Below are 57,671 nucleotides of genomic sequence, written 5' to 3' on the forward strand. Positions count from 1 at the left end.
TTTTTTATAAACGCGCTGACGCGCTGTCGCCAAGATTTGCTTTACCGCAGGGAAACCCTGCTGACAAATCTAGTGCTCGCTAAAGTGGTGGTTTATTAAGATTTAGAGTGTGTATGTGACAAGTAGCAAATCGTAGACAGAAGAGTAGCGACTCTTTGTTAAATACTAAAAAAACTGATTATCAAATTTTCCAAATTGTACTTTTTTTGTCTGGCGACAATAGCGATACGGTACCACCTGACTCCATTTCGAACTCAGAAGTGAAACGTATTAGCGGCGATGGTAGTGTGGGGCTTCCCCATGTGAGAGTAGCACATCGCCAGACTCCTAATTCCTCTGCAAAGAGACCGATAAAGCCTCAACTTATGTTGGGGCTTTGTTGTTTCTGGCGTTTGTTCATTTTAAGTTATTGTTCAATTGCATGAGCACCTTGTTCATAGAGTTAAAATTTTATAGTCGTTTTGATTAACACTGACCCTATTGTTCAAACACCAAATATCCATCCTTCAATATCTAAGGCGGCTGCTGGTAATTCTGACGCTAAAGAATATCCCTTCTTGATAAAATGCCTTAAACCCGCGCTTGAAATAATTGCATCTGTTAAATGATCATTTAACACGTCTTCACAACGGTAAGCCTTCGTATCCAATTTGCTTAATACAACATTTAAAGAATCGTGGTCTCTTACTTTTAGATTTCCTTTGTCCGCGTATTTTATAAATAAGCGAGGATAGATCTCTGTAATAACGAGTCTAGCACTGTTAAGTAACGCCTGTTCGAAAGGCCACACTGCTATTCGGTCACCAAACTTAGCTTTAAGTTGATGAACGAGTCTCATCCCTGCTAAACCGCCTTTACCGACTTGTTTAGCGCCAATCAATTTGAAAGGACTTTCAGGTGTGCCAAGTAATTGTTCAATCGCTGCTTTCTCAGTAATGCGACGCAACGTATCGAGATTAAACCAATCAGGTTGTTTTCCCTTGGTCCAAAAACGGTCTTGATATCGAGGGTTTTTCCACACATTACCAGCAAATAAATTTTTGTTATCGATGTTTAAGTTTTCAACTTGTTGCCATAACGCCGAGTATTTAATGTCATTACCAAATGTTTCTTCAGCAACTGACTTTGCATAGCCAAAATTGCAGTCTATACCGACAAATACCTTTTGCCCTGACTGCATTAAGTCACATATATAATGAAATACATCTTCTCGTGATAGTTTTGACTGAATCGCAACTGGAGCATAATCATTCGAGACTAAACAAGTTGCAAGTGCAATGGAATTTGTTTTAACAGGTTTCTCAGCGCCAGACCAATCAATACCTATAAACTGCACAAACATATGTTGTCTCAACTAGTTTCATATTTATTAATCATCTTCTAATGAATACGTAATACCGCCTGATGCTTCCATTCCATCAACGTAATTTTCAATCATTGCGATCTATAAGCAGTAGTGTTTGAAACTAAAATTTGAGTTGATAACAGGCATAAAGTAAGTCCTTTTATTAGCGGGCGCTTTGCCTCATCATATAATGCTTTTATGTTGTACAACAAACAAATAAGAACGCTAAAAGATAAGTTTGCTGAGACAATAAACACTTTGCACTACTAAGCAAAATTCATCGTTTAACCGTAATAACGATAATATGGTGAATCGATTTTAAAAGGACGGAATTAATGGACCCTGAATCACAAGCTGATAAACAAGTTTCGAGCATGGGCGCGTGGATGTTTGGTTTGGCATGGGTCGTTATTTTTATTGCTCTTATTGCATACTTTTCAGGGTTCTTAGATAGGAAAGTCAACCCCAATCAGTCGCCATCTTCTGTGGTGACACAAGCTGGAGTAGAGGTTCGTTTAAAGCAAAACGCAATGGGACACTATGTAACCAGTGGGTTAATTAATGGCCGAGAAGTCGTTTTCTTGTTAGATACTGGTGCAACAAGTGTATCGGTCGGCGCCCATCTCGCCCAAGAACTCTCCCTCATTCCTAGAGGCCAACAAATGGTACAAACCGCCAATGGTAATCTGATGGTCGCTACGACTACGATTGATGAATTGAAAATTGGTGATATCACCCTGCAAAACGTAGAAGCTAACCTTAATCCAGGTATGCGTTCGGATAAAATCTTGCTAGGCATGAGTGCATTAAGACATCTTGAGTGGTCACAACGCGGCGAAATGCTGACTTTACGCACTTTTTAGCCTTTCTCTTACGGAGATTCTGATGAACAAAAAGGTATCGTGTAATACTACTTTCGGCAATTCCGGTCGAACAGGTGAAGCCCGTCAATACTTTTGAGATTCCGCTGACCAATTAACAATACTAAAGTGAGAATAAAAATTGTGATCGTGGCAGGGGTAGATAAGTCCATACTTTCTGGCGCCTCCTTAATTAAATACCATCCATGTTCAGGGTTCTCGTTCGGACTCAACATTTGCCAATACCTACCGAAGTTGGCAGTTGAGTTTACATAGTTTTCGACCGTCGTTGAATATGCGTCTCTATCGCGATCAATAATAGCTGAGATGCCTCCGATACGCAGACGTGCAGTAATATCAAAACCCGCATCAATATCATTGACATAAAGAGCTAACGAGAAAAAGCTTTCTTTATAGTGATTGATATCGAATGGCCCTCCCATTCTTTCAAAACTAAAACGAGAGTGCCCAAAAAAATCACTATAAGTCGAGTAGATTTGAAATGCGTCAGTGCCATTTTTCTCGATAACTTCTATTCCTAAGCTAGCATCGTATTGATAAGCACTATTTTCACCGAACACTGTACCGTCATTCCAATCACCATCAAAATTTCTCGAATACATTTCTCGCCACTGTGATTCAGTGGCTACAGTCCAATCACCAAACTGTTGCTTCATTTGATTATACGAAAGACCCGTTGTATGTGTTAGGTCAAGCCACTGAAGTTTCGATTCGACGTCCAAAGACCAGTTTAGTTCGCCATCTGACTGATTGATCAAACTGGCTGAGCTTAATGATGGAGTTAGGGACAAAAATAATATTGTAGAGGCAAGGAGCAGCTTTTTCTGCATAAATTTTGAATCCGACACTGAATCGTGCTGATTACAATAACTCAAAGTGTTTAGCAAAAATGTGCAATCAATGTAGAAGTTGTCGGATCCAAATGTCTTGTTAGAAGGCGCTAAGACAGCGCTTACTCCTGCGAGAGCAAAAGCAGAAGAAACACATTGAAATATTCATTACCAGTCTATACTTTAATCTAATATGAGAAATTTAAGTACCTACCATCACATCGCTAAGCTATCACGTACATGTTTTTGTGTCGTGTTACTTTCTTTGATGATTGTTGCGACGACATCACTTCAAATAACGCATAATGAACCCCATAAAAACACCGTCGCTGACCATAGAGAAAGCGTTTATTCGGTTGCTTTGGTGTTACTAAATGATACCGTCAAAAATTCAGACGACACGAATAAGGAATTGTCGTTAGAAACGGAGCAAAAAAAGCGTTTTATTAATGCGTTTATCAAGAGGTATCAACAAGCAAATATTTCTGGATTTGCATCGTACTTATTATTTTATTCTGAGTTTAATAGTCATAGCAAAGCGGCTTTAATCTCTTATTTACATCAACAGTCTCTCCCCTAAAAGCAAATAAAAGCTGCTTCAAGCAATTCAAAACGCAACGAAATCGTGTTGTAAAAAAATTACCGTCACAGTGAGAAAAGACTATGACCTTAATAATAGAGGTTCTTCTTGCTATTTCACCCTACGTTGGACTCTTAACCATGATTTGGCTCTGTCGTACTTTGTACAGTTGGGCTAGAAAACGAAAAGCCGCTGCAATAGGCCTTGGAATGATGATGCATGCGTTAATGCCTGTACCCAATGTAGAAAAATCAATTACTCAAGTGATTGAGAAAAAGCAAATTCAAGAGAAAAAATCAGCACAGTCAAAAGAAGGGACAGGCACATAGACACGTTTGATATCCGCCAATGCTGAATAGAGAAGCCTTTGTACGTTTTGCAAATCACTCAAATCTTAATTTTAGACAATAAGCGGACATTTTTAATGTCCACTTATTGTCTCCGACAACATCTATTGACCAGACAAACGCTTCCCAAATGAAACAGCATAAGCAGGTGAACGCATTCTCAGCACTGGGTCGTCGCTTGACTTAAAGCCGGCTGAGATCACGTTTGGATCAAAATTGATGCTATCACACGCCTTGCCGCCTACACTGGTAAGCGTTAGCTTGCCCATGACTTCAGTTGGTCGATCCGCGGGCCACGCTTGCGATGGGTCAATATTTGTATCTTCTTTTCTACCTAGTGATATTGAGATTGTGTAAGAGATCGTTTCGTTGGCAAACTGTTCTGTTAGATGTTTTTCTAAGAAGCCGTTTTCTAGTGTTGCTAGTGCTTCTTTTTCAATGACTTTAACGCCAAGATCTGGCGTAGTGTGCCATCTAAATTTGGTTTCATTACCGTTCGAATCGTTCATAAAAAACGTATGCAGTCCAAAAAACTCTGTATTTGCATAAGAATAAGGCGTCTTTGCTGTTCTTTGCCATGCCGCTGCGGGTTGAGTGCTTGGATGCGTAGCAACATACTGACCGACTTTACGCATATCCACTTTACCGTCTTCGCCCGGGATGAGCGTTTCTAAAAATCCGAAAAATGTATCGGGGTCTTTTGCTGCAAATACAGGTGTGCTATTGCCGACAATATTGTGCATTGCACCACTTGGAAGTTTTAATTGAATTGCCATGCCGCGAGCACCGGGCGCTCTTTCGTCGGCCATTGGGTTTCCGCCACCGAGCGAAAATCTAATCGTTGCGGGGACTTTGTCGGTTTTGAATAATTCAGATGTTGAATAGTTGGATAGCGATTTATTGGGCATAAACTCGCCACTAGCACATACGCCTCTTGCATGGGCTTTTCGAAAACCAGGTTGTTTGCCAGCAAGTTTTTCGAATAGGTTAATCATATCAACCGCTGTTTTTTCTTGCGCGACTACTGTTTGAGAACTGACTAGTGGAAGTAAACTCACTAATGCGATTTTTACAAATTTGTTCATTTCATTATCCAAGCAATTGTTTGCCTTAAAGCATAGGCTAGGATTGCACAAAGGTTAAATCATTGATGCTGATATTTTAATATTCATTCTCTTGCATCGGCTTTCTAAGCTTAGACGGTTGAATCATGAATAAGCGTTTGAACTGTTTACTGAAATAACTTTTGTCACTAAAGCCACACTCATCACAGATCTCAGAAACAGAACGATTTGTTTCTAACAGAAGTTGTCTTGCACGCTCGAGACGTACTTGATTGATAAACTGCTTGGGCGTTTTGCCTAAATATTTGGTAAACCTTCTTTCTAGTGCGCTTACAGATAAAAAACTGATTTTGGCGAGTTCGTCTATCCTGATATCTTTCGCATAATGCTCGCGGATATATTCAACTGGTAATTTTATGGGTTCTACCATACTTAGAAGTTTATTGGACTTTTCAAGAGAGTGCGTCATCCCATAAGACCCTATAATCTCGCCAAGTGAATTAAACAAAGGGCGTTTAGACGTGACGTACCACGAAAGATTCTCTGACTCGTTGACGTTCAGTTCGATTCTATCGGTAATACTTTCGCCACCTAGCACCTTTTTATCGTCATTCAAAAACTGTTTTGCTAAGTGAGCGGGTGCAAATTCTAAATCCGTTTTGCCAATAATTTGATGCAGACTCTTTCGTCCCATGTGCACCACAAATGCACTGTTTGCGTGCATTACACGGCTTTCTTTATCTTTTATCCAAAAAAGCGTGTCAGCTAGTAAATCAAGTATATTGACAATTTCTAGTACTGAGGTTTCGGCTAAAAAGCTATTTAGTACCCGTGATGAAGCTTTTGTACTCATTTTTAAATCTTCAGTTCAATAAGGCTAACGCCGATTTTGTCATATTTTTAACCGAATTAGTATTAACTGATCTTGTAACAATTTTGTTAATTTAATGATATTGAAAAAAGGGAATAACGGTATGAAGAACCAAAAAATACGCATGGGCATGGTGGGCGGAGGCTCCGGCGCTTTTATCGGGCAGGTCCACCGAATGGCTGCAAATTTGGATGGGCAAATCGAATTGGTCTGCGGCGCGTTCAGTTCCGATAAGCAGCGTTCAATTTCCTCTGGGCAAGACTTATATCTTGATGAATCTCGCTGCTACGCAAACTATCAAGAAATGTTCGAAAAAGAAGCGCAGCTCCCAAGTGATGAACGCATGCAGTTCGTGTCTATTGTCACCCCTAACCACCTACATTTTGATGTTGCCAAGCTTGCCTTAGAAAATGGTTTTCATGTGTTGAGTGATAAGCCAGCAACCTTCTCTTTAGAAGAAGTGCTAGCACTTGAGCAGATCATTTCAAAAAATCAGAAGTTATATGGCCTTACGCACACTTACACCGGTTACCCCTTGGTGAAACAAGCTAAACACCTCGTGGCAAGTGGTGAATTAGGCAAAGTGACTAAAGTGGCCGTTCAGTATTCACAAGGTTGGCTATCAAAAGAATCCGACACTGACAACAAACAAGCAGCATGGAGGTTAGATCCTTCAAGAGCAGGCATTAGTTGCTGCGTAGGTGATATTGGTGTGCATGCTTTTAATTTACTTGAATACATCAGTGGCCTTGAGGTTGAGCAGATGTGCAGTGAACTGACATCTGTCGTGGACGGTAGAGCACTAGATGACGATGCAACTATTTTGGTTAAGTTAAACAATGGCGCTAAAGGAATTGTGGGGGCAAGCCAAATCGCTGTCGGTGATGAAAACGATTTGGCTATTAGTGTGTATGGTGAAAAAGCAAGCTTAACTTGGCGTCAACAAGAACCTAATTCACTTTGGCTCAAATACAATGACAAACCCGCTCAAATGATTAGAGCAGGTGTTGGCGAATTTTGCGAAGAAGCACAAATGGCCATGCGCACGCCAGCTGGACACCCTGAAGGTTACTTAGAAGCCTTTGCAAATTTATACCTGCGCTTTGCTCAGCAAGTCAGGGCGTTTCCTCAAGCTCCAGAAAATTTAGAACCTATTTTGGGAATTGAAGCAGCAGTCCGAGGGATGGCCTTCATTGAAAGCAGCGTGACGACCAGTCAATCAAATACAAAATGGCATACGTTTAATCCGTATGCGCAAAAAACATTATAAGTGGACAGTTAATATGAAAGAAATTAAAGGACCAGGGATATTCTTGGCGCAATTTGCAGGCAACGATGCGCCTTTCAATAGTCTAGATTCCATTGCTAAGTGGGCTTCAGAAAATGGCTTTAAAGGAATACAAATGCCGAGTTGGGATGCTCGCTTGTTTGACTTGTCTCTTGCTGCACAAAGCAAAGACTATTGTGATGAAGTCACCGGAACGCTCCGTCAATATGGATTGACCTTGACCGAGCTTTCCACACATTTGCAAGGCCAACTCATTGCTGTACACCCAGCATATGATGAAATGTTTGACGGCTTTGCCGCTGATGAAGTCAAGGGCAATCCTGCCGCTCGCACAGAGTGGGCGCGTAAGCAAATGTTTGAAGCGGCTAAAGCTAGTGCAAATTTAGGGCTTACATCGCATGCCAGCTTTTCAGGTGCCTTGCTTTGGCAGACTATGTACCCGTGGCCGCAGCGCCCAAATGGTCTAGTCGAACAAGGGTTTAAAGAACTCGCCGATCGTTGGGTTCCTATCCTAGATGCATTTGATGAGGCGGGTTGCGACGTTTGTTATGAACTGCATCCTGGTGAAGACTTACACGACGGGGTTACCTTTGAGCGCTTTTTAGAAGCTACGGGCAACCATACTCGCGCTAATATTTTGTATGACCCAAGCCACTTTTTACTTCAGCAATTAGATTATCTTGCTTTCATCGATATTTACCATGAGCGTATCAAAGCTTTCCATGTAAAAGACGCAGAGTTTAATCCAACAGGAAAAGCAGGTGTTTATGGCGGTTATCAATCATGGATAGATCGCCCCGGACGTTTTCGTTCATTAGGTGACGGGCAAGTAGACTTTAAGTCCATCTTTAGCAAGTTGACGCAATATGACTTCGATGGTTGGGCGGTCATGGAGTGGGAGTGTTGCATGAAACACCCAGAAAATGGTGCGGCTGAAGGTGCCATATTCATCAATGATCATATTATCAAACCAACGGACAAAGCCTTTGATGATTTTGCAGGAACAGGTGCTGACGAGGCACTGAATCGCAGAATATTGGGCCTATAGCATTCAACATTAAACATAAAACAATAAAAGGAAGTGCAGTATGAGTAGCTCAACGATAGATGCACCTGCTATGCATATTTCAAACGAACAAATGTCTAAGCTTTTCAACATGTGCTGTATTGCGCTAACCGTAACGGCCATGACATTTGCAATACGCGCAGGAATTTTAACTGAACTGGGAGATAAGTTTGGTCTCAGTGCTACCCAATTAGGTTGGGTGAATGCGATGGCATTTTTGGGTTTTCCACTGGCAACCATGTTTGGTGGCGTGTTGTATAACGCCTTTGGACCAAGAAAATTGGTGTGGATGGCCTTTACCTTTCATATTTTAGGTCTTGGCTTAACTATCGTGGCGAATGACGTTTGGGGCCTATTAATTTCGACTTTGTTTGTTGGTTTTGCAAACGGCTGTGTTGAAGCTGGCTGTAATCCTTTGATTTCAGACATGTATAAAGACAATAAAACCACTATGTTAAATCGCTTTCACGTTTGGTTTCCTGGTGGTATCGTCATTGGTGCACTTGTTTCAGCGGCAATGACCTCTTTGGGTTTGGGTTGGCAGTTGCAGATCGCAGTGATGATTCTACCTACACTGGTTTATGGTGCATTACTTAAAACAGCAGAGTTTCCAGAAATTGACAAAAATCTGCATTCAACCAGAAACAACATTCGGAATTTATTCTCTCCCCTGTATTTATTTTTAGTAATTTGCATGACCATCACAGCAACGGCTGAGTTAGGCACGCAACAATGGATCCAAGAAATTTTGGGCGCCTCAGGTGCACACCCGATGTTAATTTTAGCCATGATTACAGGAATCATGGCGGTAGGTCGTTACTTTGCTGGACCGATTGTACATAAGTTTCAACCTTCTGGTGTACTGCTGGGATCTGCGGTTTTAGCTACATTAGGAATCTTCCTAATGTCACAAGTAAGCGGTCCAATGGTTTATGTTGCTGCCATTATATTTGCTTTGGGCGTGACCTATTTTTGGCCCACTATGTTGGGCTGTGTATCTGAATATCAACCTCAGACTGGCGCGCTAGGACTATCATTGATTGGTGGTGCAGGGATGTTTGCTGTGAGTATTTGGAATCCAATTATCGGCGGTTGGGTTGACGATGCTAAAGCAACAGCCATCGCGCAAAACCTATCTGGTGACGAACTTACGCTCGCGTCTGGACAAGCGCTATTAAGTAACTTAGTGCTGTTTCCATTGGTGCTGATCGTACTTTTTATTTGCCTTCATATTTATCTAAAACGTCAGCAAGCAATAAAAAGCTGAGTGGTTAAAGGTATCCAGATGACCGAGCAAAATATTGAAAATAAAGACAGGCGACAGTTTATTGATACTGTTTCTAAAATACTCGGGGCGACCGCTTCTGCAGTATTGCTATCGGGGGCAAGTGTACAGCATGCTTTTGCCTTTAAAGGTTTGTCTGCTAGCGACCAGTTTTTGAACAAGCAAATGTTAGATACCTTGATTGCATTGTCCGATACCGTGCTTCCGCAAACTTCCACTCCTAGCGCTAGTCAAGTTGGGTGCCATGATTTTGTGCAGAGCCAATTAGTTAAGGTTCATGGCAGTCCAAGAGTAGAAGAGTGTAAGTTACTCATTCGGGGTCTTGATACAACAAGCCAAAATGATCACGACAAAGCGTTTTATTTACTTAACCAAACTCAAAAACTCGCGTTGCTGACTACGATTGAAAACTCTCCTGGTAACCCACTTCATGGCTCACTTTCATTTATTAAATCACTCATTGTATTTGGCTACTTCACATCAAAGGTGGGCGCGTCTCAAGTACTTCGGTATCAAGCTGTTCCTGGTGGTTTTAAAGGTTCGATCAAAATAGATGAAAACACGCCCGGATGGGGTTCGTTGGACTTTTACTAAGGGTTAAAGGAATCAAAATGACTGAAAAGCTGTACATCAATGAAACGAAAGAAGAGTTTGATGCAATAGTCGTTGGCTCGGGTATAACGGGTGGTTGGGCCGCAAAAGAGTTTTGCGAACGCGGCTTCAAAACGCTCATGATAGAGCGTGGGCGTGTGGTTGAGCACCGCAAAGACTATACGCACGAGAATAAACCTGTTTGGCAGTTAGAAACGCGCAGCAAAGTCCCCAATTTACTCACCGAGCAGCAACACAAAGTCCAAGCAGAGTGTTATGCATTTACCGATGCGACTAAACACTTTTTTGGCAACGATCGAGACTTACCGTACAGCACTGAAAAAGACACTAAGTTCACATGGATCAGAGGTAACCAACTGGGTGGGAAGTCTTTGTTGTGGCATCGTCAATCCTATCGAATGAGCGAATTTGATTTTCAGAATAACAAGCTTGATGGTGAAGGTAATGATTGGCCGATTCGCTATGATGATCTGGCGTCCTGGTACACACACGTTGAAAAGCATGTCGGTATTTCGGGTGAAAAAGCTGGATTAAAACAACTGCCTGATAGCGTTTTTCAACCGCCATTTGAACTAACGCAAGCAGAAAAAGATGTGCAGGCAAAACTGGCCAAGTTGTATCCAGATAGGCCGCTTGTAATGGGTAGAACCGCGCATTTAACACAACCCACTTCGTATCAAATTCAGCAAGGGCGAGTGACTTGCCAAGCGAGAAATGAATGTCAGAAGGGGTGTTCGTTTGGTGCTTACTTTTCAACACAAAGTTCGACCTTGCCTGCAGCTGTGGCGACTGGCAATCTACATATCGCACCCAATTCAGTTGTTGAGAGCCTAATCTATGACGAAACGACCAAGCAAGTTAAAGGTGTAAACGTCATTGATAATGAAACATTAACAACAAGAGAGTATCGCGGAAAAGTGGTGTTTTTGTGCGCGTCTACCTTGGGCAGTACACAGATTTTGATGAACACAAAAACGCCCAGTTATCCAAATGGGTTGGCGAATCGTTCAGGTGTGCTTGGGCATTACTTGATGGACCATTGTTACAATGCGTGGTCAAACGGAGAGTTAGAGGGTTACGACGATGAGTTCTATTCTGGAAGACGTCCAACGGGAATTTATATTCCGAATTTTCAATACACACCCAGTAAATACAAAAAGGGCTACAAGCGAGGCTATGCGCTAGGGGGCAGCGCATATCGAGATAATTGGAAAATAGGATTAGGTCAAAAAGGCTTTGGCGCAGAATTTAAAGATAGTCTTACAAAGCCCGGCAAGTGGCGCTTTAACTTTTATGCGCAAGGCGAGATGCTTCCGAAATTTGAAAACCAAGTCAGTTTGCACCCGAGCAAAAAAGATAAATGGGGAATGCCGCAACTTCATTTCAATGTAACATGGTCTGACAACGAACGCGCGATGATGGAAGATGCCGCTGATACTTGTCGTGAAATGCTGGTGGCGATTGGTGCAAAGAACATTAATTCATGGACCTCAACAGATGGCGCAGCACCTGGCCTTGCTATTCATGAGGTGGGCACAGCGAGAATGGGTCGCGATCCCAAAGATTCAGTATTAAACGGCTACAATCAAGCCCATGATATTAATAACTTATTTGTGACTGATGGCAGCGCATACTGCTCAACGGCTACCGTTAATCCATCTTTAACATTTATGGCAATGACCGCCAGAGCAGTGGACTACTGCGTTACAGAAATGAAAAATAGACGAATATAGGAATGTCATGTTTAAAAAAATTATACTAAGCACATTAGTTGCCTCTGCATTGCAATTGACAACGCTCGGCGTATCCGCGGGTCATCATAAACATGGCGCAGAGCACGAACTAGGCTTGCAGCTCTATAGTCTTCGCAATGAGTTTCCTAAAGATTTTGAGGGCACTGTTAAGCAGATTGCTGACTGGGAAATTCATCACGTAGAGGGCGGTGGGATGCTCCACGATCAAAGCATAGATGACTTTAAAGCTGCGTTAGATAAACAAAACATCAAAGTGGTCAGCGTTGATACCTCGTATGAAGAAGTGCGAGATAATCCAATTGCTGTTGCCTATAAGGCAAAGTACTTTGGTGCCAAGTACGCGACAATTTATTGGGCTTCACACGATGGCTCAGTGGGTTTTACCTTTGATGATGCACAACGTTTGGTAAAGATACTAAACGAAGGCGGGAAGCAGCTCGCTAAAGAAGGTGTGACACTTCAGTATCATCCTCATGGCTACGAGTTTGGGAAGCACGAAGATGGTACGTTGTTAGACTACATCATTGAAAATACAAAACATGCACAATTTCAAATGGATGTCTTTTGGATCAAACAAGGTGGAGCCGATCCCGTTGAAGTACTCAAAAAATATGAAGGTCGCTTTACTTCACTTCATTTAAAAGACCGATTAAAGGGTTCACCCAATACAACAACGGGTAGCGCAGACGTTCAAACTAATGTGGTGCTCGGAACTGGTGATGTTGGTATCGCGGAAGTAATTAAAGAAGCTAAAAAGCAAAAAATTAAATATTTCTTTTTAGAGGACGAGTCTGAAAGAGTGTTAAAACAGATTCCCCAAAGTATTAAATTCGTTAAAACCCACCTTTAATTAGCTAATTTTCTAAGACTAAAAATTACCTGATTTGAAAATTGACAGGCGATATAATTAGTTACAACACTAATTATATCGCTTTTTCAGGCATTATTTTTAGTATCAATACTTTCTTCCTGTGTTTATTCAAATTGCTTAAATATTTGTTTTATTGATTTACGTTAATCTTACTTACTTTTTGTATATCATTATTGCTTGAGAGAAATCAGTTTGTTAATCGTCTATTTTTTATTTCTTAATGACTACTTAAGAATCGGAGTTTATATAGGTTATGCGTAATAAAAATACATTGTTTTTTATTTTAATAGCTGATATTACAAACGATATCATGATTTTTATATTGAGTTCTTTTCGCGAAAGTACAATCAGACGGTTAATAAAAAATTAGCAGAAAAACTGTACATTGTTTATAATGTGAGCGATACTTACATTGCTCAATGCTTTTAGCGCTTTTGAACTTAGTGAATATCAGAACTTAGGTTTTATTTTTCGTTAGAACAGCTGTTCTCGAATATTATCGCAATATTTTGCGGTTCTAGTTTTAAGTTTTTAATCTGGTTTAAGCCTAACGTAAATAACACTATTGATGTTCGTTTTTTGATGTGGAATATCCGTTCGTTTTGCTGTTTTTTTACTTCAATCGAACTTGCTTAAAGTCCAGGTTTGGCCTGTAAACATTTGTGAATAATGAGTTTTTATACAGGGATGTGATTAAAGAAGCTCGCCTTATTAAATGAAGGGGATTTCTAGCTTTAAGACGGTTGCTTTTACTTGGTTTGTAAAACTAAGCTGGCTTGTGAAAAGAATTACGTCTAGAGTCCTTGTATGTTAGAAAAGTGTCAGGATTATCTAGCTAATTTCAAATTTAGTCCGATCTAATACACATTTAATAGCAAAATAACTACCTAATTCTAAACACTTTATTTCTATGTGAATAAATGTGACCTTCTATTTTTTAATACCCAAAGACATTTCTATATTTCCTTGTTACACTCATATCACGAGGTTACGTTATCCTCAATAAACTCTTCACAACTAATCTGTAGGCCTTGATATATAAGTAGGGTCATAAGTGTTCACTGGTGAACAGATGAAACAAGTTAGCTTACTTACAAGCTTTAACAATACAATTATCCATTTTGGCGAGTTCGTTTTAAATACACAAAACGGAGAACTGAGAAAAGATAATGCATTGGTAAAAATAGAACCGCAACTTCTTGAATTCCTCCTATTGTTGATCAAACAAAAATTGCTGGGTGAAGATGCAATTGTTACTCGAGCATTGATGATTGATTCCATTTGGTCGGGCAAATCTGCAAGCGACGATGCTGTCAGAGCCGTAGTTAAGAAACTTCGTGAAGTGCTTAATGATGACGCAAGAAGACCTCGCTACATAAAAACAATACCAACAAAAGGCTATTTGTTAATCTGTGAAATTGAGCAGCGCGCGCAAGGCAGGTCGGCGTGGAAGCAGCGTTCTATAAAATATGGTGTGGTTGCATTGCTCGCAGTAGCGCTTTTTGCTGGTATACAACTTACTTATTTATGGTATACATCTGAAGATCATGCTCCTAAAAGAATCTCAAGCCTAAAAGTCATCACTGAAGCTTCGAAGACGTTTGTAAGTGCAGACTTACATAATGAAAACAAAATTTTGTATTCAAAAATTGCTGAAAATGAAAAGTCTTTACAACTCTATGTAAAAAGTATTCATAACGATGATGGTACCCGTTTAACTTGGGACCAAAACTACGACCACCAGGCTCGATGGAGCGGCGATGGAAAATATATTCTTCTCAGGAAGAGTAATTCATCAGGAACAGAGTCTTCAGTTTATTCTTATCCTGAAATGAAAAAGGTTTTTGATGAAAAAAATATAGCCTCAGTAAACAATTCGACTGAACAAACCCAAAATCAATTAAAAGCAATAGCATGGCTGCACGACGAAGACCAAATCCTAATATATGAAATCGATCAAGAAGCGCCAAATCAAGTGGCGCTATATGCGTATTCAATTAACGGTAAAAAACTAAAGCTCAAAACCAGTATCGCGTTAAAAGTGAGCCAGATAAAAGAAATAGAAGTCTCGAAGGACAGTCAATTTCTCGCCATTTATTATCAAGACACAAAAGGCCACTTTTCTCTGACTATCTATAATCGTTTCACCAATGAAATAATAGATACCTTGCGCCTGCAAAACAAAATTGATCGATTGGTGTGGGATGACGATAGCCAACTAGTGAGCTTTTTGACTGAAGAAGAAGGTCTGCGCTCTTATGATATCACCGCTCGTAAATACTTTAATTGGAAGGGTTTGAAACCAGGCATTCAAAGCCTAATTAGTCAGTGTGGTTCAGCTTGTTTTATGTTTACACGACACGATGGAGACTTTTTAGATATTAGTGAAAGACCTTCTCCATTCGTTGCGCAGGATATTTTACCAACGCGTTTAATAGCATCACCGGGTTTAGACGACTTGCCAATATTTGGAAGTGATGGAAGTCTTTTTTTCGTAACACGAAAAGATGGACGCTCACTAATAGAAAAACGTGATTTAAACAACCAACAGCATCAAGTTTTTGAACTTCCTAGTAGCGGAACTGTGGGCTCTTTAGCATTGAATAAGGCGAACAACGCATTTATCGGTGAGTTAAATCAACGAATATTTTTGTATCGTCTAGACACTGGTATATTTAGTTTTGTCACGGGAATAAAAGAAAAAGCGATGGAGCCATCTTGGCTAGCCGACGACAGTGGTTTTTCGTTCTACATTAAAGACAAACAAATAACCGGGGATACTAACCAATTTGCTAATAACGATGTCAGTACTGATTTTCCTGTTTATTACCATTATGACCTATCAACATCTTCTAAAAGGGAATTAGGTCGCCAGTTTCATTCGATTGTAAACTTTGAAAATAATAGTTTTTTAGTTTCAAAGGTACCCGGAGAGTATTTTCTATTGACAGCAAATGCAATCGAAGAGCTTTTTCAAGATGAACGCTATTTGAAAGCAAATCAAAGCAAAGAAGTCATTCGGATTCCAGATTCTTCTCCTAATGCATTTAAGATAATCGGAAAGAAACTCTATTACTTAGACAGCCTTGAGAATGATACTGTCCTTAGCACGTTAGATATAAGTACGCTAAAAAAGCAAAGCTATCCGCTTGATACAAACCCACAAAATCCAAACTTTACATTATCAAGCGATCTATCAAAACTCGTCGTTACTCGAACTAAATCAAACGCCAGTCAAATAGTAAAAGTCGAAGGTTTATGGCTCGAATAACTTTTCTAATATATTAAGCTTGAGAAAATCGGTACAAAACTCAGTTTGATTTGGTTTTCTTGAACGTATAATGCAACAAACATTGGTAATGGCAAATAGAAGGGAGTCTGATTACGCGTTTAGTCTTGCAGGACTGCTTTATTTAATGAATCTTCAGAAGCAAAGTTAGCTAGTCCATCTTATATCTAAGATAACAAATCTCCCATCTTTTATAACAAATGTTGTATTAATTAAAATAGATTGGTAACATCAATTTAACGTTTTGGTATGACAATTATGGGTGGTGCGAATTGCATTACTGGTTTTTGGTATGACCAACAGTATGCTACTAATAGGTAAAAAAAGATGGCATCTCACTTTAAAATATTACTATCGCTTTTCTTTGTTGGCGCTTTGGTTTCGGGCGTGGCTTTATTCATGCCGGCTCAAGATGAAGAAACAGTAGAGCTTCGACTTGGTCACGTTGTCGATTTGGAACACCCCGTTCACAAGACATTGGTTTACATGCAAGAGCAGCTTGAGGAAATCTCGGGTGGGCAAATGAGCCTAAAAATATACGCAAGTGGTCAACTAGGCTCTGAGCGTGATTTGATCGAGCTAATGCAGATTGGTAGCTTAGCTATGGCAAAGGTATCTGTTGGACCACTTGAAGCTTTTGTGCCTGAGATGCAGGTCTTTAGTTTACCTTATGTCTTTGATGACAATGACCATTTTTGGCGTGTTGTGAAAAGTGATTTAGGTAAAGAGCTTTTACTTTCTCCGCTGCGCTCTGATTTAAGAGGATTGGCGTTTTTCGATGAAGGAAGCCGAAGTTTTTATACGTGTCCAAAACCTATTTCATCACCAGCTGAATTAGCAGGCATGAAAATAAGAACAATGAAGAGCCAATCGGCGGTTTCATTAATGAGAGCGCTTGGTGCATCTGCGACACCGATATCTTTCGGTGAACTATATACCGCTTTACAACAAGGTGTGGTTGACGGTGCAGAGAATAGCCCGATTACTTACTATAAAGCCAGACATTACGAAATCTGCAGAAACTTCACATTAGACGAACACAATACTATCCCAGGGATTTTGATGTTTAGTGAAATTGTATGGGGCAAGTTGAATGATCAACAACGAGATTGGTTACAACAAGCGGTAGACCGCACGACACCTGTTCAAAAAGCGCTATGGGCTAGTGAAACCGAAGTCGCTCTAAAAGCACTCGAAGATGACGGCATCAATATTATTTATCCAGAAAAATCACCTTTCCAAGAAAGCGTTGCAGAGTTTATGCAAACCTTTGATGGCACGCCTATCGGCGATATCTTAAAAAGAATAGAGGAACAACGATGAAAGCTTTTGCTCAGTTCTTAAACCTAATCGATAGCGTGTTAAATCGCTTTTTACAGTTTTTATTGGTTTTGGTCACGCTTGTTGTTTCTTGGCAAGTGTTTTCAAGATACGTGCTTAACGACCCAAGTTCTTTTACAGAAGAACTAGCGCGTTTCCTACTAATCTGGATAACACTACTTGGGTGTGTCTTGGCTTATCGCCACAATCATCATCTAGGCTTAGACATGGTGTATACACAAACCAAAGGCGCCTATCGCAAGGCTATGTATTTCATTATACACAGTGCTGTGGGCTTTTTTGCTTTATGCGTCATGGTCATCGGCGGGTTTTTGCTGATGAATATGACTGAAAAGCTCGGTCAGTCATCACCTGTCATGGGGATAGACATCAGTGCGGTTTATTCGGTTGTGCCACTAAGCGGAATCTTGATAGTGATTTATTCACTAAACGCCTTATTTTTTCCAGATAACAAAAGCCTAACTGAACTTGCAAAACAGGAGCAACTATAATGACTGTTGTCTTTTTACTGTGTCTTTTCTTCCTCCTGCTGTTTTTGAATGTGCCGATTTCATTTGCGATAGGGATCTCTACCTTTTTATTCATGGTGTCGGCAATTGACTTCTTGCCCGCAGCCGCCACGGTTGCCCAGCGCATGACCAATGGCGTAAACAGTTTTGCATTGATGGCAATTCCGTTTTTCATCTTGTCAGGTCAGATAATGGCCCAAGGTGGCATCGCTAAGCGATTGATCAATTGTGCGATGGCTTTACTAGGTGCCTTACCTGGCGGGCTAGCATTAGTAAATGTACTATCGTGTACCTTGTTTGGTGCTATATCAGGCTCGGCGGTTGCCGCAACATCTGCGATTGGTAGCTTTATGGTGCCGCAAATGAAAAAAGCTGGCTATAGTGATGAATTTTCTGCATCAGTGACAGCGAGTGCATCTACTACGGGTCTGCTCATTCCACCCAGTAACATCTTAATCATATATGCGATTGCTAGTGGTGGTGTTTCTATCTCGGCACTTTTCTTAGCCGGTTATATCCCTGGTTTATTAGTTGCGCTTGTCTTAATGGTGTTCTGTGTTATCTATGCAAAACGCAAAGGTTTTAAAGCTTCAGAACGCTTACCGTTAAAAGTCGTTTTAACTTACATTTGGCAAGCTATTCCTAGCCTAGCATTAATCTTTATCGTAATGGGCGGTATCATCAGCGGTATTTTTACGCCTACAGAAGCCGGTGCAATTGCGGTGATATACGCGTTAATATTGGCGGCGGGTGTCTATCGCGAAGTGGATATGGCAAAGTTCAGTTCAATCCTGACAAAAACCGTCGAAACGACAGCAATCGTTCTGTTCCTAATCGCAACATCTTCAGCACTTTCATGGGTATTGTCTTACGAGAACATTCCACAAGAACTAACAAGTGCACTGCTTACAATCAGCGAAAACCCATTAATCATCTTACTGATTATCAACCTGATCTTATTAGTGATTGGCGCGTTTATGGACATGACGCCAGCAGTATTAATCTTCACTCCCATCTTCCTACCTATTGCAGCAACCTTGGGTATTGACCCGCTTCAATTTGGTATAATGATGATCCTCAACTTATGTATTGGCCTTTGCACACCACCCGTTGGCGCAATCTTATTCGTCAGTTGTGCGGTTTCAAATACCAAAATAGAGAAGATGATTAAACCGATGCTACCTTTATATGTCGGCATGATATTCGTGCTAATCATGGTATCTACATTCCCATCAATCAGTACTTATCTTCCAAGTTTGCTTTCTAAGTAGTTTTTAGCAAATCGAAAAAAGGGCTATAGCGCGAGTTATGGCCCTTTTTGACTTTGAACACTTAAATAGAAGCCTAGAAAAATCAAATCTCGTTAAAATTCCCCGATAGAAATCCCTTAGGCTATTTGTTATCTTCTTAATACTCCCTAGCAAAGACGTTGTTCGTTAAATCAGTTCACTCTTTTAATTACCACAGCGTCCTAGTGTTTCGATCCAAAGTTATCAAGGAAGATAATGTCAATCAACAAAGAGCTTAATCAAACACTCGAATCTATCTCGGCAATTGCACACACTGCAAAGTCGCATAGCGACATAGAAAAGGCAATTACGCTTATTCAAAAACAAGGAGATGGACGAGGTTTTATCCACAATAATACTTTGTATTGGGCTGTTTTTACTTTGTCATGTTTAACGGTTCTTTTATCTATCTGGCAACAAATGGACTTTTCAATTGAAACAAGACAATACTTGAAGTTGATTTTTATCCCCATTGGCTTATTAAGCCTTTTAACGATATGGTTTCGCTATAGAAAGGTTGTCAACACAGGCAAACGTTTATATGTCAGGGCTGTTTCGATTAAAGCAGGTGTTGAAAGATTATATAATTTTGATGCTCGTGCAGAATGGAGGCGCTTAGCTCAAACCTACGGCATGTTTAACGCTGGGGATGAAGGTCAAAAAATATCTGCGATGTATCAGGGGGAAGTTGGACAAGGCGATGACAATAAGGTCGCTTATAAACTGTTTGAATTTCGCTATGTTGATGTAAGTACCCACATATCAACTGATAGCAAGGGTCGAACAAGAACCCACAAAACAAAAACAACACGCTTTAAATATGGGATATTAGCCGAGTTTAAAAACTTTAATTCAATAAGTATTAACCGCCGATCATTCAGCACGAAATGGGATTCTGCTAGTCGCACATTTAATAAGAAGTTTAAAGTGAGGTGCTCAAATGAAATGGCTGCAGCAAAATTCTTTGATCCCAAAACCGTGTTAGCATTTGTTGATGATTTTCATTTTCTGAAGTCTTTAGAGCCAAGTATAGATTCTGTGGTGTGTCTAGAATTGCCTAAAGATATTTTTCCAACAAACATTCATTCACCATCGCTTAGACAAACATCTCAGTTTATAAATGAACTGCAATCGCCTCGATCTATCCCTAGACTCGAGAAAAGCAAAGAGCTACTTCAATTGATTCAACAAGGAACTTAAGGATTTATTATGATCACTTTATTGGTTATTGCGGCATTAGTAGTTACCATTTTTATTTTGTACAACACAATTATCGGTAACTTAAATCGAGCAAAACGAGCTTGGTCGGATGTAATTACCTATGAAAAGCTCAAAAACGATGTTTTACCGTCCCTAACAGCGATTACAGACGACTTTAAAGAATTTGAAACCGACTTTATTGAAAAAGTCACCGCTTTGCGAGAGTCCATTACACGCTTAGATGAAAAAAATATTGACGTTGAAGCACTCGCGCAGGTCGAAGCGCAGTCAAATGCAATGTTTTCATCCTTTAAAGCAACTGCAGAGAACTACCCTGAACTCGGCGCGACGCAAATTGTAAAAGAACTGATGAATGAAATAAGTGAAAAAAATGAAAACGTGGCAGCAGCCATTACTATTTTCAACAGATCTGTAGAGCACTTTAATAATTCAATTGAGATGGTTCCATACAATCTGGTAAACGCCCTTTTTGCAAAGAAAGAAAAATTGGAAAACTTTCATCAGTCTGGCACGGTTGAGGATTATGACTACAAGCCCAATTTTTAGGCTTGTAGGTCGAGTATAAGGTCATAAATAACTTGTTGACTCGATGCTGGCAAAGCATCTTTTATTAAAACAAAAGAGGCCTCAAAAAGATGTTTTGCTGATTTGTTAGCGCCTACAGAAGAATGCGGTTTTATTGGCTTTTTATCTCTAAAATAAAATTTATGTTTGTATGTATTTAATGATTGAGTTGCAAGATATACCCCTGTTTCTGCACCTTTAGCAATGTCACGAAAGAAGTAGCGCAATACGGGATACAGGTACCGCAAACCTAGGGGCATCGCTTGTTGAGTCATTTGAGTATCTACAATACCAGGATCAAAGGCATAACAATCGAAACTGGTAGAGAAACTTGAAGCTAAATGTCCAAAAATCACTAAATTATAAAGTTTAGAGTTTTGATAAGCTGTCATTGCTGAGTACTTGGACTTCTCAAACTTAAAGTCGAAATTGTTTAAGTTTCCATTGGCGTGTTGAAAGGATGAGGTGCATACCACTCGGCCGTTGGGGCTTTGCTTTAATGTTGGCGCAAACAATAGCGTCATTATCATCGGCGCTAAATGATTAACCATCAACGCGTGTTCAACTTTTTGCTCACCAAGCAAAATACCTTGCTTAGACTTACTTGGGAATAACCCTGCATTGTGAATAAGTAAGTCAATGCTCTTTGTGTGTTTCAATACCTCATCAATTGCACTCAAAATGCTTTCAATATTTAGTAGATTACAATACACAAAGCGCATACTTCCGCTATCACTTGCGAATTCCTGAAGCGCCTCAAACTTTGATTCATCGCGTGCAAACAAGTAAATAGTCGCATTTGGTGTTATCTTCATAAGTTGTTTTGCATACTCAACACCAAATCCAGATGTTGCGCCTGTCATGACTATATTCTTAGCTCTTATCATTGATTTATTCTTACGTTGATTTAAAAATAGACAGGATAATTGTTAAAGTGCGGTTTAAGTCAAACCCTAAGAATCTGATATGAAAATTAGTGAAGTAGCCATTAAATGTAACACCTCGAGTTCAGCATTGCGTTACTATGAAAAAATAGGGTTACTGCCAGAGATCAGCCGACAATCCGGGCAGCGTGTCTACCCAGACTCTGTCATTTGGCGAGTTAATTTTATTAATGCGGCCAAGGCAGCAGGTTTTGTTTTATCCGATATAAAATCATTGCTTACGCTTGCCGATGATGGCCAAGATTGGCGCGCCCTCGCTCAAAAAAGACTTGATCAAATCGGCACAGAAATCAAAACACTTCAAGTGATGCAAAAGGGACTTGAACATATCATTCAATTTGAGTGTTTAGATGATGGGATTGCACGTTTTTCGCAAAAAGAAGAAGTGGTTACGCTTGCGATGAATAAGTCTTCCATCAAAGCATAGATGTGGAGAACGAAAAGTTCGCTTGTAAAATGCCTCAAGCGTGCAAAACTGCCTCATTTCACCTACCTAAACTCACGACTCTTAGTCTCCAATTCACCTAGCAGGTGCGTTTGATCAATCAACCTGCCTGCAATTACATGCGTCACGCCTGCATCCCCTCGCTCTAGTATCCCTTTTACTTGTAGTATTTTGGCATTCAAGAATGCTTGCTTCTGTTCTCTTGCGGTATTTTGCCATACGACTACATTTACGTTTCCGGTGTGATCTTCCAAAGTGATAAACGTGACACCTGCTGCAGTACCTGGGCTTTGTTTGCCGCTGACCACACCAATGACACTGATCACTTGCTGGTGGCGAACGTCGTCTAGCTTATTGGCGCAGGTAAATTTAGGAAGCAAACCTTGTGAACTTAAAAGTGCAATAGGATGTGAATCGACGGATAAACCTGTGCTGCTGTAATCTTCTACGAGTTCGTCAAATAGGCTTGGCTGGTAGGCGTAATTGTCCGTGCTCTTTGTAATTGGAGACGTATTTGAATAAGTGCTTGCTAAAGGACTTTGTTCAGCAATAGCAAGATGGTGCTTAATACCAGCCTTGGCTGAATGGCCAGCTGAACGCGGCACTGTATGATTGGCTTCACTCAGTTTAAATAAAGGTAAATCTTCGCTTTCATCCATTAATTGCCAACGGGTTTGATAGCGATTGCCGGCGATACTGGCAAAGGCATTTGCACTGGCTAAGGCTTGTAAGCATGAAGATGAAATGCTCAGATTACGGACACTCTGCAATGACTCAAAACCACCTTTGAGTCTGCTTTCTACAATCAGTTGGGCGCTTTGTTCTTTTAAGCCTTTCACTAACCGAAACCCCAAACGAATAGCAAAAGCACCGTTATCTAAAGCTTCGATCAAATGATCATAAGTAGAGGCATTGATACAACAAGGCAGCACCTTAATATCGTGTTGCTTTGCGTCTTGAACCAGTTGAGAAGGTGTGTAAAAGCCCATTGGTAAGCTATTGAGTAAACCGACATAAAACGCCTGTGGATAATAGTGTTTAATCCATGCTGAAATATAAGCTAACACGGCAAATGATGCGGCATGTGACTCTGGAAAACCATATCCAGAGAACCCGCAGATTTGATCAAATAGTCGTAAGGCGTATTCATGGGTGTAGCCGCGTTCAGTCATGCCGTCTACTAGTTTTTGTTTGAATTTATATATATCCCCGTTTTTCTTAAATGCAGCCATCGAGCGTCTTAATGCATCTGCTTCTCCCCCGCTAAAGCCTGCTGCAACCATTGCCAATTGAATCACTTGTTCTTGAAAAATAGGCACGCCCATTGTGCGCTTGAGTACTTTTTCAATGTCTTTTGATGGGTAGTCAATCGGCTCTAAACCATCTCGTCTACGCAAATAGGGATGTACCATTTCGCCTTGAATCGGACCAGGTCTAACAATCGCGATTTGCACCACTAAATCATAATACTCTTTAGGCCGTAAACGAGGCAGCATATTCATTTGTGCTCTGGACTCAATTTGAAAAACACCCACCGTGTCGGCTTTACGGATTTGTTTAAACACTTGCTTGTCGTCGGGTAGGGCGGTGATAAACGGAATGCTATAGTGGTGATCGTAGTGTTTTGCAATTAACTGAAACGCTTTTCTGATGGCGGTTAACATGCCTAAAGCGAGTACGTCGACTTTGAGTAACTTTAAGGTTTCTAAGTCATCTTTGTCCCACTGAATAACGGTGCGTTCGGGCATTGATGCATTTTCAATGGGTACTAGTTCGTACAAGGGGCCTGCGGATATGATAAAGCCGCCTACGTGCTGTGATAAGTGCCTTGGAAAACCAATAAGTTGTTCAACTAGTGAGATAAACAACTCACCTTGTTTCGACTCAGGCGTAATACCTAGCTCACCCAACTGTGCTTGCCAAGGCAAAGCGCGATCGCGTCGATTGACGTTTTTAATAAAATAGTCGAGCTCGGTTTCGTTTATTCCCAGTACTTTACCGATTTCTCGCAATGCGCTTTTAAATCGATAGCAAACCACCGTTGCGGCTAATGCTGTGCGCTCTCGTCCATATTTTTTATAGATGTACTGAATCACTTCTTCGCGGCGCTGATGCTCAAAGTCCACATCTATATCAGGCGGTTCATTGCGTTCTTTTGAAATAAAACGTTCGAACAATACGCTGATTTGCCGTGGATCAACCGCAGTAATTTCTAGGCAATAACAGACAATTGAATTGGCAGCAGAGCCCCGTCCTTGATATAGAATTTGCTGACTTTGCGCAAACTGCACAATGTCGTAAATCGTTAAAAAAAAGTACTCGTACTGTTGTTCATGGATCAGCTTAAGCTCTTTTTCTATGATGGCTCTTACTTCATCACTCACACCTTCGGGAAAGCGCTTTTGAATGCCGACTTCAACCAGTTTTCGCAAGTAAGTGGCGGCACTATAACCTTCAGGGATTAACTCGGCAGGGTATTCGTAAGCAAGCTCGTCTAAGGTAAAGGTGCATAGCTGAGCCAAGGTCAGGGTATTGTTAAGCCAATCAGTTGGGTACAATTGTTGTAGCTTTTTTAATGGACGCAAACACGCCTCTTGATTTGATAAGGCTTCACGGCCTAATTGTTGAACGCATACGCCTTCTCTAATCGCATGTAAGCTGTGCTGTAAGGCTTGTCTACTTGGGTCGTGCATCAAAGCATGAGAAGTAGCAATAATAGGCAAATCAAACTTATCTGCGAGCGCTTCGCAATCTTCAATATAATCGTATTCATTGGCATGTAGCCAACGTTTGATGCCAATCCATGTGCGTTGTGGGTAGTGTTTATTGAGCCACATTGCCCATAGTTCGTCTGCTTGTGCGTCTCCGCTGGGCAAGAAAATACAGTGGCAGTGTTTAATTGATTTTAGATCCCATTCGGCGAGTTCATATTCTCCTTTTTCTGCTCGCCGACGTGCATTTGTGATGATGCGACAGCACTCTTTATAAGCCGCTTTATTTGGACACAACAAGACGATTTTGTGCAGGTGCCCAGCAAACTCAAACTCAAAATAACTGCCGACAATTAACTTAATCGGTAAGTTGTCTTGTTTCAGTTCAGCGTAAGCGCGTACGACGCCCGCCATCGAACACTCATCGGTAATCGCAATGGCTTTGTATTGATGAAAATAAGCTTGCCTGATCAATTCTTGTGGGTGCGAAGCGCCCGTTAAAAAAGAAAAATTACTTTGACAAACAAGCTCGGCAAAGCCTTCAAATGCAAGAGAGTTAGACAAAGTAGCCATGTACAAACCACTTGTCTTCTGGGGTTTTGTACACCCATATTTGCTGCCCGTGATTATTTTGCGCAACAAAATAATCACGTTGAATGTGTTCTTTGTCCCACCATCCACTGACGATGCGCTCAGGGCCGTTTAAAATAGTGACTTTTTCGCTTAGGGTTTCGGGCTGAGCTAATATAAATCCAGGGCGATCTTTAAATACGCGCTGCTCGTTTTTGTGTGCAAGCGCGTGTGCTCGACTTTGTGAAGCTGACAACAAGCGCTTTTGTTGTGTGCTTTGTTGTTCCGTATCATTTAAATGCACAGGCATGAATTGAGTGACGCGCTCGGGCCGAAAGTCTTGGCTATAACGCAACAACCTTACTTTTTCATCACCTAGTTTTGCTCTTAACCTTGATAGCAAAGTCAAGCTGGCGACATGCGTGCCTTTTTGCGCAAAAAAATCTGCATTTTTAATATCAGCAAGTTCTAGTTTGGGGCACGTTAGCGTGATGGCATACACTGCTGATTCAAGTTTGAGCTGTTCAAATTGTAAGGCAATGATGCTTAGCCAATCTTGTTGCTTATAAATCGCCAAAGCACTGTTAATCGTTTGCTCTACTTTGGGATGCTCTCGTTGATGCAAAGTAAGCTTGATCGTTAAACTTAAGGCGTTTCTGATTAACAGGTACTGCTCAAAAGACAGCAAAAGCTTGTCGATGATCGGTAATAATTTATCGACCAGTTCAATGTCATATAGCAGCTCTATATAGTCGTGATAATGCTCGGGTGGATAATAAAACTTAAGCTTGGCAGGCGCTTCACCTCGCAGTTCTGATATCACATTAATACTGAAGCGAGACACTCGGCTGGCAAGGGATGCAAGCGGTTGTTCGAATAAAGACTGGATGTTCTTGATACCAATTCGCGCGAGCTTTTCTTGATCTTTGGGGTCGATATCGGTCTTACATAACTGACATGCCAGTAAACATTTATGTAAGTGTGCTTTGTCATCAGAGATTTTGTTGAGTTTATGTAAGGCGAGTAATTTAGCGACATTCACCGAATAAGCACTCGCAAACTGCACTTCTACACCGCTTTTGGCTAACACCTGCGATAGCACTCGCCAATAAGCTTGTAGGCCACCGTATAAGTTCAGCATATTTTGCGCACGTAAAAATAAACCATTAGGTGTATCAAGTGCGATATCCGAGGTGACTAAGTAAAGCTGGTGGGCGATTTGGGTTAATGCTTTTTCTTCAATACTGATGTTGTATTCGTGTACTTGTAAGTTATCGCAGAGCAAACTAGCGCTGGCCAAACCCATGCCTTTTTTAACACCGACCTCAAGTGCGGCTTGGTTAAGTTGAAGCATTTTGTTGGCTTTGGGATCATAAATCACACGCGGTAAAGCAAGCTGCTCGGGGGCATTTACTTGGCGTTGGATCACGTCTAGATGTAGCTTGGGAAAGTACAGATAAATCCACAATGAACGGGTATCAAACTGCATGCATCGCTCCTGTTGCGTTAACTAGCAAAGCCCAAATACTTAAGACGGTTTGCTGTGTAAGGCATAAATGTTAGCGGCTTGCAGGGTATGACGTGAACCGCCACGGCGCTTGTGCATCGGCGACCCCATTCTGGCTTTATAAGGCACTTTGACGCTGAAGCTAGGTAAAGGCCAGCCGACTTTTTGCTTGTCTACTTTGATATTCACGGCTTGTTGATCACGGTTATCACGCGAGAGCGACATCGCCAAACTGACAGGCAAATTAGTTTGTTGATGTTTGCCTGCTTCAAATAAAAAGATCAAACATTGTCCTTTAATTGCAGCCAGTTCGAGTTTTTTAGCTTGGGCGACTTGTAGCTTTTCGTGCCAGATAAAAATAGCGGCACAAGCACCACTTTTAGCGCATTGTTCAGCGCTCCATAACTTTTGCTCAGTGCTGTGTTTGTCATGGGTAATATCGATGATCATGACTTTATCAAGCGTAAGTCCTTCACCAATTAAGAATTCTGCATTTAACAAAAATGGAGCCGCCACAAAAGCACAAAACTGCTTTTGTGCTTGTGCTTTAATCGCAGGTAACACTAGGCGCATTTCACCTAAGCCGACTAAGCTTTTAATATGGACTAAACCAGACTTTGGAAAACCACCATTTAGCGCTTTATCGAGTGTTTGATAACCGGTACTAACACGCTCCTTGTGTTGCTCGATACTCGCTGCACGCCACACTAACTGCTTTTTTTGCAAATCATGTAAGAGAGGATTCATCGTAAGCACACCTAACTTGATATAAAATACTGTATATATATACAGTATAAGTAGCTGTGTTAAATGGTCAAGTGTTTAGCGTTGATCGATAGGCAAGCGCTTGTATTGAAAGCGCTTATTGTTTAATCAAGGGTGTTTTGTATGCTTGCCAAGTATTGTCAAAGCTATGCGACAGCCCTTGAATTACAAGGGCTGTCGCATCAACTGTCGTATGACAGCGCGTAAAAATGACTGTCGTGTCGCAAAAACGCCGTTGGATTAACTCATTCCCAAGTGCTTAATGAAAGCGTTCCTTGATGTCGTTCGCGATTAAAAGGACACAATAAATGAATATCCGCACTTAAGGAGAACAACGATGCAAGATATACTTAATCCAAATGATAAAAACCAGGTGTCAACAAATGAGGAAGAAGCAATGAGTCAAGTTAGCCTACGCAAAGGTTATTGGTTTTTCTTTGATGACGAAGGAGATGACATCTCAATACATGGTTCGGCGTGGTCGGGAAAAGAAACGGTTTATTTCAACAACAAAAAAGTCTCTGAAATTCGAAATATTACCAGCCGATCAGGCACACATCATTTTGAAGCTAAGCAACATTCATACAAAGTTGAATTTCAAATTACTAGCTTGAGACAAGGTACTTTAGAGGTTCGCGTATTTAAAGATGGACATTTGCTCGGTCAAGAGTCGGCGAGTATTCAAAAGAAGCCAGTGCCGTGGTGGCATTATTTGGTATATGCAACGGTAGGTGCATGTTTTGGTTTTGCCATGGCGGCTTACTTTTCTTAATCGAAGCATTAAAAGGATACTCAGCAGATGCAAAAAGGCAGATGGTTACGTCTAAAATATGAAGAACACGATATTGCTATTCATTGGTCTAGATACAGACGTATTGAAACCGTTTATGTCAATAATCACCCAATATCTGAAAAGCCGAATTTTTGGGGAGCAAGCAGTGTTTACAAAATTACATTAGCAGAGCAACCCTTCTATTTGCATATAGAGTCTCCAGCGTTAACCAATGTACTTGCCCGCGCAACACTCAAAAAAGGCGGGCAGCAATTAGTCAGCGCCGACGCAAAGTATTTTGAGACAAAAGCTTCTTTCGTCAAATATCTATGCTTTGTGTTGGCCATGCCTTTTGCTGGATTTTTACTCGGTATCACTTTGAGTAAGGTTTTATAGATGTTCCCTGATCATAAGAGGTCATTATAAAATGGAGATTCGAGGCGATATTGTCAGGCAATTACGGACTGATCGCTCATGGACGCAAGCGCACCTTGCTGAAGTGTGCGAGGTCAATTTAAGAACTATTCAACGCGTTGAAAATCAGGGCAGCGCTTCTGTCGAAACCATCATGGCTTTGTGCGCTGCTTTTGATATAAAACGAGATGTATTGTTTAAAGTGCCAGAGCCTAATGAAATCGAGCAGGATAAATTTGCGCTAGGGCGCTTACATTATTTGTTGTTTTTGGCTGGTTTGTTACTTGGTTCGAGTGTTTCGGTGGTTTTGTTGATGATGAAATGATTCGTCACTCAATGTCGTCATTCGGTATACTTGCGCCCAAATGACTTACCTAAAAAAGTAAAAATGAAAGAAGTAATACAGTTTATCTCAAGTACGCTAGGGCAATTCACCGCATTGATTCAGCCTTATTACAACGAAGTTGCGTTAACCATCATGGCAACAACATTGGTGGTTTACGGCGATGTACTAAACAAAAAGATAAAACGTATTATCAGCCCTTATCACTTCATTATTCGCACTGTCGTTTTTGTGTTGGTGTGTGCTTTTGGCTATGGCATTTTGGTGGTGTTTGCGACGCCCTATGTTAAGCAGGTAATTTTGCTGGTGCCTTATGCTTATCAAGGGCTATTTGTTGTCGGCGTATTTTTGCTGTTGGGGTATTTGGCTGAGCATCGTCGTTATATTTAGCCTTCAAACTACTCACACCTACACCATATCAGGAAAAATAAGCTTAGCTTGCGCAGTAGAAAGACTAAGATGGCTTTTTAGGGCTTCAAGCGTCCAGTAGCGCACATCACTGGTTGGCTTTAAATCGCGCGCCTCAAATAATTGCTCTTTTGCTAATCCAGGCCATTTGCCTAATACCGCACCTCCTTTAATTGTTGATTTCGATAGCTGGCGGGAAGAGGGTGAAGTTAAACCACCGCCTGCCAAAAACATAGCTGAGGCAGTGCCGTGGTCTGTGCCTTTTGTGCCATTGAGTGCAACTGTACGGCCAAACTCAGTATTAATAATTACCAAGGTGTCTTGCCACGTATCACCTAATGCTTGATGCATTTTTTTAAGGCCATTATCAAGTTGTGAGAACATTCTGGATAATCTATTTTGTTGATTGTTGTGAGTATCCCAACCCCCAAGCTCTAGCATTGCACAATTAATGTTAGGATCGTTATTGAGTAATTCACCGCATCTTTCAGCTAAATATACAAAGTTGGGTTTACGCTTTTCATTCATTTGCATGGCAGGATTTTGTTGCTGTTGAATAAGTGATTGTAGGTGGTTGTTTAGGCTCTCGTCATTTTGATACAAATCACTCAAACGCGATAACAAATCATCACTTGCTTCAGGAAACGTTGAAGGGTACCACGTTTGACTTTGTATACTTTGATGACGAAGTGCAATGGGCACACTTCTAGAAATCGCAACGCTTTCTCCTTTAATTGCATTTGCGGCACGTGCAAGCCAACCATTGTTGTGATCGGTTTGTGTAAGACCTGATTCCATATGATCTTGAGCTTCAAAATGCGAGCGCTCCCGGAAGCTACTGGCCACTGCAACCACAGGTGACATTTGTTTTTGCGCATATAATTGATGCATAAAGGAAAGTTGTGGATGCAAACTAAACTGTTTATCTAAGCTGAGTAAGTCTTGTGCAATAGGCTCTACAAATTGCTTGCGATACGCCAAAAAATTTGGGTCTGCTACAGGAAACACCGTATGCAGCGAGTCAACTGCGCCACGTAAAAATATCCAAACCACTTTTTTGTTCGCGGTGCTTTTATTCGACATATTGGCGTTGAGTAAATTAGCTGCAGCACGTGGTGTTTGCAATAATACCCAAGCTGCTGCACCGCCTTTTATAAAATTTCGTCGATTAATCATATTCGTTTACCTGCGCTGAAAATCTGGGCTGAGCAAGAATAATGCAAGTGCTTGTTGTTTACTTTCAGCACGTTTGATCGCTAATGTACTTGCTTGACTTAGCAGTGGCCCTAGCGCTTGCTGGGCAAGAGCGAGTGGCTCGACTTTCTTGCGTTTTGTTATTTGATCAGCAAAGTAACTTGCCCACTCAATGCGAGAATTAAGTGCAGAGGTCCCTAACCAAGCTTTTTGCTCGTCTTCATATCCCGCAGGCGAACCTGAATTGAAAAAGCCATGGCCTAAAATCTCGAGTGTTCTATATAAATCGGGGACTGGCTTTTTAACGCCACAGGCATTACAAGCGCTTAACACGAAAGCGCGTGGACTTTTGAATTTATCAGCTTTTTTCTGCCAACTTAAGGGATTTGCAATCATCGTGCTTATGACTTTATTCATATCGCCGTTGGTTGCTAGCCATGTTTTTTTCATAGCATCTACGAGCGCCTTAGGAACATTATCGCTAATAAAGTACTTGGCTAATTTGTAGCTAACATGTTCTGCTGTTGAAGGGTGATTTGCGAGGTCATCTAGCATTTTCAATCCCAGTGACATCTGCGGGTTTTGCTTTGCGAGTTTTGCGGCTAAGCTATCATTTCTAAATGATATCGCTTCCAACGAATAGGTTTTACCTAATAGTGCTCTGTTTCCAGGCTCTTGCATGTTGGCACGAAATGCAAACCCTGGATCCTCTCCTTTTTTGACATTACTGATACTCCAACCAGTAATTGCTCGAGCCAACTCTAAGACGTCATCTTGTTTGTAGCCTGAATGTACACCTAGTGTGTGAAGTTCTAATATTTCTCTGGCTAAATTTTCGTTTAAACCTGCGCCTCTTTGCTTCTTTGCTTTTCTTCTTTTCCCTGTTTTGCTATTTGGGCCCATTGAACGCTCGTTATTTAAATACATCAGCATGGCAGGGTGAGTGGTCACAGCAATAAGGATATCGGAAAAGCGTTTATGCAGTCGCGGTGCAATCGCTTCTGTTTCTAGTGTGGGACTAAGCAGTGTCAGGAGTGTATTTGAACGACTCACGGCAAAGTGATTGGAAAAAAACGCCAATAGGCGTGAACAAAGCGGCTGCTCAGTTGTGAGCCCAGATAATGCATTGTCTTGTGCAAGCTTGCGAGCAGAAGCAATCATGTCACGCCTTAATTGCTTGGAGCCTGCAGACATCATATTGTTTTGAGTTTCACTCTTACTCTCACTCCCACTCTCACTCTCACTTTTACTCTCATTTTCCCTTTCTAATTTTTGCTGCTCTTTGAAATGATAGTAGCTGAGCATTGCGTCTTCACTACTCCATTTAACATCGTTAAGTTTGTAAGGTGTCATTTGAGATATGAGCCAAGCTTGTGCGCCCTGTAAGGAGTCGATATTGTGAAGTGACTTTGCGAGTTTGGGATTGATACCATGACCAAATCGATTTGCGGCGATGTATACAAATTCATTTAACATTAGCGTCTCGTACCTTACTTTAACGAAGTGCTATCTTTTAGCGAGTGGTCGTCTTATTTGATGTATCACAGATTGATGATTTTTTATTCATGTCAGTCAGTGTAAAACTGAGTTACAGTACCGACAAGCAGATTTACGAGAAATTGACATTTGTGTGATAACGAAGCTTAGATATGCTTGTCGTTAGTTGAGAATTAATATGAAAAAACTAATTAAAAACAATAAGATATTTATCCTGGTATTTATTGTCAGCGGGTTTTTTACGCCACAGGCGCTTTCAAAAGTGAATTACGCCGATAATTCTGGTTTTTCAATTACTAATGTGAGTGAAAGTGCTGCGTCAGTTGAGGTGGTGTACGATAACTTTATTAACCACATCGACAGTTGGTGGCCCAAAGATCATACATGGTGGAAAGGGACACTTAAAATAGATGAATATGCCGGTGGTTGTTTTTGTGAAATCACACAGACATCAAGTGCAGCGCATATGCAAATCAGTTTTATCCATCCTCAAAAAAAGGTAGTGATGACTGGAGGGCTTGGTCCACTTCAAGAAATGGGCATATATGGAGCTTTGACATGGCAGTTCACTTCCCTCAACGAAGAAGACTCAAACACTGATAGCTCAAACAAGGGAACAAGAGTGACCCTCACTTACCATGCATCTGGCACGATCCAATTTAATGGTAAAAAAGCGACTAACGAAGATGCTGTAAAACTAGTTCACGCAGTTGATAAAGTGCAAGCGCAACAATTATCGTCTTTAACTTCTTTTAGTAATGAAAAATAGTGTTCAGTTAAGGCAATACGCATGTTAAATAGCATACAACACAAGCTAAATAGGGTGCGTCCACCTCGTGTCAATATTACCTATGATCTTGAAACGAAAGGGGCAATTGAGAAAAAAACGCTCCCTTTTGTCCTAGGTATTATTGCACCGTTATCAGGCCATTCTGAACAACGCCACCCTTTGTTGCATGAACACCACTTAGTATCGATTAAAAGAAACAATTTTAATATGACACTAGCGTCTATTAAGCCGCGTTTGAAATTCAATGTACCAAATACCCTTGAAGGAGATGGAGAACTTTCAGTTAACCTAGCGTTCTCTCATTTCAGCGACTTTGATCCCTTGGGCGTTATACAAAACCTACCTGCTTTGAGCGCTATTTATCGAACAAGGACTGACTTGTGTAACTTCCAGCGTAAACTAGAAGGCAACGATGCGCTGCGCAATATTTTGCTGACTACGCTAAATACCTCATTAAAAAGCGCTCTGTTCAAAGTAGATGCGGATACTTCACAAGAACTGGTTGAAATGTCACCGGTGGTTGAGGAAATATCCGAGCAAAATATTATCGACATCATCAATACTCACATTTCTCAAATCGATAAAATGCTCAGCTTGCAATTAAGTCACATTATTCACCACAATGATTTTCAAAGGTTGGAAGCGACTTGGCGAGGCTTACATTTTCTAGTAATGAACTCAGACACCGATGCTAATTTACAGATCAAACTGTTAGATACAACGTTTGAAGCTTTACATGACGACTTAGATCAGACCGTTGAAATTGAACAAAGCGCTATCTATTCCATTTTTAATGCTGAGCAATGCAGCGCCCTCATTGGTGACTATCAGTTTGGTCAAGCCCCTAACGATATAGAGTTGTTGAGTAAACTGAGTCTCGTTGCTTCGGCTGTTCATGCTCCTTTCATCTCATCGGCTTATTTAAAGCCGGTTGAATCACAGAGCCTTGAGGCTTCGCTTGAAATCAGTGATTTGGATGAGATTTTTGACAGTACGCAAGTTGCTCAGTGGCGCGCATTTCAAGCATCTGAATGTTCTCGATATGTAACTTTAACCTTACCAAGGGTCATGTTGCGTGCACCCTATCAGCATAACAATAACCCTACAGATGGCTTGAGTTTTGATGAAGATATTCGCCAACCAATTGATTCTACGATGATACTTTGGGGAAATCCTGCATATTTACTGGCTCAACGTATTGCTCATGCATTTTCATTATATGGGTGGACGGCAGCGATTAGCGGAATTAAAGGTGGTGGGTTGCTTGAAGGTCTACCAACTTGCATGACGAGCACTGACAGTGGTGAAAGCCGGCTGAATTATCTAACAGAGAGACTCTTCAAGGAGGAGAACAAAGACACGCTGTTTAAGCTAGGGCTAATGGCGGTTTGTCATTGCACAAACAACAAACTCGCTTTTTTTGGGGGCAACGTTGTAAACAAAACAAAATCTTATATTAGTTCCGACAGTAGCACCGCAAATGCCCGTAACTCAGCACTATTACCTTGTATTTTAGTCGCTTCTCGATTTGCTTTATACGTAAAAGCGATGATGCGAGAAAAAATAGGCAGTTTTATGACACGCGCAAATATCGAAAACTATTTAAATACATGGATTAGTCAATATGTGCTACTAGATGAATCCGCTTCAGCGCAGGTTAAAGCTGATTATCCGCTCAGGCAGGCTAGAATTAATGTGAGCGACGCGCCTGGTAAAAAGAGCACCTATCGTGCTACTTTGTTTTTAAAGCCTCATTTTCAGTTGGAAGAATTATCTACCTCTATTCGTATAGAGGTAGATCTTCCTTTTTAGTCGCTTAATTCACTGACTGGGGATGCGCTTGCTTCGCCAACATCAAAGCACGGTCCAACGCATCGACACGATGAGTTTCTACATCTGGCGTTATCCCTATTCGTTCCCAGTTTTTATTAGATACCGCGATGATGGGTTTTGCCAAGGATATACGAAAAGTCAGGTGTTCTGTAATGGGGCGCACACCTACGTAGTAACCGGCTCCTGCTGTAGTTTCACCAACGACTGTTGCTTTGTTTTGCGCTTTCAATACGCCAGCAAATAACTCTGTTGCGCTTGCTGATGTCTTGCTGGTGAGTATCCAAACGGGGAAGTCTTGCCTGAAATTAGCGTGTTTAGGTGTTGAGCTTGTTTCAATTTGCTCACTTTCAAATAACGGGCTATTTTCTTTTGCCATTTGTTCTGTGCGCCATTGAATTGACCATAATGGTGTTTCTGCTTCGATAAAATAACTCAATAAATACTCGACTAAATCAGGTGAGCCTCCCACTGTATCTCGCAGGTCGATGACCATTGCATCAGCATATTGGAGAAATAGCATGGCGCTGTCTGCTGTGGATTTCGCCTCTGGTGCGGGGTCAAATTTATTGAATTTTAAGTAGGCAATATTGCCAGATAAATACTTCGCTTGTTCGAAGGCATAATTATATTTCAGTTTTCCAGGCTTTGGTTTGAGTATATGCGTAAGCGGTTTATCTGGCTGTTGTAGCATGATACTTAAATGAAGATCCTGAGTAATATCTCGAATGTCTCTGCCGATATGCTCCGCAAATTCAGCTAGTGATGTGACATGCTTATAAGCATTTCGCGTGTGTTTTTCGCTGATAATATCATAAGTACTTTTGACCTTTGATGGGGCTATATAGTGGGCCTGCATCACTTCAAAAGTTTGTTGGATTAAAGTGCTTTTATCTTCATAGCTTAAAACACTTGATGATGTTAGTTGGTTTACAGTCGGTTTGGCTAATACTTGATTGGATAACAAGTTTAATAACAATAAGCTAAGGCAAACAATACTGAAGCCGTAGGTCAGGATTTTTAATATGTGCAAAAATGGACGTAAAAACGTCGTTTGGAATAATAAATTCATATCAGTCACTCTATATTTTAATTAAGAGGGCAAAGTCAGCCCCAGAAAAGATGTTTAGTTTGATAAAACAACCGCTTATGCAATTGAGAGTGCGCTTATGAGTGGATGTGAATTGAGTAGTTTGATTTGAATATTTGAGTCTTTCCACCCTGATATTCGGTGAGTATTTGATGAGTACTCGCAAAACCAATAATGACAGAGTGGTTCTGAGAATAGATAGTCGTCAGCGACAGCCGTTTGTGGAATGAGCCCTAAGTAGCTGTCTAATTCACGAAGTGCCTGTTGCCTAAGGTCTTTAAAGTAGACCGCTGAAGAGGCGTTTTGGTAGTAAGTTGATAGTTGCTCAAAGGCGTTATCACCTTCGATGCTTAAATGCGGTTGACTAAATGGCTTATTTACAGAGGTGTCAAACACATAGACAAGTTCAACATTTTGTTGATAAGCATTGAGCTTGAGCAAAGAGTCCGTTGATTGAGCGTTGTGGGCAATACAAGCAAGTGCAAAACAGAACAGCAAGCTCAGCATTAAGCTGAGCTTGCGAGTTTGCTTGTCATGTTGGTTGGCTTTCATCGGGTCAATACTAAGCGATTTTCATCAAATGTTCGAGTTGGCGCTAAATGCCATGCGTCTCTTTTACATCAGCAATAAATTGCTGCATATTCTCTTCCAAGACAAATAGCGGCACTGAACCATTGGCTAATAAGGCATCGTGGAAATCACGCAAATCGAAGTGCTTACCTAATTCTTGTTCAGCCAGAGCACGTAGTTCCTTAATCTTGATCTCCCCGATTTTATAAGACAGCGCTTGAGCTGGCCAAGAAATATAGCGGTCTATTTCGGTGCGAACATTGTGCTCAGACAGGGCTGTATTTTCGAGCATATAATCGAGCGCTTTTTGGCGACTCCAACCAAACATATGCATACCAGTATCAACGACTAGACGACATGCACGCCACATCTCATAGCTAAGGCGCCCAAAATTGTCGTAAGGGTCGTCATAAATACCGACTTCTAGGCCGAGGTATTCCGAATATAAGCCCCAACCTTCGCCAAAAGCAGAAATGTAGGTTGAACGGCGTACTTCTGGTAAATCTTCCATCTCGGCCGCAAGGGAAATCTGCAAATGATGCCCAGGCACTGCTTCGTGTAAAGTTAATGCAGGTAATGCATACAATGGACGTTTATCCAATGCGTAAGTGTTTACCCAGTAGTAACCAGGTTGATCGTCGCGTCTTGGGCTGATGTAGCGGCCGGTGGTGTATTTTGGCGCGATTGCATCGGGCACTGGCGCAACGCCATAAGGTGTTCGTGGGAGTTTCTTAAACAACTTGGGTAGCTGAGCATCCATCTTTTTTGAAATATATGAAGCAACAATAATGAGATCTTCAGGGGTCTGGGCATAAAACTGCGGGTCAGTGCGCAAAAACTGAATAAAGTCGTTAATATCACCGTCAAACTTTAACTCGTCTACGATGGTTTGCATTTCACTGCGAATGCGCGCGACCTCTTTTAAGCCAATCTCATGGATTTGTTTTGCCGATAAATCAGTGGTGGTGTAATGCTTCATTCGGTTTTGATAAAACGCTTCACCCTTGGGCCAAGTTTTGACCGAAATATCGTCTTTTGCCAAGGGGATATATTCTTTGACTAAAAAGTCGTAAAAGCTTTGATAGGCATTGGTGACACCGGTCACTGCAGTGACGAGCTGTGTATTGTTGGCTGCGTTGTCTAGGTCTTCGCTCAGGTTTTCAAAAGGCTTAAAAAACGGGCTTTTACTAATATCTTTGTCAATGTAGCTGACCAAGGCATCTTCAAATCCGTCTAAAACCGCTTTTGGCTGAACTTGACCCACTTCCATGCCTTCTTTCATATAGGCAATTTGTTGTGCAAATTGAGCAGGGATGGCGCGCAGCGTGTTTAAGTATTTGTCGAATGAAGCTTGATCACTGATGTTTACTGAACCTGGTACATTGGCAATGCTATTGTGAAAACCATATTCAGAGGTAATCGGCACACGGTATTCTTTAAACTCATACTGCGACACATAGTTGTTTAAACGATATTGCTGCATCAAAAGCGAAATACGATCGCTACTAGGCAAAGATTGTTCGTCAATTTGTGCTAATTTTGAAAGAAATGATTTGAATTTTGCATTTCTTGTCGACAATGCCGCGGGGCTAATATCGGTAAAAGGCACATCGGTTTTGACTCCCTTTGAACGCGCTAAGCCCGGAAATTGAGATAATTCGTACTGCCAAACTTCATCGAGTAGCTGATGCAGTTGAGATTGCGCTTGGCTAACCGCTAATGTGGGTTGGCTATCTGCAAATACTGGCTTACTGATTATCGGACTAACAAATAAAACAGCGCTAAGAGTGGACGCGAGTGCTAATAACTTCATACTTTGCCTTTATTTTGTGGTTTCACCATCTATTTTTTAGGGGTGTATATCGGTTGGCTTAATGATGTCACCTTATCAGAAAGCTGTGTGATTTTCGCGCTACCTTGTTTTTCAACTTGGTCAATCCGCAACACATTATGCATTGGTATATAAGTGCGCTTAACATCTGCAAACTCGTCTTTTAGCTTTTCATGGCTTGGGTCGAGCACAATTTCGGTGTGATTATTCCACACAAAATCACCTATCTCGATAAAGCCAAACATATTACCTTGCATCAACTCTTTGACGTAAAGCTCGTAACGTTCACCATTACTGATAAATTGAATGCGATATAAAGCGTCTTTGTCGCTCATTGATGAAACCTTTTTAGTACTGCAATTAGCCCTTTATATGGGGATGCTTTAGCCAAGTACAAGTAATACTAGACTTGCTTTATAGCTCAATTGAACTCACCAGTGTGCGCATGGCAATCAACACATCGCCATCGCCATCTTGCAAAATATTTGAGATAGCAAATCCTTGTGTAAAGCATGTCAATTGAAGGGCAATCGATTCGATATTGACATCGCTGCGGATCTGATTGTGTTTTTGTGCGCGCTCTAAACAGCCAATAAAACAAAGCTGTAGCGAATCATAGTAATGGCGCGCCATTGACTGAATGTCTGCATCAGTTTTTCCCAATTCGCTAATGCACGTAACTAGCAGACAACCTTTGTGAGAAGTCAGTTTATGGTAGCTTTCAAAATAATCGTAGATGGCATGTGTGCCGGTATCCCGTTTATTTATCAAACTGTCTTGGCATGTTAAGAGTCGGGTATCAATATAATGTTGTAGGACGCGATGTAAAAAGCCTTGTTTGCTTTTAAATTCAATATAAAAACCGCGACGGTTAAACCCTGTTCGGCCGATGATTTCTTCCATAGAGGCAGAGGCATAACCGTGCTCGATAAAGATTTCGACAGAATATTCTAAAATTTCATTTACATCATATTGGGCTTGCTTTGGCATACGAGGCTCTCCACATGGTCGTTGGGATTGCGTCCTTGCCTATTCAAAAGTTTAGGTAACCTTAGTCAGCGCTAATCAAGTGAAAGAATTATTATTCTTAGATATTTTCTTAGTTATAACAATGATTAGTGTGTTTGCCAATAATAGTTCGTGCTAGCAAGCGTTTTTGAGTTACCAGTTTATGTTGAAAGCGAGTAAGCGCAATTACGGTCTAATTACCCCTAGTGGTGCCCAAATATGGTATAACTGCGCCTGTGAAAATAACGTAAAAGCAAAATCGACGACGATCGATAAGCGAAAAAAACACAAAAAATACGACAGAAAAAGGAAAAACATGAAATTCATTTCACAAAAATGGCTTAAATTAAGCGCCATTTCTATGACCAGTGCTTTGTTTTTTGGCTGTGCAGGCCAGCACGCGGTCGAAAGCAATAAGGCTTATGCGCCCGTGGCAAATGCATTGGTACCAAATACGCAAAATATCAAAGCGCATATGAGCTTTTTGGCTGATGATTTATTAAAGGGTCGCGAAACAGGATCGCCAGAGCACGAAATTGCCTCCTTATATATCGCGGGCGAGTTTGCTAAATATGGCTTAAAACCTGCCGGCGACAATGGTACATATTTACAGCGCATTAATTTTAGAAAAGGTTTGTTAGTTCAAGAATCTCCTACCTTTTTTGTAAAAGGTGATAATACAGAGTTTTCACTTTCTTACCCTGATGATTACCTAAGCGGTCCAGATTTATTGAGCACTGAATCATCGGTCACCGCGCCTCTAGTGTTTGTAGGCTACGGCGTTGTTGCACCAGAACTTAACCATAACGACTATGAAGGCTTGGATGTTGAAGGCAAGATCGTAGTCACCCTTTCAGGAAAACCCAAATCATTTCCGACGGAAGAGGGTTCGCATTTAGCGTCTGGTTCTCAAAAGTCTAAGTATGCGGCTGAGCGCGGTGCGGTTGGTAGTATTACTATCAGTACACCCACCAGTGAAAAAGTGCGTCCGTACAAAAATCTACTCAACTTCTTACATACGCCGCGTATGCGCTGGATGCATGATGATGGCACACCTGCAAATGTCACTAAAGAACTAAAAGGGAGTGCATATTTGGCACAACCCACTGCAAAAAGAATTTTCAGCTTTGGTCCTACGCCATTAGAAGACATCTACGCAGTGCTTGAAGAAGACGGCATTCCAAAGGGCTTTGATATTCCATTAACGGTCACCTTAGGGCGCGAATCTACCCATGAAGACTTAACGAGTCCCAACGTGGCTGGCATCCTTGAAGGAAGTGACCCTGTGTTAAAGAATGAATATATTGTCTTTACTGCTCACTCCGACCATATTGGTATTGCACGCACGGTTAAGAAAGACAAAATTAACAACGGTGCAATGGATAATGCAACAGGCACATCTGTGTTGATGGAAACAGCTCGCATGTTTGCTTCGTTGCCAATTGCACCCAAGCGTTCAATTTTGTTTTTGGCAGTGACAGGTGAAGAAAAAGGTTTATTAGGCGCTGATTTTTACGCGCGCAATCCAACGGTGCCTAAGGGTAGCATGGTTGCAAATGTTAACCTTGATATGCCGATTTTAACCTATGAGTTTGCAGATGTGATTGCGTTTGGCGCAGGTCATAGCTCTATGGGCGCATCTGTTGCGCAAGCGGCTAAAAATGTCGGATTAGAGTTAAGCGAAGATCCTTGGCCAGAGCAAAACTTGTTTACCCGTTCTGATCACTATAGCTTTGTAAAACAAGGTGTTCCGGCTGTATTTTTGGTACCTGGCTTACAATCTAAAGATCCAAATATCGACGGAAGTAAAGTATTCGGAGAGTTTTTAGCAACCAATTACCACAAGCCAGGCGATGACATGAGCCAACCATTTAATTGGGATGCCGCTCATACGTTTACTGAAGTGAACTTCCAAATAGGTTTAACTTTGGCGAATCAAGATGAAACACCTAGCTGGAATGAAGACAGTTTCTTTGGGAATACGTTTGGTAAGTAGTATAAAAGTGTATGTTTGAGTTAGTTGGTTTTGCCGACTAACTCTCCACCTTTTCTAACGCTTTGCTTTGATGCGTTAGAAAAGGTGAAGAGATCACAGCTGTAGTCATTTAAGAATCTGCTATATTGAGCGCTCAAAAATGAGTGTTGTTCAATGGGGATTGGGCAGGTAAAGAGTCTTGCAATAATACTTGCAAGGGCAAATCTTAAAATATAGACTCGGCGTTGGGCAAGTTTAACTCTAAGGGAATAGAGGCGCGCCAATGCGCTGCTTACATAATTTTTGCGTAGTCTATTAGTGTTTCTCTGTTTGTTTAAATGGGGCATTGCGATTGAAGCGATGGCCTATGACAACAACGAGCTGAGAAAAATAAGCGAACATCCTACTTGGAAAAAACTACTTCACTTTGAAGCGGGCTACTTTCATGCCTCTATAAGCGAAGTGAACTCCCAATCTTTTTTTCTACATGAACACGGCAGTACCGATGCTTACCTCGAACTCCAAGCGACGATTCAAGCGTTCCAGTATCAGGCAGATTCTCAGTGTGTATTTCCTGCGCGCCTAATTTTCCTGCAAAAAGTACTCCCCAAATTCCAATTTCCATCAACTGATTGCCCTCAATATGATGCCTATCTAACTGCTTTTCAAACTGAAAGTCTGAGTATTGTTTATGCGAGTGGTTATCTTGGTAATCCTGCTTCGATGTACGGTCATGTTTTTTTAAAGTTTAATGGCCACGAGGAACATAGCTTGCTAGATAATACCTTTTCATTTGGTGCAAAAGTCCCCGAAAATGAACCAGGACTTGTCTATGTAACAAAAGGTATGTTTGGAGGCTATGACGGAAGATTCACAAACCAAAAGTATCACCATCAACACCTCACCTATAATGAATCTGAACTAAGAGATTTGTGGGAATACGAATTAACGCTCGACAAACGTGAAGTACAGTTTTTACTGGCTCACCTTTACGAGCTGGAAAAGACCCAAATGGTGTATTACTTCTTCAAACAAAACTGTGCATATCAATTAGCTAAATTGCTCGAACTCGTTATCGACACGCCACTAATAGCGCCTGAAAAGCCATGGGTAATGCCATATGATGTGATTGCGATGTTAGACAGACATGATAACAATGGGGAGCTGATTGAAGATATAACATACAAGGGCTCAAGACAGGAATTACTGTATGCGAAGTGGGGGCAGTTGACTAAAAAAGATAAAAAGCTAGTTTTAAGACTTATCTCTTCTCCTGCTGACGAGGTCGCAACCATCATAAGTCAAGTGGATACTCAAAATGCAATTCAAATCATTGAGACGATGTATGACTACCTAGCATTTATCGATGTAAAACAAGATGGCCTTGATGCTCAGCAAATATCAAAACGCAAAGCTTTAGTTAAAGCTAGGTTTGCTCTGCCGGCAGGCGGGTTTGAGTGGCAAGCACCGCTAAAAAAGGCTCCACACACTGCGCAGGATACAGCAATGCTTCAAGCCAGTGTGATTCATAATAACGAATTCGGAGCCCTTGCCGAGCTTAGATTTAGAGCCAATTATTACGATTTGCTGAGCGTCAACGCCGCGCGTATTCCCTTTTCAGAACTCAGTACCTTAGATGCTAGATTAACCTATAGCTTAGAGCGCTCAGAGTTCGATTTACGCGAGTTAACACTCATTAAGATTGTCAATTTAAATGTATCTAATACAGGCTTACCCCAAGATAGCGGATATGCATGGAAAGTCGCGATAGGTTACAAACCAGAATCGCTAGCCTGTGCAAACTGTTCAACTGCATATGCTGATGGATTCATCGGAAAAGCATGGTCGACATCTGCGAATTGGGCAGCTTATGGCGCACTTGCCTTTAGCGCTACCGGTTCCAACAGGCGCGGTGGAAACATATCTATCGGTCCTGAAATTGGCGGGGTGATAAACCTCGCTCCTGGATATGCTGTGTCCTTAGCCATAGGACAACAGTCATTTGTAAATGATCTTGAGAAAGATCAGCAATACTTAGCATTTGAGCAACGATTTTTTGAACACCGGCGTTTTGATATTCGAAGTTCGGTCAAATATCTCGATGCTCTTGAATATGCTTTAAACTTCACTCTATATTATTAGGAAAACAAAAATGAAAAAAACCACACTTGCAATCGCTCTTATCGCTGCTGCATCTTTTTCTACTACTGCTATTGCACAAGAAAAAAAGATTAACCCTTGGAAGCAGTGCGGAATCGGAGCAATGGTCTTTGACGACAACCCAACAGCGGCTGCGCTTTCTAACATTATCTGGGATCTTGGAACAACAGCGGTGTCTTCTAATGTTTCTTCTCAAGACAGCTGTGAAGGCGCAGAAGCAACAGTAGGTATTTTTATCAAACAAAACTTCGATGCAGTCGTTGAGCAAGTAAGTCAAGGTGAAGGTGACCACCTTAATGCAATGCTTGATATACTAGCGGTTGAAGGTGATGCTCGCATCACTGCTATTAGCAATGTTCGTGCAAATACTGCTGATGCAATGGCAAACGACAGTTTGACCGCAGAAGGTCTATACAACATCGTTCTTGAAAATATCTAATTAGTTTTTGATATTTTAAACAACTGACTGCCCGAGATATTGGGCAGTTTTTGCTACTTCAGCTAAAATAATGCGATTTAATATTCTTCCAGTGTTCCATAAACTGTTCGGTTGGTCTTCTGGCAAACTCACTTCTCACAAACTGATTAATTTTACCGTCTGTGAAGCAAATCAACATATTAGCGATTACGCTTTCATCAGCAGGTAATTCTTTATTTTCTCGTAGTTTATGTTCACGCAGTATTTGCTTAAATTGCACCTCTAAGCGGTCGAACAATTTAGCAATTCTTGAGCGAAGGCGATCTTGTTCACCCATCAGTGCATCGCCGTTTAACAGACGCGTGATACCAGGGTTTTTTTCAGCAAAGCCCAAGATGAGATGCAAAATTAACTGGCAACGTACTGCTGTGTCTTTTTCATCTTCCATGATTTTATTGATGCGAGAAAACAAGGTTTCTTCTATGAATTCGATGAGTCCCTCGAACATGCGCGCTTTACTGGGGAAGTGACGGTATAAAGCGGCTTCGGATACACCCACTTCTTCTGCAAGTCTTGCGGTGGTGATGCGTTGACCAGGATTGCTTTCAAGCATGCCAGCAAGCGCTTGAAGAATCTGCGCTTTGCGGTTGGGTTTCTTAGTTGATGGCATAAAAGTGACCTATATGCTGTTTTTATTATTGTTTGTGCAAACGATACTCTTGTTCGAGTAATTTTAAAAGCTCTACTGCAAGTGAGTCTTTACTATCAGGTGCAAGCTTAACACTTTTTTCGTGTGTAATAACGGTTAAAGCATTACGGTCTGAATTAAATCCAAGTTCACTTGATGACACATCATTTGCTGCGATCATGTTAAGCTTTTTGCGTGTTAACTTATCAGTTGCATACTTTTCAACGTCTTGCGTTTCTGCCGCAAAACCCAGTGTAAAAGGCGGGTTGTCCAAGCTTGCAACCGTTTTCAAAATATCAGGATTTTTCTCAAATGTCAGCGTTAAACCGTCTTCACCTTCTTTCTTTTTGACTTTGTGCTGAGGAATATCTGAAAGTCTGAAATCGGCGACCGCTGCACAAGCTATAAATATATCTTGTCCTTCTACTTTACTTAAACACACATCAAGCATGTCCTGCGCGCTTTGGATTTGAATAGTATTGACGCCATCGGGCTGCTTTAAATTAACGGGGCCAGACACCAAAGTAACTGATGCACCGAGCTTTTTGGCAGCAGTTGCTAGCGCATAACCCATTTTTCCTGAACTGTGGTTGGTAATATAACGGACTGGATCAAGTGCTTCACGTGTCGGTCCTGCCGTGATCATGACGTTTAAACCTGAAAGAATAGGCGCTTCGTTCACTTCAAAATAAGTTGATGTGAACTCTTTAGATGCTATCGCCTCGACAATTTCTATGGGTTCTAGCATACGACCGTAGCCGACATCGCCACATGCTTGTTCACCTGCACCAGGACCTATTTGAAACACGCCGCGCGACTTCAAGATATCAATATTGGTGAGCGTTGCAGGTGCTGCCCACATTTGCTGATTCATTGCCGGTGCAATGGCGATGGGTGCTTTTGTGGCAAGGGCTAATGTGGTTAGTAAATCATCAGCTAAACCATAGGCTAGTTTTGCAATTGTATTGGCTGTTGCGGGCGCGACCACAAATACATCAGCCCAGCGTGCTAATTCGATGTGCCCCATACCTGCTTCAGCATCTTCATCAAGCATGGTGTGGCTGACTTTATTGCCAGAGACGGCTTGTAGCGCGAGTTTGCTAACAAACTCGGTGGCCGAATCAGTCATCACCACGCGCACATTCGCGCCGGTGGCTTTAAATTTGCGAACTAAATCGGGGGTTTTATATGCGGCGATGCCTCCGCTGATCCCAAGTAAAACGTTCTTTTGGTCAAGTTGCATAAATTCTTAATCGGCGTACAAATACGCTCTGGTATGGACTCATAATGTCTTTGTATTGTGGCAAAGAACGCCAAGGAATGGAAATATGAAAATAACGAATTGGCCGATGGAAGAACGGCCGCGTGAAAAACTAATGGCATTTGGTGCACACACGCTCTCTGATGCTGAATTACTGGCAATCATTATTCACACCGGTGTAAAAGGTGTCAGTGCGGTTCAGCTTGCGCGCGAGGCCTTGAATAAATTTGGTTCACTCAGAGCAGTGTTGGTCGCTCAACAAAGTCAGATAGAAAAAACCAAAGGGTTTGGAAAAGCAAAATATGCTGTGTTAGCCGCGTGTAGTGAACTTCACAAACGCTCATTCGCACAAAGCTTAAAGCGAGATATTGCGTTTACTCAAGCAGATAAAACCTCTGATTATTTGATTTCGCAGTTGCGCGATAAGTCTTCGGAAGTGTTTTGTATGCTGATGTTAGACAGTCAGCATCAACTGATTGCCTTTCGCGAAATGTTTAAAGGAACGATCAACGCAGCGGCGGTTTACCCAAGAGAGCTCGTCAAGCAAGCAATTGAAGATAACGCAGCAGCGGTGATCTTGGCGCATAATCATCCATCGGGAATAGCTGAACCTAGCCAAGCTGATATTCAAATAACGGAGCGAATTAAACATGCAATGCAACTGGTTGATGTAAGGGTACTAGATCATTTTATTGTCGGCGATTGCACGGCTGTTTCGTTTGCTCAACGAGGCCTTTTGTAAGCCTTAAAAATTGGGCTGTGAAAAATGCCACAATGACTTCACTGCAATTTAACGGCTTTCTCGTCAAAGCCAACATATTATCGAAAAACTTGGATAAGCGTTTTATCATTTTTGTTGTATGCGATATGATTCGCGCTATTCGTCTTAATTCACGCAATCTATGTCTTCGAAAATCTTCTTAATAAATTTAGCTAGGTCCAAGGATCGACTCGCGTGTTGTCGAGCTGAATTTAACAAAGCAGGTTTGCCTTTTGAGCGAATTGAAGCAATAGATGGTGTAGATTTAACACAAGCACAAGTCAATGAGTATTATCAATGGCATCGCTCTGACTACTACAAAGAGTTATCCAAGGGAGAGTTGGCTTGTTACTTAAGCCATCGTGTAGCATGGCAAAAGATAATAGATGAAAATTTAGACTTCGCAGTGATATTTGAAGATGACATAGGCGTCAGCAGTCAAACGCCCGATGCTATTCATGCAATTTCCGGTATTAAGCAAGAGTGGGATTATATTAAGTTAGCCGAATTTCCTGTGAAGCGTGATATTGCGCATGAATACTCGTTAAAGCTTAATGATATCCAATTTAATTTGGTGACTTATCAAAAAGTACCCAATAGAACGTGTGCACAAGTAGTCTCTCGAAGCGGAGCTAAAAAATTGCTTGAGCACTCAAAAAGTATCAGTCGACCGATCGACATAGATTTACAGTATTGGTGGGAAAAAGACTTAAAATTGTTTGGCTTAAAGCCATATCCCATTAGAGTCAATATCGGCCAAAAAAGTACCATCGATCAAGCGGGTTCGCGAAAGAAATCCAAACGCAGCGCAATAAGACAGGTGACGAGTAAAATTTCCTTTTTAAAGCGCAACCAAAAAGCATTAAAAGCCCGCTTAAAAGCGCTCAACGGTAGTTAACTATGAAAGATAGCCCCTTATTTATTTCAGTTATTTTTTCCACGTACAACTCTCCAGAGTGGATGCTCAAAACGTTGTGGGGATTGCACTTTCAGACGTACCAGCAATTTGAAATTATTATTGCAGATGATGGTTCATCTAAAGAAACAAAACACGCGATTGACGCATTTTGTCAACAAACTGGGCGAAGTATTAAACATGTCTGGCAGCCAGATGAAGGGTTTCAGAAAACTAAAATCCTAAACAAAGCCCTAAAAGAAAGTGCGGGTGAGTATATTTTGTTTACTGACGGTGATTGCATCTTACGCAAAGACTTTCTTCAAGTTCATGCAGAAAACGCTCAAAAGGGTTACTTTTTGTCTGGTGGTTATTTCAAACTACCTATGCAAACAAGCCAGACAATTACAAAGAAAGAAATTGAATCTGGGCAAGCGTTTGATGTTAAGTGGCTATGTGAAAACGGTCTTAAAAAAACGCATAAAACAATGAAGTTAACAGCCCGCGGTGCAAAGGCCAAATTACTCAATAGACTCACGCCAACGAAAGCAACATGGAACGGACACAACGTATCGGGTTGGCGAAGTGACATATTCGCTGCAAATGGGTTTGATGAGCGCATGCAATACGGAGGAGAAGACCGAGAGTTAGGCGAACGATTGTTTAATGCTGGTATAAAATCCAAGCAAATTCGATACTCTGCTATTTGCGTGCATCTTGACCATGCAAGAGGCTATGTCAAACAAGAAATGCGCGACAAAAACAAAGCTATTAGAAAAGAAACAAAAGATAAAAGACTAACTTGGACAAGTTACGGGATAAAATCTGAAACAACAAGTAATGCAAAGAATGACGAGGGAAGTGCTTAAAAATTGTCAAATTGACACATTAAAACAGAGAATTTGGGGCAATTAGTGAAATCTAGTAAAATAATCGTACATAAAGCGATCTTTTTATTGAATTAAACCATCATTTCCTGTATAAAATGCGCCCTCATTATTAAAGACGTTTGACGTTGAAGGCGGCACTTAGAAATTAGCCACTTCGTAAATGAGTCAAACAAAAACAGTTGTTCTGGAGACAATAAGATGTCAAGAGTATGTATAGTAACAGGCAAGCGTCCTGCAGTGGGTAACAACCGCTCTCACGCTAGAAACGCGACACGTCGTCGTTTTTTACCAAACCTTCAAACGCACCGTTTTTGGGTTGAAAGCGAAAATCGCTTTGTTAAACTTCGCTTATCTACTAAAGGTATGCGCATTATCGATAAAAAGGGTATTGATTCAGTATTAACTGACATCCGTGCTCGTGGCGAAAAAATCTAAGGAAATCCAATGAGAGATAAAATCAAATTAGTTTCATCTGCTGGTACGGGTTTCTACTACACCACAGACAAAAACAAGCGTAATATGCCGGGCAAAATGGAAATCAAAAAGTTTGATCCAGTTGTTCGTAAGCACGTTATGTTCAAGGAAGCAAAAATCAAGTAAGACTTTGTCTTAAGACTTGTTTGTCTCCACGAAAACCCAGCTAATGCTGGGTTTTTCGCGTTTTGTGACTCTTTTTTATGACATGTCAATTAACTAACTTTCAATAACACACAAGCTTACTAATAATATCAGTGACCCTAGGGTATGATTCCGTTAGTATATTTCTATTCTTTATTTTTATTTAATCAACAATAGGTTAGCGATGGCTCGGCTTTCACAAAAGGCATGGAACAATGTCATAATTTTTAGCATGCTGATTATGATTACTGTCTTAAATCTTGATCGTTTCGGTAGCGAAGATGACGGCCCGCAAACCATTCTAGATAATGGTGAAATCGTGTTGAGTATGCAAGTTGATCTCAACATTATAGAAAGAGTGGGGCAATCATGGCGCATATCCCCTAAAAGCCCTGCTTATTCTGAAAATGTCCCGGCAGAATCTTTAGCCATATTAGTTCAAAACTGGCAGCGCGCTATTGTTAAAGAGCCTCTAGAGCCCTTTGATATCACTATGTTTGAAAGGCCTAATCATGTCGTCGCTATTTGGTTAGCAGGCGAACAACAAAGTCGTGTTTATCCTATTGTTAGATTCCAAGATTCTGTTTACATAAAGGTAAACAACGAAGCTAAACTGCTAGATTTTCCAAACCTTTCTCAACTCGTTTCTTGGTAGCTAAACATGCCCGAATTACCCGAAGTCGAAGTAACCAAGTTAGGCATCGCCCCATTAATTACAGGCAAAACAATAACCGCAGTGCGTGTGCACCAGCGGCAATTGCGCTGGCTTGTACCTGATGATGTTCAATTGTGTGTTGGTCAAATAATTAATTCTGTGACGCGCAGAGCTAAATATCTATTTATTAATACAAATGTAGGGTCGATGGTCTTGCATCTGGGTATGTCTGGCAAAATGCGCGTGATTGATACTTCCTTGCACAAGCAAAAACATGATCATATTGAAATTGAGTTAAACGATGGCAAAAAGTTAGTCTTAAATGATGCGAGAAGGTTTGGAAGTTGCCTATGGCAAACACCGCAAGGCGAACCATTGAAGCTTTTAGCTGCGCTTGGGCCAGAGCCTCTCACAGATGATTTTCATGCGAATTATTTATTCGAGAAGTCACGCAATAAGGTAACGCCAATTAAGAGTTTTATTATGGATAATGCCATTGTTGTGGGTGTTGGCAATATCTATGCAAGTGAGTCTTTATTTAAGTCTGGTATAGACCCACGGCGAGCGGCAGGTCGTGTTAGTTTGAAGCGTTACCGAGTATTAACCGACAACATAAAGTGGGTACTAGCAAAAGCGATTGAACAGGGCGGCACCACCCTCAAAGACTTTGCTCAAGCGGATGGAAATCCAGGATATTTCGCACAAGAATTAAATGTATATGGACGAGCAGGAAAGGAATGCACAGTGTGTCAGACGGCAATCAAAGCAAAAGTGATTGCACAACGCAACACCTTCTTTTGCACGACATGTCAGCGTTAATTACTGCTTATCCGAAAACTTTTCATTGAGTGCTTTAAATACGACGGGTGGACAAAATCCACTCACATCACCTTGATGTAATGCTACTTCTTTGACAAGCGTTGAAGAGATAAACGAATTCTCTTCTGATGGCGTTAAAAAAACACTTTCGAGTTCTCGATTTAGGCGTCGATTCATATTGGCCAACTGAAACTCGTACTCGAAATCTGAAACTGCACGTAAGCCCCGTATCAGTATATTAGCCCCTTCAGTTTTGGCTAAGTCAGCCAATAAGCCAGTAAAGCCAATCACTGTCACATTGTCCAAATGTTCCGTGACTTCTTTAATCATTTTAACGCGTTCTTCTAGGGTAAACATCGGTTGTTTGTTAGGGTTATAGGCAACTGCGACAACGACATCATGAAACATATTAGCCGCACGTTGGATGAGGTCTGCATGACCGTTAGTAATAGGATCGAAAGTGCCGGGATAAATCGCTTTTATTTGCGTCATGTCTGCGTAACTTTTATGGTTAAAAAAATAAGAGTATGACACTAACGTAAACTTGGCGAATATTGCAATTATTTATGGGTAAAAACATATGTTACTTCAGTCGTATGGGGTATCATTTTGTTTCGTTATTGCTTTTTATCTAAATTTTTTATTGATGCGAGTTCGTATTTGAAAACAACAAGCTTTTGGCCACGTATCTTTCTGGTTTTCTTTGTTTTGCAAATTGGTTTAGCGAAGGCTTCCCCATTTATTGGTCTAAACGACAAACAATTACACCATGATCTTCAGACACTATCTGAATGGGGATATTTAGACGCAACGGTAACTACGTATCCTGTTCCTTGGAAAGGGGTTGCGTCACAGATTAAGCGTCTTAAAAGTGCAGACATGCCATATATGCCGGCACAAGCGCTCAACAGACTAAAGCATTATTTACATATGGCTCAGTCCGAAAAGCAATTGAGCTTTTTTGAAATTCAAGGTAACAGCGATACCCCTAGACTAACTGCGTTAGATGGTGCTAATTATCATCAAATTTCTGCAACCATTAAGCATCAAGTATTGTTTGACCAAGTGTATGTTCAAGGTGCTGTTACGATCGATCAAGATGGAGACGTTAATTTTGATCATTCTTTAATGGCTTATCAGTTTGAAAACTGGCAGGTTCGAGTAGGTGCGATCGAGCAGTATTGGGGACCATCTCAGGCCAGTAGTTTAATTTTGTCGAATAATGCGAGGCCATTACCTGCAATAGCCGTATCTCGAGGATCGACATCTGTTTCATCTAGTCCTTGGCTCAGTTGGCTGGGTAATTGGTACTACACAGGGCAACTTGCTTTTCTTGAGTCAAATAGAACCGTACCCAATGCCAAACTTCTTTTGAACAGATTTACATTTTCGCCTATTAAACGATTAGAGATAGGTGCTTCATGGGCGGTGATGTGGGGTGGCGATACGCAAACAGAAGGGTTGAGTGAGTTTCTCAAGATGATCACTTTTCAAAGCACTTGTTTGAAGCCAGCAGGTGACTGCACAAGGGCTGAAGAAACCAAACAAGGCAATCACCTTGCAGGCTTTGATCTCAAGTATAGTTTTAACGTGTGGGACAGGCCCGTTACGATTTACGCTCAACGTATTGGTGAAGATGCGACAGATAACATCAAGATTACAGATAATGCTAATTTAATCGGAGCATCCACTTATCTAGGTGCAGCGAAAATCTTTGTTGAAACCAGTGATACTCAAATTAGCTGTATAAGTGCAGAGTCAACAGTCACAAACTGCTTTTATGAACACGGCACTTATAAAACGGGATATCGCTACCGAGGGCGTGCTATCGGTAGCACGTTTGATAGCGACGCTAAGCAAGTCACACTAGGTACAAACTATCGCTTTAAAGGCGGTGCCATAGCTGAAGTATTACTGCGTAAAGTTGAGTTAAATCCGGATGGGCGCTTACCATCCCCTGTTTTGACCGATGCAACTAGTGAAGATTTACTTCAGATAAGTGGGTTTTACCAAAGACCTATAGGCGACTGGTTGATCAAAGCCGGTGGTAGCATAGAAAAACGAGATTTTGACGGAACAGAAACGCAAACTGATGCGTCGCTATATATAAATTCAACTTACTCGTTTTAACAAATAAATGAGTTAGCGTGCTCTATCAATCGCTGTAGGCGTTGAGCAAGATGGCCCATTTATCTTCACTAAAAGCATAGTTTTCGTATTTGGCCGCTTGTTTGCGTAAAGAGCGTTTGAAGCGGTCTATATTTTTAGATTTCCAAGACTCGCCTTGCTTTAGTTCACAACTATCAAAATCTAAAAGCACAACTTCATTGCGCTTTGTTATCAACACATTTTTGACATTCAGATCATAGTGACAAGCTTGAGCGCTATGCAGTTTCTTTATTTCCTCGCCGACTTTGTGCCATATATCTTCTGTTACGCCCTTATCAAGAAGGCATTCGTGTAACTCTTTTGCATCAGCAATAAGCTCGGTCATAATGTCGCATTGGTAACTCAAACCAAGTACTCGAACTTTAGCCGCGATAGGCCGAGGGACGTTAACGCCTTTTTTGTGAAGGTGCTCTAAAATAGCTAGCTCGCGAAATGCCCGTGTATTTTGAATGCCAGCAAAGACAAATTTATCTTTTACTAATTTGGCGATCAAGCCTCCGCGGTAGTAGTGTCGCAAGACAACTTCTATATCGCCAAAGTTAAAGAAATAAACCGTTCCACGCCCTTCTGCGGTTCTGTTGATCAACTTATGTTTTTTTAGATAATCAGGTGCGAAGTAATCTAGCATGTCTTTGCCGTGCATGACCTCGCCAAAGCTGTCTTTTAAGGGGGACGGTGTCAGCAAATAAGTTTGATATTTTGCACCGATCGCGGAGACTTTTTGTACATCCAGATTCATTAAAAAGTGATTACTGTTCAAAACCTTATAGATTCGGTTAACATAGCAAACAAACCTCGCTATCGCCATCGGATTTAACTTAACGTGACTTCAAGCTATCAACTTTGTATTTTACGCCTTTCTGCGATTGGTGATGTATGCCACGCAGCTGCAATGGTCAATGAGATCTGTTCCCGCCTACCTCAGGTGAAAATCACTTGGATAATCGGTAAAGTTGAATATCAATTATTAAAAGGCTTACCGAATGTTGAATTTATTGTCTATGACAAAAAAGGCGGTAAAGCAGCGAAACAGAAAGTCAAAGACCAACTGGCTGGGCGCAAATTTGATGCTTTGTTTTTGATGCAGGTAGCACTTAGAGCAAATTTACTTTCGTTAGTTGTCAATGCTAAGCGCCGAATCGGGTTTGACTGGGAGCGCAGTAAAGAAGGGCATCGATTATTTGTGAATGAATACATTGCAAAGCAAACACATGGTCATGTGCTTGAGGGCTTTATGGGATTTGCGGATAAGCTGTTTTTTGAAATGGATGTGGCAAAACTTGAAAAACATCCAAATACGACACGTTATCAACCGTCTTGGAATATTCCCATTTCTGAAGACGATAAACAGTGGGTTGATGAGCAGCTTAATGCACTGGGAAAGTTCATTGTAATTAGTCCGGCAGCATCAAAAGCAGAGCGAAATTGGCATGCTCAAGGTTACGCAACAGTTGCAGCTCGCGCATCCGAATTGGGATACAAGGTTGTCTTATGCGGTGGTCCAGGCCCACTTGATAAGCTGATATCTGATCAGATTTTGGCAATCAACGGGCATATTGATTTGAACTTAGTCGGTAAAACCACTTTAAAACAAATGCTACAGGTTTTGGCGAAAGCAAGTTTAGTCGTTGCGCCTGATACCGGCCCTGCGCATATGGCAACAACGGTTAATACGCCAGTACTTGGACTATACGCACATAGTAACCCGCTGCGAACAGGGCCTTATTTGAGCCTTGAACATACCATAAGCGTGTATGATGAATGTATCGAAGAGCAGCATCATAAACCTTGGACTTCTTTAAAGTGGGGGATCCGAGCCAAAGGCAGTGACTTGATGAGTCGTATAGACGAGGCACGAGTTATCAAAATGCTAGAAAAACTACTTAATACGATTAACAATTGAATCTAGGCGCCTTATATCACCTTCTCCTACACCGTCAGCTATAAAAGCTGGTTTCCATTCATCCACTATTTCGCTGATGTCATTCACGATCGTTGATGCTTTTTTGTTTTTTAAGCCAAAGCGAGTGCATTGGCTCATGATATTCTCAATCGTGCCTAAACGACCGTATTCACCAATACCGATGCCATGTTGTCTTTGATTATTTATCGGTAAGACATCATAAGCTGGCGATAAGAGCCAACCTTGTTGGTCAAAATCGTAAAGAAAAGCATGATTCCTTGCGTGGTCATCAGTATTGCCAATCAGCACATTAAAAACCATGCGTTTAAATAATTCATGAGCATCCTCGGGTCGTGCACCATATTTCATAATGAATTCTGCAATTGCCCCATATGAGTAGTCTCGAGAAAGGTCAGCTTCGCTAACTTTGGCTTTATTAAAAATGGTATTGGCACTCATATAATGGCACTTCGGACGATGCTTGATTCTATCAAACCTTTCCACCATTAATAGATGGTCAGTTGGCGTTGGCATTACCTTGGTCACTGAAACCTTACAATCAGCTTGTCGCAGCAAGTTCATTGATGCATGCTCTACTTTTGCAACATTAAATAGGTCATCTTGTCGATTGAATTTAACCAGGTAGTTTTTGTTCTCGTCATCAATGAGTGTTTTGGGTCTTGCTCCGCCCATGCTTGCGCCGTATTGAAATGCTTTTTTCGCTTCGTTAGGGATTTCTTCATCATTTAAAATTGCGTCTTTGGCACGTAAAAGTACCGATAAATCCCCTACCGTATTTCGGCTTTTTTTTCGCTTGCAATGGGCTCGCGAAAGGCTAAAAACAAGCGCGCCTGCTCCCATTCCAGAACCAGCTAAAAGCATTTCAAGTTTGTTGTTCGGTGTGGTGTCATGAGTTGAAAGAATTACTTTTTCTCCCCACGAATCTGGACCGGCATCTAGTAATACATTAAAAAGTCCAGAACGACTATGAATAGAAAACACCGAATCATTTAAGGGAAGTCTTATTGGATCTAGCGCAAATGCATCGGCTCTTGAAAGATATGATAAGCCGTATCGGAATTCTCCATAAGCTTCTTTGATATTAATACGCACGACCCCACAAATAACAGGGCGCTCTTCAATGCCATCAATATACACATAAGCTTCAGAAATCATTTGATAATACTTTGGGTGGTTTTCTTTGTTTTCGTTGTTTTGTTGTTCCTATTTGCTTCTGTAAAGCTGTGACAACTTCACCGATATCATCAAGCAAACCGAAATGTTCAAGCGCCATAAACAGCGAAGTGGAAACGACGGGTTTTCCATTTTCTATTGCAGAAACTGTTCGCCTGCTTATACCCAAACGAGCTGCAAATTCTGTTTGGTCCATCGATATCGCTCTTTTGGATTTGATCAGTTCGCCTAAACTTTTCAGTAAGTCGCTTTGTTTATGCATTATATTAAATTCATTAGGTTCTTATGAGTTAAATATAATGCATAAATATTGAAAGTGCAATTTCATAAAAATCGCTCAGCTTGAGTCTACACCCATTTAGATACTGTTAATATTTCTTTACAATCAAGTGAATGGCAGCGAGCCTTAAACTATACTCCGTGTAAGTCAAAAAATAGTGATGGATGCTAGACTCCTCACTTATTTTATATAGCCAATATTTGCCATCAACAAAAAAGAGAACCCAGTATGTCTTCAAGTTTTATTGCACATCTTCAATCAAAAATAGACGCCACCAAACAGGATGGCCTTTATAAGCAAGAGCGCGTAATTACCTCTCAACAAAGTGCCGATATTACTGTTTCGAAAACGCAAGATGTACTGAACTTTTGTGCAAACAATTACTTGGGCTTAGCGAATCATCCGGATTTGATTGAAGCGGCCAAACAGGGGTTGGAGTCTCATGGCTTTGGGGTGGCGTCGGTTCGATTTATCTGTGGTACGCAAGATATCCATAAGCAACTAGAGCAAAAAATTAGCGAATTCTTAGGCACAGAAGACACTATTCTTTATCCTTCTTGCTTTGATGCAAACGGCGGGTTGTTTGAAACGGTACTTGAACCAGAAGATGCAGTGATTTCAGATAGCCTTAACCACGCAAGTATCATCGATGGTGTGCGTTTGAGTAAAGCAAAGCGTTATCGCTATGACAGTAACAATATGCAAGCCTTAGAAGAGCAACTTATTAAGGCCAATGAAGACGGTGCGCGGTTTAAATTGATTGCTACTGACGGTGTGTTTTCGATGGACGGTGTGATTGCAGATTTAAAAGGTATTTGCGATTTAGCTGATAAGTACGATGCCATGGTAATGGTAGATGATTGTCATGCAACCGGGTTTGTCGGCGAACAAGGGCGAGGCAGCCACGAGTATTGTGATGTGATGGGACGCGTCGATATCTTGACTGGAACACTAGGCAAAGCGTTAGGTGGAGCGTCAGGTGGTTACACCTCTGGTAAAAAGGAAGTCATAGATTGGCTTAGACAGCGTTCACGCCCTTACCTTTTCTCAAACTCAGTTGCGCCGCCGATTGTTTCTGCGTCTTTAAAAGTGTTTGATATGCTTACAGATGGAGACGAATTACGCGCCACCTTGATTCGAAATAGTCAGCACTTTAGAAGTCGAATGGAAGCGGCTGGTTTTACTCTCTCGGGCAAAGATCACGCAATTATTCCAGTGATGTTGGGCGATGCTAAATTGGCAAGCGTCATGGCTGAAAAAATGCTCGAGCGTGGCATCTACGTCGTTGGT

At 41.2% G+C, this 57,671-nt stretch carries 55 protein-coding genes and 1 rRNA gene (1 of these 56 running past the window's edge); 35 read left to right on the forward strand and 21 right to left on the reverse strand.

All coding sequences use genetic code 11. From position 1 onward, the window contains the following. The first annotated feature begins 209 nt into the window (after positions 1–209). Positions 210–325: ribosomal RNA gene (gene rrf, locus KUL10_RS14940) — 5S ribosomal RNA — on the forward strand. Between the two features lie 159 nt (positions 326–484). On the opposite strand, the gene KUL10_RS14945 is transcribed toward rrf, so the two are convergent. Then, positions 485–1,342 (reverse strand): hypothetical protein, encoded by an 858-nt coding sequence (locus tag KUL10_RS14945; protein ID WP_110429757.1) that lies wholly within the window; start codon positions 1,340–1,342, stop codon positions 485–487. 338 nt (positions 1,343–1,680) lie between these two features. Between KUL10_RS14945 and KUL10_RS14950 the strand changes: the two genes are divergently transcribed. Further along, positions 1,681–2,208, forward strand: coding sequence for a TIGR02281 family clan AA aspartic protease (locus tag KUL10_RS14950; protein ID WP_233499850.1), 528 nt, complete (start codon positions 1,681–1,683; stop codon positions 2,206–2,208). Between the two features lie 47 nt (positions 2,209–2,255). On the opposite strand, the gene KUL10_RS14955 is transcribed toward KUL10_RS14950, so the two are convergent. Beyond that, positions 2,256–3,056, reverse strand: a complete 801-nt coding sequence (locus KUL10_RS14955) for a hypothetical protein (RefSeq protein WP_110429758.1) — start codon at positions 3,054–3,056, stop codon at positions 2,256–2,258. Positions 3,057–3,719: 663 nt separating this feature from the next. Here KUL10_RS14955 and KUL10_RS14965 point away from each other — a divergent pair. Then, a complete protein-coding gene (locus KUL10_RS14965; protein ID WP_110429760.1) occupies positions 3,720–3,965 on the forward strand; it encodes a hypothetical protein in 246 nt (81 codons plus the stop codon). Positions 3,966–4,087: 122 nt separating this feature from the next. On the opposite strand, the gene KUL10_RS14970 is transcribed toward KUL10_RS14965, so the two are convergent. Together KUL10_RS14970 and KUL10_RS14975 are read right to left on the reverse strand one after the other, a co-directional pair. Continuing rightward, positions 4,088–5,068 carry a catalase family peroxidase gene (locus KUL10_RS14970; RefSeq protein WP_146216789.1) on the reverse strand — a complete coding sequence of 327 codons (981 nt, stop codon included), beginning with the start codon at positions 5,066–5,068 and terminating at the stop codon, positions 4,088–4,090. A 76-nt stretch (positions 5,069–5,144) separates the two neighbouring features. Next, the gene (locus KUL10_RS14975; protein WP_110429762.1) at positions 5,145–5,900 is read right to left on the reverse strand and encodes an AraC family transcriptional regulator; all 756 of its coding nucleotides are present in this window, start codon (positions 5,898–5,900) and stop codon (positions 5,145–5,147) included. Positions 5,901–6,021: 121 nt separating this feature from the next. Here KUL10_RS14975 and KUL10_RS14980 point away from each other — a divergent pair, with 121 nt between their 5' ends. From KUL10_RS14980 to KUL10_RS15035, 12 genes are all read left to right on the forward strand, one after another. Further along, complete coding sequence (locus KUL10_RS14980) at positions 6,022–7,188, forward strand: Gfo/Idh/MocA family protein (protein ID WP_110429763.1); 1,167 nt, start codon at positions 6,022–6,024, stop codon at positions 7,186–7,188. A gap of 13 nt (positions 7,189–7,201) precedes the next feature. Then, the gene (locus KUL10_RS14985; protein WP_110429852.1) at positions 7,202–8,254 is read left to right on the forward strand and encodes a sugar phosphate isomerase/epimerase; all 1,053 of its coding nucleotides are present in this window, start codon (positions 7,202–7,204) and stop codon (positions 8,252–8,254) included. A 40-nt stretch (positions 8,255–8,294) separates the two neighbouring features. Next, on the forward strand, positions 8,295–9,539 hold the full coding sequence (locus KUL10_RS14990) for a sugar MFS transporter (protein ID WP_373415194.1): 1,245 nt from the start codon (positions 8,295–8,297) through the stop codon (positions 9,537–9,539). 18 nt (positions 9,540–9,557) lie between these two features. Next, positions 9,558–10,151, forward strand: coding sequence for a gluconate 2-dehydrogenase subunit 3 family protein (locus KUL10_RS14995; RefSeq protein WP_110429764.1), 594 nt, complete (start codon positions 9,558–9,560; stop codon positions 10,149–10,151). A 17-nt stretch (positions 10,152–10,168) separates the two neighbouring features. Then, a complete protein-coding gene (locus KUL10_RS15000; protein ID WP_110429765.1) occupies positions 10,169–11,902 on the forward strand; it encodes a GMC oxidoreductase in 1,734 nt (577 codons plus the stop codon). Positions 11,903–11,909: 7 nt separating this feature from the next. Next, entirely contained in the window at positions 11,910–12,773 is an 864-nt protein-coding gene (locus tag KUL10_RS15005; protein ID WP_110429766.1) for a sugar phosphate isomerase/epimerase, read from the forward strand. A gap of 1,093 nt (positions 12,774–13,866) precedes the next feature. After that, positions 13,867–16,065, forward strand: a complete 2,199-nt coding sequence (locus tag KUL10_RS15010; RefSeq protein ID WP_146216790.1) for a winged helix-turn-helix domain-containing protein — start codon at positions 13,867–13,869, stop codon at positions 16,063–16,065. A 345-nt stretch (positions 16,066–16,410) separates the two neighbouring features. Continuing rightward, the gene (locus tag KUL10_RS15015) at positions 16,411–17,406 is read left to right on the forward strand and encodes a TRAP transporter substrate-binding protein (protein WP_233499851.1); all 996 of its coding nucleotides are present in this window, start codon (positions 16,411–16,413) and stop codon (positions 17,404–17,406) included. Next, positions 17,403–17,915: a TRAP transporter small permease gene (locus KUL10_RS15020; RefSeq protein WP_110429768.1), complete on the forward strand. Its 513-nt coding sequence runs from the start codon at positions 17,403–17,405 to the stop codon at positions 17,913–17,915. The genes KUL10_RS15015 and KUL10_RS15020 overlap by 4 nt, the downstream gene beginning before the upstream one ends. After that, complete coding sequence (locus KUL10_RS15025; protein WP_110429769.1) at positions 17,915–19,204, forward strand: TRAP transporter large permease; 1,290 nt, start codon at positions 17,915–17,917, stop codon at positions 19,202–19,204. Before KUL10_RS15020 ends, KUL10_RS15025 begins: the two co-directional genes overlap by 1 nt. A 234-nt stretch (positions 19,205–19,438) precedes the next feature. Next, positions 19,439–20,422: a hypothetical protein gene (locus KUL10_RS15030; protein ID WP_110429770.1), complete on the forward strand. Its 984-nt coding sequence runs from the start codon at positions 19,439–19,441 to the stop codon at positions 20,420–20,422. Between the two features lie 9 nt (positions 20,423–20,431). Next, complete coding sequence (locus KUL10_RS15035) at positions 20,432–20,989, forward strand: LemA family protein (RefSeq protein ID WP_110429771.1); 558 nt, start codon at positions 20,432–20,434, stop codon at positions 20,987–20,989. On the opposite strand, the gene KUL10_RS15040 is transcribed toward KUL10_RS15035, so the two are convergent. Then, the gene (locus tag KUL10_RS15040) at positions 20,986–21,894 is read right to left on the reverse strand and encodes an SDR family NAD(P)-dependent oxidoreductase (RefSeq protein ID WP_110429772.1); all 909 of its coding nucleotides are present in this window, start codon (positions 21,892–21,894) and stop codon (positions 20,986–20,988) included. The two genes, KUL10_RS15035 and KUL10_RS15040, sit on opposite strands and share 4 nt — an antisense overlap. 79 nt (positions 21,895–21,973) lie before the next feature. Between KUL10_RS15040 and KUL10_RS15045 the strand changes: the two genes are divergently transcribed. Continuing rightward, positions 21,974–22,378, forward strand: coding sequence for a MerR family DNA-binding protein (locus KUL10_RS15045; protein ID WP_110429773.1), 405 nt, complete (start codon positions 21,974–21,976; stop codon positions 22,376–22,378). Positions 22,379–22,440: 62 nt separating this feature from the next. Here the strand turns inward: KUL10_RS15045 and KUL10_RS15050 are convergent, their stop codons facing one another. Genes KUL10_RS15050 through imuA form a run of 3 tightly spaced genes read right to left on the reverse strand, consistent with a single transcriptional unit; the run spans position 22,441 to position 27,931 of the window. Further along, positions 22,441–25,680 carry an error-prone DNA polymerase gene (locus KUL10_RS15050; RefSeq protein WP_110429774.1) on the reverse strand — a complete coding sequence of 1,080 codons (3,240 nt, stop codon included), beginning with the start codon at positions 25,678–25,680 and terminating at the stop codon, positions 22,441–22,443. Beyond that, on the reverse strand, positions 25,664–27,166 hold the full coding sequence (locus tag KUL10_RS15055) for a DNA polymerase Y family protein (RefSeq protein WP_110429775.1): 1,503 nt from the start codon (positions 27,164–27,166) through the stop codon (positions 25,664–25,666). The genes KUL10_RS15050 and KUL10_RS15055 overlap by 17 nt, the downstream gene beginning before the upstream one ends. A 39-nt stretch (positions 27,167–27,205) precedes the next feature. Continuing rightward, complete coding sequence (gene imuA, locus KUL10_RS15060; protein ID WP_110429776.1) at positions 27,206–27,931, reverse strand: translesion DNA synthesis-associated protein ImuA; 726 nt, start codon at positions 27,929–27,931, stop codon at positions 27,206–27,208. Between the two features lie 355 nt (positions 27,932–28,286). Here imuA and KUL10_RS15065 point away from each other — a divergent pair, with 355 nt between their 5' ends. The 4 genes from KUL10_RS15065 (at position 28,287) to KUL10_RS15080 (ending at position 29,868) form a co-directional block, all read left to right on the forward strand. Beyond that, positions 28,287–28,721 (forward strand): hypothetical protein, encoded by a 435-nt coding sequence (locus KUL10_RS15065; protein ID WP_110429777.1) that lies wholly within the window; start codon positions 28,287–28,289, stop codon positions 28,719–28,721. 27 nt (positions 28,722–28,748) lie between these two features. Further along, on the forward strand, positions 28,749–29,117 hold the full coding sequence (locus KUL10_RS15070; protein WP_110429778.1) for a hypothetical protein: 369 nt from the start codon (positions 28,749–28,751) through the stop codon (positions 29,115–29,117). A gap of 31 nt (positions 29,118–29,148) precedes the next feature. Beyond that, the gene (locus KUL10_RS15075; protein WP_110429779.1) at positions 29,149–29,460 is read left to right on the forward strand and encodes a helix-turn-helix domain-containing protein; all 312 of its coding nucleotides are present in this window, start codon (positions 29,149–29,151) and stop codon (positions 29,458–29,460) included. A gap of 63 nt (positions 29,461–29,523) precedes the next feature. After that, a complete protein-coding gene (locus KUL10_RS15080) occupies positions 29,524–29,868 on the forward strand; it encodes a DUF3392 domain-containing protein (RefSeq protein WP_110429780.1) in 345 nt (114 codons plus the stop codon). Between the two features lie 18 nt (positions 29,869–29,886). Here KUL10_RS15080 and KUL10_RS15085 read toward each other — a convergent pair whose 3' ends face one another. Next, a complete protein-coding gene (locus KUL10_RS15085) occupies positions 29,887–31,062 on the reverse strand; it encodes a DUF1501 domain-containing protein (protein ID WP_110429781.1) in 1,176 nt (391 codons plus the stop codon). Positions 31,063–31,068: 6 nt separating this feature from the next. After that, positions 31,069–32,556 (reverse strand): DUF1800 family protein, encoded by a 1,488-nt coding sequence (locus KUL10_RS15090; RefSeq protein ID WP_110429782.1) that lies wholly within the window; start codon positions 32,554–32,556, stop codon positions 31,069–31,071. A 199-nt stretch (positions 32,557–32,755) separates the two neighbouring features. On the opposite strand from KUL10_RS15090, the gene KUL10_RS15095 reads away from it, so the two are divergent. Together KUL10_RS15095 and tssC are read left to right on the forward strand one after the other, a co-directional pair. After that, the gene (locus KUL10_RS15095; protein ID WP_110429783.1) at positions 32,756–33,346 is read left to right on the forward strand and encodes a hypothetical protein; all 591 of its coding nucleotides are present in this window, start codon (positions 32,756–32,758) and stop codon (positions 33,344–33,346) included. A gap of 21 nt (positions 33,347–33,367) precedes the next feature. Next, positions 33,368–35,179: a type VI secretion system contractile sheath large subunit gene (gene tssC / locus KUL10_RS15100; RefSeq protein WP_110429784.1), complete on the forward strand. Its 1,812-nt coding sequence runs from the start codon at positions 33,368–33,370 to the stop codon at positions 35,177–35,179. A 4-nt stretch (positions 35,180–35,183) separates the two neighbouring features. Here tssC and KUL10_RS15105 read toward each other — a convergent pair whose 3' ends face one another. The 5 genes from KUL10_RS15105 to KUL10_RS15125 all read right to left on the reverse strand — a co-directional run bounded on the left by KUL10_RS15105 (position 35,184) and on the right by KUL10_RS15125 (position 39,678). Beyond that, entirely contained in the window at positions 35,184–36,269 is a 1,086-nt protein-coding gene (locus KUL10_RS15105; protein WP_110429785.1) for a S41 family peptidase, read from the reverse strand. Between the two features lie 75 nt (positions 36,270–36,344). After that, positions 36,345–36,839: a hypothetical protein gene (locus KUL10_RS15110; RefSeq protein WP_110429786.1), complete on the reverse strand. Its 495-nt coding sequence runs from the start codon at positions 36,837–36,839 to the stop codon at positions 36,345–36,347. A gap of 43 nt (positions 36,840–36,882) precedes the next feature. Beyond that, the gene (locus tag KUL10_RS15115; protein ID WP_110429787.1) at positions 36,883–38,670 is read right to left on the reverse strand and encodes a DUF885 family protein; all 1,788 of its coding nucleotides are present in this window, start codon (positions 38,668–38,670) and stop codon (positions 36,883–36,885) included. Between the two features lie 29 nt (positions 38,671–38,699). Beyond that, entirely contained in the window at positions 38,700–39,023 is a 324-nt protein-coding gene (locus tag KUL10_RS15120; protein WP_110429788.1) for a DUF1820 family protein, read from the reverse strand. 79 nt (positions 39,024–39,102) lie between these two features. Then, complete coding sequence (locus KUL10_RS15125; RefSeq protein WP_110429789.1) at positions 39,103–39,678, reverse strand: TetR/AcrR family transcriptional regulator; 576 nt, start codon at positions 39,676–39,678, stop codon at positions 39,103–39,105. Positions 39,679–40,012: 334 nt separating this feature from the next. Here KUL10_RS15125 and KUL10_RS15130 point away from each other — a divergent pair, with 334 nt between their 5' ends. The 3 genes from KUL10_RS15130 (at position 40,013) to KUL10_RS15140 (ending at position 44,270) form a co-directional block, all read left to right on the forward strand. Continuing rightward, positions 40,013–41,692: a M28 family metallopeptidase gene (locus tag KUL10_RS15130; RefSeq protein WP_199509269.1), complete on the forward strand. Its 1,680-nt coding sequence runs from the start codon at positions 40,013–40,015 to the stop codon at positions 41,690–41,692. Between the two features lie 309 nt (positions 41,693–42,001). Beyond that, on the forward strand, positions 42,002–43,813 hold the full coding sequence (locus KUL10_RS15135) for a DUF4105 domain-containing protein (protein ID WP_199509271.1): 1,812 nt from the start codon (positions 42,002–42,004) through the stop codon (positions 43,811–43,813). Positions 43,814–43,823: 10 nt separating this feature from the next. Further along, entirely contained in the window at positions 43,824–44,270 is a 447-nt protein-coding gene (locus KUL10_RS15140; RefSeq protein ID WP_110429790.1) for a DUF3015 family protein, read from the forward strand. A 58-nt stretch (positions 44,271–44,328) separates the two neighbouring features. On the opposite strand, the gene slmA is transcribed toward KUL10_RS15140, so the two are convergent. Both slmA and coaBC read right to left on the reverse strand, forming a co-directional pair. Next, complete coding sequence (slmA, locus tag KUL10_RS15145; protein WP_110429791.1) at positions 44,329–44,919, reverse strand: nucleoid occlusion factor SlmA; 591 nt, start codon at positions 44,917–44,919, stop codon at positions 44,329–44,331. 25 nt (positions 44,920–44,944) lie between these two features. Beyond that, positions 44,945–46,180 carry a bifunctional phosphopantothenoylcysteine decarboxylase/phosphopantothenate--cysteine ligase CoaBC gene (coaBC, locus tag KUL10_RS15150; RefSeq protein WP_110429792.1) on the reverse strand — a complete coding sequence of 412 codons (1,236 nt, stop codon included), beginning with the start codon at positions 46,178–46,180 and terminating at the stop codon, positions 44,945–44,947. Positions 46,181–46,265: 85 nt separating this feature from the next. On the opposite strand from coaBC, the gene radC reads away from it, so the two are divergent. The 7 genes from radC (at position 46,266) to mutM (ending at position 50,835) form a co-directional block, all read left to right on the forward strand. After that, a complete protein-coding gene (radC, locus tag KUL10_RS15155; RefSeq protein WP_110429793.1) occupies positions 46,266–46,940 on the forward strand; it encodes a DNA repair protein RadC in 675 nt (224 codons plus the stop codon). 160 nt (positions 46,941–47,100) lie between these two features. Further along, on the forward strand, positions 47,101–47,856 hold the full coding sequence (locus KUL10_RS15160; protein ID WP_110429794.1) for a glycosyltransferase family 25 protein: 756 nt from the start codon (positions 47,101–47,103) through the stop codon (positions 47,854–47,856). Between the two features lie 2 nt (positions 47,857–47,858). Next, on the forward strand, positions 47,859–48,722 hold the full coding sequence (locus tag KUL10_RS15165) for a glycosyltransferase family 2 protein (RefSeq protein ID WP_110429795.1): 864 nt from the start codon (positions 47,859–47,861) through the stop codon (positions 48,720–48,722). A gap of 219 nt (positions 48,723–48,941) precedes the next feature. Further along, positions 48,942–49,178, forward strand: coding sequence for a 50S ribosomal protein L28 (gene rpmB, locus KUL10_RS15170; protein WP_110429796.1), 237 nt, complete (start codon positions 48,942–48,944; stop codon positions 49,176–49,178). A gap of 9 nt (positions 49,179–49,187) precedes the next feature. After that, a complete protein-coding gene (rpmG, locus tag KUL10_RS15175) occupies positions 49,188–49,343 on the forward strand; it encodes a 50S ribosomal protein L33 (protein ID WP_110429797.1) in 156 nt (51 codons plus the stop codon). A gap of 259 nt (positions 49,344–49,602) precedes the next feature. Beyond that, on the forward strand, positions 49,603–50,016 hold the full coding sequence (locus KUL10_RS15180) for a hypothetical protein (protein ID WP_233499852.1): 414 nt from the start codon (positions 49,603–49,605) through the stop codon (positions 50,014–50,016). Positions 50,017–50,022: 6 nt separating this feature from the next. Then, complete coding sequence (mutM, locus tag KUL10_RS15185; RefSeq protein WP_110429799.1) at positions 50,023–50,835, forward strand: bifunctional DNA-formamidopyrimidine glycosylase/DNA-(apurinic or apyrimidinic site) lyase; 813 nt, start codon at positions 50,023–50,025, stop codon at positions 50,833–50,835. Here the strand turns inward: mutM and coaD are convergent, their stop codons facing one another. Beyond that, positions 50,836–51,327, reverse strand: a complete 492-nt coding sequence (gene coaD / locus KUL10_RS15190; protein WP_110429800.1) for a pantetheine-phosphate adenylyltransferase — start codon at positions 51,325–51,327, stop codon at positions 50,836–50,838. A gap of 168 nt (positions 51,328–51,495) precedes the next feature. Here coaD and KUL10_RS15195 point away from each other — a divergent pair, with 168 nt between their 5' ends. Then, positions 51,496–52,965, forward strand: a complete 1,470-nt coding sequence (locus KUL10_RS15195) for a capsule assembly Wzi family protein (protein WP_110429857.1) — start codon at positions 51,496–51,498, stop codon at positions 52,963–52,965. A 25-nt stretch (positions 52,966–52,990) separates the two neighbouring features. On the opposite strand, the gene KUL10_RS15200 is transcribed toward KUL10_RS15195, so the two are convergent. Further along, the gene (locus KUL10_RS15200) at positions 52,991–53,743 is read right to left on the reverse strand and encodes a 3-deoxy-D-manno-octulosonic acid kinase (RefSeq protein ID WP_158525402.1); all 753 of its coding nucleotides are present in this window, start codon (positions 53,741–53,743) and stop codon (positions 52,991–52,993) included. Between the two features lie 84 nt (positions 53,744–53,827). On the opposite strand from KUL10_RS15200, the gene KUL10_RS15205 reads away from it, so the two are divergent. Further along, a complete protein-coding gene (locus KUL10_RS15205; protein ID WP_110429802.1) occupies positions 53,828–54,907 on the forward strand; it encodes a glycosyltransferase family 9 protein in 1,080 nt (359 codons plus the stop codon). Here KUL10_RS15205 and KUL10_RS15210 read toward each other — a convergent pair. Together KUL10_RS15210 and KUL10_RS15215 are read right to left on the reverse strand one after the other, a co-directional pair. Continuing rightward, a complete protein-coding gene (locus tag KUL10_RS15210) occupies positions 54,884–56,083 on the reverse strand; it encodes a type II toxin-antitoxin system HipA family toxin (protein WP_110429803.1) in 1,200 nt (399 codons plus the stop codon). The genes KUL10_RS15205 and KUL10_RS15210 overlap by 24 nt on opposite strands. After that, positions 56,073–56,363, reverse strand: a complete 291-nt coding sequence (locus KUL10_RS15215; RefSeq protein ID WP_110429804.1) for a helix-turn-helix transcriptional regulator — start codon at positions 56,361–56,363, stop codon at positions 56,073–56,075. The genes KUL10_RS15210 and KUL10_RS15215 overlap by 11 nt, the downstream gene beginning before the upstream one ends. Positions 56,364–56,609: 246 nt before the next feature. Here KUL10_RS15215 and kbl point away from each other — a divergent pair, with 246 nt between their 5' ends. Next, positions 56,610–57,671 carry the 5' portion of a glycine C-acetyltransferase gene (gene kbl, locus KUL10_RS15220; RefSeq protein WP_110429805.1) on the forward strand. 132 nt of this gene lie beyond the right edge of the window, so the window shows 1,062 of its 1,194 coding nt (coding positions 1–1,062); its start codon is at positions 56,610–56,612; its stop codon lies beyond the right edge, outside the window.

This window comes from Glaciecola sp. KUL10 (assembly GCF_003203515.1).
GTDB lineage: Bacteria > Pseudomonadota > Gammaproteobacteria > Enterobacterales > Alteromonadaceae > Glaciecola.

Coding starts and splice junctions, on each gene's coding strand:
- coaBC (WP_110429792.1), bottom strand. CDS start 46,180: ATGCAACTTGACCAAAAGAACGTTTTACTTGGGATCAGCGGAGGCATC.
- KUL10_RS15115 (WP_110429787.1), bottom strand. CDS start 38,670: ATGAAGTTATTAGCACTCGCGTCCACTCTTAGCGCTGTTTTATTTGTT.
- KUL10_RS14990 (WP_373415194.1), top strand. CDS start 8,295: ATGAGTAGCTCAACGATAGATGCACCTGCTATGCATATTTCAAACGAA.
- KUL10_RS15015 (WP_233499851.1), top strand. CDS start 16,411: ATGGCATCTCACTTTAAAATATTACTATCGCTTTTCTTTGTTGGCGCT.
- KUL10_RS15085 (WP_110429781.1), bottom strand. CDS start 31,062: ATGATTAATCGACGAAATTTTATAAAAGGCGGTGCAGCAGCTTGGGTA.
- mutM (WP_110429799.1), top strand. CDS start 50,023: ATGCCCGAATTACCCGAAGTCGAAGTAACCAAGTTAGGCATCGCCCCA.
- KUL10_RS14975 (WP_110429762.1), bottom strand. CDS start 5,900: ATGAGTACAAAAGCTTCATCACGGGTACTAAATAGCTTTTTAGCCGAA.
- KUL10_RS14945 (WP_110429757.1), bottom strand. CDS start 1,342: ATGTTTGTGCAGTTTATAGGTATTGATTGGTCTGGCGCTGAGAAACCT.
- KUL10_RS15165 (WP_110429795.1), top strand. CDS start 47,859: ATGAAAGATAGCCCCTTATTTATTTCAGTTATTTTTTCCACGTACAAC.
- KUL10_RS15180 (WP_233499852.1), top strand. CDS start 49,603: ATGATTACTGTCTTAAATCTTGATCGTTTCGGTAGCGAAGATGACGGC.
- KUL10_RS15130 (WP_199509269.1), top strand. CDS start 40,013: ATGAAATTCATTTCACAAAAATGGCTTAAATTAAGCGCCATTTCTATG.
- KUL10_RS15160 (WP_110429794.1), top strand. CDS start 47,101: ATGTCTTCGAAAATCTTCTTAATAAATTTAGCTAGGTCCAAGGATCGA.
- KUL10_RS15040 (WP_110429772.1), bottom strand. CDS start 21,894: ATGATAAGAGCTAAGAATATAGTCATGACAGGCGCAACATCTGGATTT.
- KUL10_RS15120 (WP_110429788.1), bottom strand. CDS start 39,023: ATGAGCGACAAAGACGCTTTATATCGCATTCAATTTATCAGTAATGGT.
- KUL10_RS15075 (WP_110429779.1), top strand. CDS start 29,149: ATGGAGATTCGAGGCGATATTGTCAGGCAATTACGGACTGATCGCTCA.
- KUL10_RS14980 (WP_110429763.1), top strand. CDS start 6,022: ATGAAGAACCAAAAAATACGCATGGGCATGGTGGGCGGAGGCTCCGGC.
- KUL10_RS15065 (WP_110429777.1), top strand. CDS start 28,287: ATGCAAGATATACTTAATCCAAATGATAAAAACCAGGTGTCAACAAAT.
- KUL10_RS15110 (WP_110429786.1), bottom strand. CDS start 36,839: ATGAAAGCCAACCAACATGACAAGCAAACTCGCAAGCTCAGCTTAATG.
- KUL10_RS14965 (WP_110429760.1), top strand. CDS start 3,720: ATGACCTTAATAATAGAGGTTCTTCTTGCTATTTCACCCTACGTTGGA.
- KUL10_RS15005 (WP_110429766.1), top strand. CDS start 11,910: ATGTTTAAAAAAATTATACTAAGCACATTAGTTGCCTCTGCATTGCAA.
- tssC (WP_110429784.1), top strand. CDS start 33,368: ATGTTAAATAGCATACAACACAAGCTAAATAGGGTGCGTCCACCTCGT.
- KUL10_RS14985 (WP_110429852.1), top strand. CDS start 7,202: ATGAAAGAAATTAAAGGACCAGGGATATTCTTGGCGCAATTTGCAGGC.
- KUL10_RS15030 (WP_110429770.1), top strand. CDS start 19,439: ATGTCAATCAACAAAGAGCTTAATCAAACACTCGAATCTATCTCGGCA.
- KUL10_RS15000 (WP_110429765.1), top strand. CDS start 10,169: ATGACTGAAAAGCTGTACATCAATGAAACGAAAGAAGAGTTTGATGCA.
- rpmB (WP_110429796.1), top strand. CDS start 48,942: ATGTCAAGAGTATGTATAGTAACAGGCAAGCGTCCTGCAGTGGGTAAC.
- KUL10_RS15140 (WP_110429790.1), top strand. CDS start 43,824: ATGAAAAAAACCACACTTGCAATCGCTCTTATCGCTGCTGCATCTTTT.
- KUL10_RS15025 (WP_110429769.1), top strand. CDS start 17,915: ATGACTGTTGTCTTTTTACTGTGTCTTTTCTTCCTCCTGCTGTTTTTG.
- KUL10_RS14950 (WP_233499850.1), top strand. CDS start 1,681: ATGGACCCTGAATCACAAGCTGATAAACAAGTTTCGAGCATGGGCGCG.
- coaD (WP_110429800.1), bottom strand. CDS start 51,327: ATGACGCAAATAAAAGCGATTTATCCCGGCACTTTCGATCCTATTACT.
- KUL10_RS15070 (WP_110429778.1), top strand. CDS start 28,749: ATGCAAAAAGGCAGATGGTTACGTCTAAAATATGAAGAACACGATATT.
- KUL10_RS14970 (WP_146216789.1), bottom strand. CDS start 5,068: ATGAACAAATTTGTAAAAATCGCATTAGTGAGTTTACTTCCACTAGTC.
- KUL10_RS15020 (WP_110429768.1), top strand. CDS start 17,403: ATGAAAGCTTTTGCTCAGTTCTTAAACCTAATCGATAGCGTGTTAAAT.
- KUL10_RS15210 (WP_110429803.1), bottom strand. CDS start 56,083: ATGATTTCTGAAGCTTATGTGTATATTGATGGCATTGAAGAGCGCCCT.
- KUL10_RS15055 (WP_110429775.1), bottom strand. CDS start 27,166: ATGCAGTTTGATACCCGTTCATTGTGGATTTATCTGTACTTTCCCAAG.
- KUL10_RS15050 (WP_110429774.1), bottom strand. CDS start 25,680: ATGGCTACTTTGTCTAACTCTCTTGCATTTGAAGGCTTTGCCGAGCTT.
- radC (WP_110429793.1), top strand. CDS start 46,266: ATGAAAATAACGAATTGGCCGATGGAAGAACGGCCGCGTGAAAAACTA.
- KUL10_RS15090 (WP_110429782.1), bottom strand. CDS start 32,556: ATGTTAAATGAATTTGTATACATCGCCGCAAATCGATTTGGTCATGGT.
- KUL10_RS15045 (WP_110429773.1), top strand. CDS start 21,974: ATGAAAATTAGTGAAGTAGCCATTAAATGTAACACCTCGAGTTCAGCA.
- imuA (WP_110429776.1), bottom strand. CDS start 27,931: ATGAATCCTCTCTTACATGATTTGCAAAAAAAGCAGTTAGTGTGGCGT.
- KUL10_RS14955 (WP_110429758.1), bottom strand. CDS start 3,056: ATGCAGAAAAAGCTGCTCCTTGCCTCTACAATATTATTTTTGTCCCTA.
- KUL10_RS14995 (WP_110429764.1), top strand. CDS start 9,558: ATGACCGAGCAAAATATTGAAAATAAAGACAGGCGACAGTTTATTGAT.
- KUL10_RS15105 (WP_110429785.1), bottom strand. CDS start 36,269: ATGAATTTATTATTCCAAACGACGTTTTTACGTCCATTTTTGCACATA.
- rpmG (WP_110429797.1), top strand. CDS start 49,188: ATGAGAGATAAAATCAAATTAGTTTCATCTGCTGGTACGGGTTTCTAC.
- slmA (WP_110429791.1), bottom strand. CDS start 44,919: ATGCCATCAACTAAGAAACCCAACCGCAAAGCGCAGATTCTTCAAGCG.
- KUL10_RS15125 (WP_110429789.1), bottom strand. CDS start 39,678: ATGCCAAAGCAAGCCCAATATGATGTAAATGAAATTTTAGAATATTCT.
- KUL10_RS15215 (WP_110429804.1), bottom strand. CDS start 56,363: ATGCATAAACAAAGCGACTTACTGAAAAGTTTAGGCGAACTGATCAAA.
- KUL10_RS15080 (WP_110429780.1), top strand. CDS start 29,524: ATGAAAGAAGTAATACAGTTTATCTCAAGTACGCTAGGGCAATTCACC.
- KUL10_RS15095 (WP_110429783.1), top strand. CDS start 32,756: ATGAAAAAACTAATTAAAAACAATAAGATATTTATCCTGGTATTTATT.
- KUL10_RS15200 (WP_158525402.1), bottom strand. CDS start 53,743: ATGAATCTGGATGTACAAAAAGTCTCCGCGATCGGTGCAAAATATCAA.
- KUL10_RS15010 (WP_146216790.1), top strand. CDS start 13,867: ATGAAACAAGTTAGCTTACTTACAAGCTTTAACAATACAATTATCCAT.
- KUL10_RS15035 (WP_110429771.1), top strand. CDS start 20,432: ATGATCACTTTATTGGTTATTGCGGCATTAGTAGTTACCATTTTTATT.